Below are 47,203 nucleotides of genomic sequence, written 5' to 3'. Positions count from 1 at the left end.
GCTTCGTGCCTCGCCATGACGCGTCTTCGGTTGTAGGTTTGTACAGGAAAAACAACGACGTCATCGCGAACGTAGTGAAGCGATCTGTTGCAATTAACTGCAGCGAAAGGAGGAAACAGATTGCTTCACTCCCCCACCGCACACCTCACTAATCCGCCAGCTGGCGGAAGAACCTCCACCGCGCAGCTTGTACAAAATTTCTACGCTACGATCATGCACACCAAAAATGAACGAAATTACTTGCAGGTAAGTTAATGTTCTGTAATACAATTAGATCGAAGCGTCCCCACTCCTTGAGGCCGTGTCAGGCTCTCAACTGAAGAGGGACAGGGTGAGGTGAATTTACCAGAACGAAAGCTTGAGACAGATCACTTCGCTCTCGCTTACGCTGAAGCTCCAGCGAGCAAAGACGCTCGTGACGTTTCCAAATTAGCGTGCGCAACAAAGCCGCAACGTAAGTACTCGCTGCGCTCGTTGCGTGAAACAAAAGCAAAATTAATGTTGGAAAAACCAAAACAATTGAGTATTTTTACTCGCCATATTGAGTAAATTGTAGAATATGTACAAAAGAGCTGAATTAGAGATACTTCACAATCGAATTCATGAGTCGCGTAAGCATATTCAAGTAATTATGGGACCGCGCCAGGTGGGTAAATCAACGATGGTACGTCAATTGTGTGATGGCTTGGTTATTCCTTATTTGTTTACATCAGCCGATGCTGTTGCAGGTAGTGATGAAACCTGGTTAATGCAGACATGGGAATCTGCACGTTTAAAAATGAAGACTTCTGGGGCAATTGAGTTTTTACTCATCATAGATGAGGTTCAAAAAATTATCAACTGGAGTGAAGTTGTAAAAAAACTGTGGGACGAAGATAGCTTTAATAAACTTAATCTAAAGGTCGTATTATTGGGCTCTTCCCGGTTATTATTGCAAGAGGGCTTAACAGAATCCCTGGCCGGACGATTCGAAGTTATTTACCTGCCGCATTGGTCATTTATGGAAATGCATGAAGCTTTTGGATGGAATGCAGAACAATACGCATGGTTTGGCGGTTACCCCGGTAGTGCAGACTTAATTGATGAGGAAAGCCGGTGGAAGCGTTATGTAAGTGATTCGCTGATAGAAACGAGCATATCAAAAGATATTTTGATGCTTACCCGGATTGATAAGCCTGCTTTACTTAAGAATTTATTTGAAGTGGGTTGCCTATATTCCGGTCAAATATTATCATACAATAAAATACTTGGGCAGTTGCAGGGAGCAGGAAATACAACTACATTGGCGCATTATCTGCATTTGCTGGGAACAGCAGGATTGCTAACCGGCATAGAAAAATATTCACCTACAACCATCCGTAAACGTGCGAGCAGTCCAAAATTTCAGGTGCAAAACAATGCTTTGATAAGTGCACAATCAGCGCAATATTTTGACAACATTCAGGCAAATCCGGTTGAGTGGGGAAGAGTTGTAGAGTCAGTAGTTGGTGCGCATTTAGTTAATATGGGGATAAAAGAAGGTTTTAAGCTTTACTATTGGCGCGATAGAAATGATGAAGTAGATTTTGTGCTTGAATACAATGAAAAAATTATTGGATTAGAAATAAAAAGTAATATTTCAAAGCAGCAAAAAGGGATGGATGCTTTCCGGAGAAAATACAATCCCAACAAAGTATACATAATAGAAAACAGGGGTTTAACCTGGCAGGAATTATTAAAGTTAAACCCTTTGGAGTTGTTTTAGGATCGCTATGACGCGTCTATGATTGTGGGTTTACGGTCATTCGGAGATGTTCCCCGCCTAACCGCTCCAGGCGGCATAGCGGATGAAAACACAATTCGCTGCATCCTTGGCGTGATATTCTCGCAGCGCTCGTGGCGTGAAACTCTTCTTTCGTGACTTTCGTGCTTTTCGTTGTTCTCAATTAAGAATAGCACAAATCGAATCAGATTATCCAATTTATTGAAAGTTCGATGTAGCGCTTGCCCATTAGTCGCAGCGTGAGGGTTTCTGTCGGCAGACATAAAGAAAAAACCGTCATTCCGGTTCATTCGGGAACTCACACCGCGACTTTCCGGATGGGTTAATCAACGATGCACCCTATGCGCAGGCAGGCGACGGTTTCGCTCCAAGCGAAGCTGCCGCTGTGGGATTTAGTCAAAAAATTTTCACGCAACGTCCGCAAAGAAAACGCAGCGTGCGCAACGTAAGAACCCGCTGCGTTCGTGGCGTGTTATTCTCGTAGCGTTCGTGGCGAGAAACTCTTTTTTAGTGATTTTCGTTGTATCTGGTGGCACAAAGCGAAAAAGATTCCAACCCATTAGTCGCAGCGTGAGGGTTTCTGCCGGCAGACATAAAGAAAAAACCGTCATTCCGGTTCATTCAGGAACTCACACCGCGACTTTCCGGTGCTCCAGATGCAGCCCCCTTTTTTCACGCGGCGCTCGCAAAGAATACGCAGCGAACGCAACGTAAGAACCCGTTGCGCTCTTAGCGTTATATTCTCGTAGCGCTCGTTGCGAGAAACTTTTCTTTCGTGATTTTAGTGCTTTTCGTTGTTCTCAATTAAGAATAGCACAAATCGAATCAGATTATCCACGAAGCACTTTGTTCCGTATTTATTTCATGCAAATCTTTTGATGAATTTCGTTTAAAGCACGAAGAAAACTGCAAAAAATTCGTTATATTGACGAATAATTATGTATTTTTATCGTGTCTTTTACAAAAAAAGAGAAATTAAACATGAAGGAACTACTAAAAACTGTCATCAAGGATTTTCATAATTCAGAATTAAAACCAAGTCATAGTCGTATAATTAAATTGCCGTTAAACACTAAAACAATCATTTCGGTGATAGGTGTAAGACGTGCAGGGAAAACTTTTTTGCTATATGATACCATAAAAGCACTACTTAAAAAACAAGTACCGGTTGAACGTATTTTATTTCTTAACTTTGAAGACGAACGTTTTCATTTTGAGGCCAAAGATCTTGATTTAGTACTACAAGCATATTATGAATTATACCCTGAACAATCGTATAAGGACTGTTATTTTTTCTTCGATGAAATTCAAAATGTTACCGGATGGGAAAAGTTTATTCGTCGTGTTTTTGACACTGTTTCACAAAACATATATATTACCGGTTCAAATTCAAAACTACTTAGTTCCGAAATAGCAACATCGCTAAGAGGGCGTACCATATCGTATACACTTTATCCATTAACGTTCAGGGAATATTTGAACTTTCTTGATGTTTCTCCATCATATTATGGAACCAGACAAAAGGTCAATATTTTTAAGTGGTACAAACAGTTTTTGCATTTTGGCGGCTTTCCCGAATTATTAGAACTACCCGATGATATTAAAATTAAAAGGCTTCAAAACTATTTTGATACAATAATCTATAAAGATTTAATTGAGCGCTACGAAATATCGAACCCCGTTATTCTCAAATTTTTCCTGAAAAAAATACTGGTGCAAATCACAAAACCGCTTTCGGTAAATAAATTATACAACGATCTAAAGTCACAGGGATATAAAATCAGTAATAATGTTTTATATGAATATTTAGATTATATACAGGCAACTTTTGCTGCTTTATTGATTCCGAAGTTTGATTTTTCAGAGATAAAACAACACAAAAGCGAAAAAAAAGCCTATGCAATTGACAATGGCTTTTTAACGGCAACGAATTATTCATTTTCGAAAAATTTAGGAGCATTATTTGAGAATATGATTGCAACGGAATTATTAAAAGCAGAAAAAGAGATTTTATATTTTAAAAAAAACACCGAGTGTGATTTTATAATAAAAGATGGTGCTAACCATTATCCGGTTCAGGCAAGTTATGAAATGGATTCTGCCGACACGAGGGAACGGGAAATAAAAGGGCTGATGAATGCCTGTAAGTATGTAAATGCAGATAAAGGAATAATTATAACTAACGATTACGAAGAACTTATAAAAGCAGAAAATATAGAGATACAGATTGTGCCGGCCTATAAGTTTATGTTGAATATGGATGATTATTTATAAGTTTTGATTTTCCGTGCCCGCCAGAGCAATTCTTTTTCATGCAACGTTCGCAAAGAAGCCGCAACGCCCGCAACGTAAGAACCCGCTGCGTCCGTGGCGAGAAACTCTTCTTTCGTGATTTTCGTTGTATCTGGTGGCACAAAGCGAAAAAGATTCCAACCCACCAGTCGCAGCGTGAGGGGTTCTGTCGGTAGGTTTGTACAGGAAAAACAACGACGTCATCGCGAGGAGCGGCTTGCTCGCCGTAGTAGAACGAAGGTAGGAGCGACGAAGCGATCTGTTGCAAATATCCTGAACGAAAGCTTGAGATAGATTGCTTCTCCGCCAGCGGCGGATCGCAATGACGCGTCGGTGATTGTGGGTTTTCGGTCATTCGGAGCCGCTCCCCGCATAGCCGTTTCAGGCGGCATAGCGGATAAAAACTGCGTCCGTGGCGTCATATTCTCGTAGCGTCCGTGGCGAGAAACTCTTTTTTAGTGATTTTCGTTGTATCTGGTGGCACAAAGCGAAAAAGATTCCAACCCACCAGTCGCAGCGTGAGGGGTTCTGTCGGTAGGTTTGTACAGGAAGACAACGACGTCATCGCGAGGAGGTACGACGAAGCGATCTGTTTAAAACTACCTGACCGAAAGCTTTGAGACAGATCACTTCGCTCTCGCTTACGTTGAAACTTCAGTGAGCAAAGACGCTCGTGATGACGTGTTTCCAATTTTGGGTTTGTGGCGTGAAATTTTTTTCACGCGGCGTACGCAACGAATACGCAGCGCCCGCAACGTAAGAACCCGCTGCGGTCGTTGCATGATATTTTTTGTAGCGATCGTGGCGTGCAATTCTTTTTTCACGCGGCGCTCGCAAAGAATGCAACGAATGTGCAAAGCTCGCCTCGTCCCTTCATCTCTTCCCTTGCTAATGTCGTTTAATCATCTTAAAGTCTTATTTTTGTAAAAAATTATCGCAATGTCGCAAAAAATACTCCGCTTTATATTCTGGATTGTGCTGGCACTTTTCCTGGTTGTTTCGTCTATACCTGATGGCAGGCTCAATCGTTCGGTGCAGATGGTCGAACTGTCGTTCCGGCTCGATTATCTCTTGCATTTCATCGCATACCTAATCATTGGACTGCTTGCTGCCCTGGCTTATAAACCCAACATCCGTTTGTTCTTATTACTTGTTTTATTTGCAGCTCTCGAAGAAGGCCATCAATACTGGATTCCCCATCGCACCATGAACCCGGTAGATTTTATGTATGATGTTTTGGGTATTACCGCAGGAATGATCGGAATATATGTTTCTAAGTATTTTCGAAGAAGTTAGCAATTGGCCGATGGCTGTTACCTTTTGGCTACTTACTTCTTGATTTTTACCCTTTCTTCTAAAATCATCATGCTTTAAAAAACTTACCATGAAAAAATGCAGGACCATGAACCGCAAACACAACAATTCAATCGCCAATCGCCATTAGTTAGGCGCCAACCACAAAAAAACCGCCACACTTTCATGCAACGGTTTGGGTGTATGTCTAAATAAAAATACGGATTACGATTCGGTTATTTTTATTTCGTGGGTAACGGGTATTACTTTGCGGTAAAAGTCACTTACGCCACAATAGCGCTCCTGGCTGAGGTTAACAGCTTTTTCTATTTTTTCCTTAGGTAGATTTTTGCCCTTAAATTGGTAGATAATGTGCATCTTTATGTACTGCACCGGGTGTTCTTCGTTTTGTTCGCCCTCTACTTCTATATTGAAATCCTCTACCTCTACCCGCATTTTTTTCAGAATAGATACCACATCCATTCCGGTACAACCTACCAATGCTGCTAGCATCAGCGGCTTGGGCCTTGGACCCTGGTCTGTTCCACCAACTTTTTCGTCGGCATCTATCATAAATTTGTGGTTATTCACCTCTGTTTCAAAAGACATTGCGCCTTTCCAGTTCACACTTGCTGTATGTTTTTTTCCCATATCGTTCGTTTTTATAAAATTTTTAAAGAATTTTCTGTTTGTTTATTTATTAAACACGCATTGAACTAAATCGTTTACAAATGCTATTCCAAAGAATTAATTATTTAGATATATAGATATGCTTTTATCGTAAATATTTAAAAGTATAATTTCTACTTTCTGGGGTTTTCCGGAATAAAATGGTAGTTAATCTCAGCATCTGCTATTTCGTGCGTAGAGCGGCTAAATGGTTCGTCCGTGTCATCATCATCATCTTCGGGTTCATCGGTATAAATTGGCTTTTTACGCCATAAAACAGCGAGTAAAACACCTGCCAGCGCTCCTCCTGCATGTCCTTCCCAGGAAACATTGCCATCTTGTGGCAATACGCCCCAAATCATGCTTCCGTACATAAACACAATTATGAGGGCAAAAGCCCCGAGTGTGCGTTGCTTTTTTAAAAAACCAAGCGTAGCCAGCATAAATGCTAATCCGTAAATGATACCTGAAGCGCCGAGGTGGCAGCCAGATCGACCGAAGGTCCAAATAATAAATGCACTCACCAGCCATATTGTCAGCGGGGCGATAAAGAATCTTTTGGGCATATAGTAAAAAGTGCCGGCGGTAAGGAAAAATAAGGGTGGTAAATTGGAAAGTAAATGGGAAGTATTGCTATGAAAGAGGGGATAGAGTATAATTCCGTAAATGTGTGACCATTTGCCGGGTAGTATGCCGGGGCAAAACTCATTATCGAAAAATTGCTGGATGATAAAAAGTAAGGCCACAAAAAAGCTTATCAGCAATGCAACATACATGCTGGTACGTACATGTTTTCCTTCTCTATGTGTGGCTTGATCCATTTAAAAATTTTGCAACTTTTTGTATGAGTAAACTGGCATTTATAGGTTTAAAAACAATTACATCCACCATGGTCGACAATTCCTGCGTTATATTGCTTTGCGTTAGTGCTGTGTAGGCTATTACAGGCAATTTCGGAAATTGTTGCCGTATTTGTCCAATTTCATGTTTCAACAGCGTGTTTTCTCTGAAAACATCTAATAGCAACAAGTCAGGCTGTTGTTCATCCAGCATGGCCATTGCTTCGTCGAATCTTTTGGCCCTTTTTACTTCTAATTTATACTGGGTTAAGAGTTCGCATACGAATTCGGCTGACTCAGCGTCGTTGTCTATTACCAGTACCTTTTTGCCGGGCTCAGGTAAAGCGTAACTTGTTTTTAAGTCTTTAGCCTCCGAACGCACTATCGGTATATGCATTTCAAAACGCGTGCCTTTTCCTTTTTTGCTTTTTACATGTATGGTTCCTCCCAGCAGGTCAACGTATCCTTTTACAATGGCCAGTCCTAAGCCTTTCCCCTGTTCGTTTTTCTCGCTAACAGCCCGGGCACTGAAAAACCGATTGAAGATTTTTTGCAAGTCTGTTTCATCAATGCCTGTTCCGGTATCTTCTACATAGCCGTGCAAATGTGAGCCTTCAATTTTGCATCCAAAAGATATCTGCCCTTCATCAGTAAATTTAACAGCATTACTAAGCAGGTTGGTGAAAATTTGCAGCAATTTAGTCCGGTCTGTTTCAATCAACACATGTTGAGGCGTAAGGTCTCTGGCAATTTTTACATCCGCTGTTTTTAATGTTTTTTCACTAATTACAAGCGAATCTATCTCTTGCATAAAATCATCGATGTAAAACTCCTGGGTTTCGGCTTTAATGTTGCCGCTTTGGAGTTGAGTAAGGTCAATAAGCGCATTGATGAGCTGAAGTAAATATTGCCCGTTATCGTAAATAATGCCCAGGTATTGTTGTTTTTTCTTTTCCGGAATATTGGGTTTAATTTTTAAGATTTGGCTAAATCCGGCAATGGAGTTTAGCGGAGACCTTAAGTCGTGGCTGATGTTTGCCAGAAAATCGCTTTTAGCAGCATTGGCTCTTTCTGCTTTTTGGCGGGCTTCTTTCAGGTGGGTTTCGTATTCGTATTGGCGGGTTATATCTCTTCCAAAGGCGGCAATGAGCGTTTTTTTATGCAAATAAATCGGGAAAATTTTGGTTTCGATGTATCTTTCTCTGTTAGAATTGTTAATAAAACTGTGTCGGAGCTTTATTTGTGAGGTTGTTGAGTTGTTTTTCGTAATTTGCTCCACATAGGTTTTTATTTTCTTTTCTATTTCAGTTGCTTCATTTTTGTTTTTAAGGGGTTTTTGTATCAGGTCCCAATAAAACTGGTCAATGGCGTCTCGTCTGTAAATACCTGTATATTCTTCAATTTTAATATTCCATTGTAGAACTTTTCCTGTGGTATCGAAAATAGCAATGGCATCGGCCGATTGGTACAGTAATTTTTTGAAAAGTTCTTCCGATGCAATAAGCTGGCTTTGAATGGTTTCTTTGCTGTTTATTTCCCTTATCAGATTGTCGTTTTTGGTTTTAAGTTCAGTGGTTCTTTTATCAACAGTTTCCTGCAAATTGTTGGCATATTCGCGCAACATTTTTTCTTTTTGAATGCTTTCTATTTTATGCTTAAAAAGTATTTTGCTAAATATCCATGCCAGTAAAATACATGCCGGGATTATAAAAAACACAGTGAAACTATCATGATACACTGAATTATAGGGATAATGCATGAGTATAAAAACCGTGTAAATAGCTGCCAGCATTATGGCATGAAAAATTTCTGACAGAATAAATGAACTACTGATGATGAAAATTCCCGCCACAAGCGTCAGGTTACTTTGTTCGTAACTCATCCCGGATATCACGCCAATCCATACAGCACCATAGAGCAGGTAAATGTAAATCATCCGCTGCTGAAAATCGGTTGTTGGCATTCGCTTACGGCGAATAATTATCAACCCCGACAAACTGATCAGTAGGAGCGACAGGTCGGCTATTACAAATATCTCTATCAGGCTTTTTGCGCTCCAGGTTTCAAAATATACAATATCACTACCCAGCAGCACCAATGAGAAAAACGATAAGAAAGATAAAAGGTATTTTAAGCGGGAATAATTGGCATGGGTAATTTGGGCAACCGCCATTTTTTGATCCATTAATGGAAGGTCGGCCAAAGGATTTTTTAGCTTTTGCTTGATTTCGTATATCGTGTCTGAAAACATTTAATTCGGTTAATCAATATATGAAACGGCTAACTGCCCGGAATATTGAGTGCTGTTCATTTGTACGTTCTAAAAACAAAAGCGTAACAAAAAAATGAATTTTTAGGTTGTGGGTAAACAACTAAAATTCATTGGTTAAGTGAAAATTAATGTCCGGGAACTTTTCTTTGGCCCGGTCCAAATCAAACGCTGATTCGGCCAAATACACATCATTTCCGTGTTTGTCTTCTGCTACTTGCTTGTATTTGCGTTTTTTAAAATCTTCCATTTGTTCTTCATTGTCGCTTTCGAACCATACGGCTTTGTGAAACCCTACGGGCTCCCAGCGACACTTTGCGCCATATTCGTGTAAAAGCCGGTATTCAATTACTTCAAACTGTAAGGCTCCTACCGTACCAATAATTTTACGCCCATTCATTTTTACTGTAAAAAGCTGTGCTACACCTTCGTCCATCAACTGGTCCACGCCTTTGGCCAGCTGTTTCGATTTCATGGGGTCATCGTTTTCGATGTATTTGAACATTTCGGGCGAAAAGCTCGGCAGACCCTTGTAATGAAGTTGTTCGTTTTCTGTAAGGGTGTCGCCGATTTTAAAACTCCCGGTGTCGTGCAATCCGATAATATCGCCCGGATAAGCTTCGTCTATCACCGATTTTTTGGAGGCCATGAAAGCCGTGGGACTGCTGAATTTAATTTTTTTATTGTTGCGCACATGTAAATAGTTGGTGTTGCGACGAAACACACCACTGCATATTTTTATAAACGCCAGCCTGTCGCGGTGGTTGGGGTCCATATTTGCATGAATTTTAAACACAAATCCACTGAATTTATCTTCATACGCATCTACATGTCTTTCTTCTGCTTCTGAAGGACGTGGAGTGGGGGCTATGTCGATAAAGCACTCTAAAAGTTCTTTTACACCGAAATTGTACAATGCACTGCCAAAGAATACCGGCGAAACTTCTGCATTCTGGTAAGTTCGGTTTTCGAAGGGCGGATAAACACCATTGACTAACTCAATATCGTCGCGAAGCTGTTGCGTATAATCCTCACCTATATAATCCACAATTTCTTCGTTATCGACACTTATTTGCAAAGGCTCTTCGGCTGTTTGTTTATCCTCTCCCGTAAAGATATTGAGTTTTTCGTCGTACATATTGTAAATACCTCTGAGCCTTTTACCCATACCCACGGGCCAGCTCAGCGGGCGAACTTTTATATCAAGTTCTTTTTCTATTTCATCGAGCAATTCAAAGGGATCTTTACCTTCGCGGTCGAGTTTGTTGATAAAGACAATAACCGGTGTTTTGCGCATGCGACAAACACGCATAAGCCGCCGTGTTTGGACTTCTACTCCTTTGGCGGCATCAATCACTACAATAACGGAATCAACCGCAGTGAGGGTTCGATAGGTGTCTTCTGCAAAATCCTGGTGGCCAGGCGTATCGAGAATGTTTATTTTAATGCCTTTGTACTCAAATCCCATTACAGAAGTGGCCACAGAAATGCCCCGTTGCCGTTCAATTTCCATGAAATCTGAGGTGGCTCCCTTTTTTATTTTATTCGATTTTACTGCTCCGGCAACCCTGATGGCACCACCAAAAAGCAGTAGTTTTTCTGTTAATGTTGTTTTACCGGCATCCGGATGGCTTACTATTCCAAAAGTTCTTCTACGATCTATTTCTCCTTTTAAACTCATTTATTGTCCCTTTTTTCCTGTAAAATACTGCTGGAAATGTCCCCGGGTGTTTTAAGCGGGCACCGTTTTCATTCAGATTGCAAAAATAATCATTTATCTGTATAGATGAATTTATTTGCTCGAAAATCAGGAAGTTCCTTATACTTTTCACCTGAAAAAGCCACATCCCGGGATTTGCTATTTGCTTTATGCGTGTGCGCTCTTTGTTTTAAAATTAAAAAGTTTTATGGGAACGTGTTGGTTAGGCCTAAGGAGTTATTTATCAATCGGTAACCTTATGCATTACAGCAATAAGGAAAAGCTGTTGATTTAAGTGATACCCATTCAAAAGTACTATCTTCGCAAAAAAAATAAGATGACATCAACAGACGAGCGTATAATAAAAATGATTAAAAAGCACCATGTGCTTACACTTGCTACAAGTAAAGAGAACGTGCCATGGGTCGCCAGTTGTTTTTACGCATGGATGGATGATGAAAAGGTGTTTGTGTACACCACCGATTTAAAAACCAGGCATGGTGCTGAAGCCGCTCAAAACGAGCAGGTAGCAGCTAATATTTATCTGGAAACAAAGCTGGTAGGTAAAATACAAGGCATACAAATTGCAGGCACCACTACACAACCGGAAGGCGAATTGCTCGAAAAAGCCAGAAAGAGGTATTTAAAGCGTTTCCCTTACGCCCGGTTGATGGAGACTACACTCTGGGTACTCCAACCGAACGAAATAAAAATGACCGATAACCGCCTGGGATTTGGAAAAAAACTCATCTGGCAGGCAGGTAAAGGATCAATAATACAATAATTATGGCAGCAGAAGAAAAAAAACTTACTCCGATTGCAGATCTTGGTGAATTTGGACTGATTGAGCACATCAGCAAAAATGTGGAAATAAAAAACAAAGAAACCCAAAAAGGCATTGGCGACGATGCAGCAGTGCTTGACTACAGCGGCATGCAAACTGTCGTAACCTCTGATATTTTGGTGGAAGGGGTACATTTCGATCTTATGTACACCCCGCTTAAGCATTTAGGCTACAAAGCCGTAATTGTAAATCTTTCTGATGTGGTGGCCATGAATGCCATTCCAAAGCAAATTATTGTTTCTATTGCCATGTCGGGCAAATTTTCTGTTGAAGCAGTAGATGAATTGTATTCGGGCATTTTTAAAGCTTGCGAAGCCTACGGTGTAGATTTGGTAGGCGGCGACACTACATCTTCGGTAACGGGATTAACCATTAGTGTTACAGCTTTGGGTGCTGCACAAAAAGAAGAAATTGTGTACCGTTCAGGTGCTCGCGAAAACGATATTATTTGCGCAACCGGCGATTTGGGAGCGGCCTACATGGGGCTGCAATTGCTTGAGCGCGAGAAAGAAGTATTCAAGGCTGATCCGCATACCCAGCCCGAATTGTCAGGCAGCGATTATATTCTCAGCCGCATACTCAAACCCGAGGCGCGACTCGATGTGGTGAAAAAGCTACGCGAACTGCATGTCAAACCCACTGCCATGATGGATATCTCAGATGGATTGTCTTCGGAGTTATTGCACATTTGTAAGCAAAGTGGTTGCGGTTGCCGCATATACCAGGATAAACTGGCCATTAGTCAGGAAGCCGCATCGATGGCCAATGAGATGAATATTGAACCACTGATAGCCGCGCTCAATGGCGGCGAAGATTATGAGCTGGTATTCACCATTAACCCGACTGATTATGAAAAGATTAAGGATATTGAGCAATTGGTGGCTATTGGTCACATTACCAGTATAGCTAAGGGCCGTTATCTTGTTTCAAAATCCGGTCATGATATTGAGCTAAAGGCTCAGGGATGGAACGCTTATAAAAAATAACCAGCCTTAAAATAAAATTGCTTCGACATCTGTGTAAGGGTGCCGAAGCAATAATGTATCATCCGGAAAATATGCGGAGTTATTCTAATTACCAGTTGGCTGAAAGGTTGGCTTTTGCTACATCTTTTCGCGGGTTAACGCACATAATTGGCACTTTCGCACTGTTGGCAATAATATATTGCTCTGAAGCACCGAAAATATAGTCTCCCAAACCAATACCTTTTGTCGTCATGATGAGCACGAGCTCTGCTTCTACGTCTTGCGCATATTGAAGCATTTCATCCTCAAATTTACTTGCCTTACGGGCAGTTTCGAGTTCAAAATCCACACCGTAATGCTGCAAATGTTTTTTGGCAAAAAGCAGATTATTATTCACTTTGGTCAGATAATATTCATCATCGACCGGTGGTTTGAACAGCAAAATTTTTGAATTGAAGTATTTGGCGAGGTATATGGCCCAGATGAGTTTTTCTTTGTTTTCTGCTTTGAAGTTTACCGGAAATACAATTTTATCGTATGTTTCGACTCTTGGCATTTCCTGAACAACAATAAAGGGCACTTCAGAACTGGCAATAACTTTTAAAGCCCAGCTACCGGTAATTTTTTGCATACCTCGTATGCCATGGGTGCCCATCACAACCAGTTTTACATCCTCTTCCCTGGTATAGTCACCAATGGCGTGAAAAATACTACCTTCTTTAACTTTTGTCAGCGGTTTTACACCATATGTTTCTTCTGCCCGTGTTGCTACATCATCCAGCCTTTTTTGGGCATCTGCTGTTTCAGTCTCTCTTTTTACCACATGCAGTAATTCAAGTTGGGTCCCCAATTGGCGACCGAGTTTTATTGCGTGTGCAAGTGCAAACTCAGACTTTTCACTAAAGTCCCATGTAATCAATATTTTATGTAGATGTCTTTCCATATACAGTATTTTTATATATCCAAATGTAAATAAAAAACATATATAAAGCAATAATGATTTATCATTATTAAATCCTTTAATTAGCCGGGCAACTGGCTTGTAAACAAAAAGTTTGACTTGTTGCACCTTACAAACTGTTTAAAATATATCTTTAAAGAAAAATTTGTATGCGGTATATATTTTTGTTTTTCCTTACAATTTTGTTATTCCATGGTTGTGAACAAAACACAAATCAATTAATTGTACCCTCAGATTCGAAAATAGTTTACGAAGGTAGAATTGATAGTTCGACTCAGGATGCAGTTAGCATTTTTTGGCCGGGTAGCAGTATCAAAATCAAATTTAAAGGTACTTCTGTTATTGCAATTCTGAAAGATAATGTTGGCGAAACATATTATAATGTAATTGTTGATGGCGATAGTGCAGGAATTATCAAACCGGATACGACCAGGAAGGAAATCAAATTGGCTGACTTGCCCAATGGAGTTCATACAGTAGAGCTTTACAGGCGAACTGAGTTTACCACAGGTACAACCAGTTTTTATGGTTTTAAAATCGACCGGGATGCAACAGTTTTACCCTTGTCTGAGAAAAACCATAAAATAGTGTTTTATGGAAATTCTATTACTACGGGGTATGCCAATGAAGATTATTCCGGACAGGACCGGCCCGACAGCATTTTTACGAACAATTACATGAGCTATGGTGCTATAACAGCAAGATATTTCGATGCTGTTTACCATTGCATTGCGCGTGGTGGCATTGGTTTTATGGTGAGTTGGTATCCGCAAATTATGCCGGAACTTTATAACCGGCTCAGTCCCAACGATGCATCAAGCAGCTGGACATTTTCTAATCAAACCACCCCACTCGTGGTTGTTAATTTGGGGCAAAATGATTCATGGATCCTGTCAAATCCCAAATTGGCAGAGTACCAATACCGTTTTGGCGATTCAGTAATCAGTGTCCAACATATAGTTCGAAGTTACCGGAATTTCATGCAGCAACTCAGAATAAATTATCCCAAGTCGCCCATTGTTTGTACTTTGGGGAGCATGGATGCCGTAGCTCCTGATTCGCCATGGCCTGCCTACATCCGCAAAGCTGTTGAAGCATTAAATGATGAAAATACCCACACCCTATTTTTTGATTATCTTGCAGCGAACAGACATCCAGGAGTTGAAGAGCATAAGCAAATGGCCGCCACATTAATTCATTACATTGAGAGGCATGGGTTGTTGGAGTAAACCACGTTTTAAAAAGCCATGGTTCAGGCCATGTTTTAAATATTTTCAGCTCCTGATGCTCACAATGGTTTCCTCATCAGGTATCGGGTATAGGGCTAAGTTAATTTTAGAGGCGCACAGGTAGTAAATTTGACTATTCATATCAATATGGACAATAAGCTTTTCATGAATATTGTTGAGTGTATGCGTGCTGAAACCTCTATGACGAAAGTTGATATTTTAAAAGCGGAAAAAAGCATTACTTTTGTATAATTAAACTTATTGATGGAAAGGAGTTGAAGATGAAGGAAGAAACGCAAAGACAAAAAAAGATTAATCGTCAAATACAACGCGACCTGGGCGAAATGCTGCAACAAGACGGAGCGGCTATTCAGCCGGGTGTGATGTTTACTGTTACCCAGGTGCGTGTAACAGCAGATTTATCAATAGCCCGTGTATACCTGAGCTTATTCCCGGCCGAAGACCCTGAAGCTATTGTTGCCAAGGTAAATCATGCAGCAGGGGAGTTGCGTTACAACTTAGGTAAAAGGGTGCGGCATCAGTTACGGAAAGTTCCGGAGCTGCATTTTTATCTGGACGACTCACTCGACTATATCGAAAACATTGAGAATAAACTCGACGAAGATTAGCACATGCGTTTTCCATTGTTTATAGCAACCCGGTATCTTATTTCGCGCAAGAAACAGAATGCCATCAACATTATTTCAGGCATATCTGTAACGGGTGTTTTAGTTGGAACTTTCGCGCTTATACTCGTATTATCAATTTTCAATGGTTTCGATCAGGTGGTGCGCAGCCTTTTCAGTTCTTTTGACCCTGAACTAAAAATTTTACCTGCCTCAGGTAAGCGCTTTCAGGCCGATAGTGCTACGCTTAAGCTGATTGAAAATACCAATGGTGTGGCCGTATATGCTGAGGTGATAGAGGAAAATGTACTGCTCAAGTACAATGAGAAAACACATCCCGCACGCCTAAAGGCTGTAGACAAGCACTACATGGATGTAACCGGCCTCGATACCATGATTAACCGGATGGCTCCTGAGCAACCCAAAGACGGACAATTTTGCATTGTGGGTCAGGGGTTAAGTTATTTTTTAGGGGTGAATCTGAATTTTGCACGTTCCATTAGAATTTATGCGCCAAACCGGGATGCAAAACTCAGTGCCTCTGCACGAAATGCATTTCGACAAAAATACATTATTCCTTCAGCGATTTTTTCCATCAGGCAGGAAATCGACGAAAGATACATTATTGTTCCGCTTAGCTTTGCTGCAGAACTTTTCAATACAGGGAATGAGGTTTCGGCCATTGAGCTTAAAACAGATACCCAAACAGATGTAGACGAAGTAAAAGAAAATTTGCAGGAGCGCCTTGGAGATGAATTTGTGATTAAAAACCGCTATGAACAACATGAGTTTTTCTACAAGGTGATGAAATCAGAGAAATGGGCCATTTTCCTCATTTTGTCGTTTATTTTGGTTATTGCCTCATTTAATATCCTGGGTTCACTAACCATGCTGATTATCGACAAAAAACAAGATATGTTTATTCTTCAGAGCCTGGGAGCCGACAACAAGCTTATCCGCAAAATATTTATTACCGAAGGTTTCATGATTACTTTTGTGGGTGCCATAACGGGATTGTTGCTTGGTTTTATTGTTGCCTGGCTGCAGCAAACCTATGCTCTTATTAAAATCAGTACGCAGGGTACACTTATAATTGATGCCTATCCGGTAGACCTTCAGGCCATAGATTTTGTATGGGTGCTTGTGGTTGTAGGACTCATCGGTTTTATAGCTTCCTACGTGCCTGTAAGGTTACTTACACGCCGCATTTTGAAATAATTATTTTTTTACCACAATTTTAAAGGTTGGCCTGAGTTTTTAAGATGATCTGTTTTCGCTTTTAACATAACACTCCGACGTTCCTGCATGAAAAAGACTTTAATTAAAAGTGCTACTAATTAAGGGAAGTTTTCACAATCAACATCGACTGATTTGTATGAGGCACGAGCTACAAGCTCGCGCCAGCGGGGGGAGTTACTCTTTCATTTTGTATGGATCTTGTCTTGAATCAAAGATATCTGTCACATAAATGATTGAACCATATATACGATAAATAATTTTATAGTTTCCTTCAACTAATCTTCTGTGTTCAAGATTCAAATGCTCAAGATAAGGTTCAATTTGCCCTTTAAGAGGTTGGTCGATAAGTGTATCTGCCTTGTCCAGTATTTGATTACGTATTTCAGAGAGTTTTTTGTCGGTTACTTTAGGTGCAATAAAATCTAATGCTTCGTTTAAGCTTTCGATAGCTTGTTCGGTGTATAGTAATTTCATCAGAGCTTTTTTTATTCTAGTTCTTCACGACTAAACACTCTACCATCCTTAATATCTTGTTCCGATTTTTGTGCCCTGTTTGTTAATTTTTGTTTTAAGGCTCTGTTTTTTTGCAATGTTTCGTACAGACTATTGATAAGGCTTTCGTCAGCATTATGTAAATGTCTGTGTATAAAGTCTCTTTTTTCAACTACGTTCATAATTTCCATTGTTTTGTTCATCTACAAATTTAACGATTAATATCGACTTTTAGTTTCAGGCCAACGAATCATATTTCTTAAGTTTGCCGGATAAACCGGCCAGAGTATTCAGAAATACCACCATAAAAAAAACCCGGCACCGCCGGCCTTTTTCCTATCTCGCTTTATATCCGTTCGCCTTTTTCGTTCCGCTCACAAATGCACGAACTTTCGTGCGGTTGTTCCTTTATTCATGTGTGTAGGAGGGAGCCCAATTAGGCTCGAGCCAGGTATACTATTAACTTTTTATACAATAACACTTCAACAAACTTGCTAGTTGGAGGTTCTATTATTGTTACTTATTATATTTTTTTTGGATCGTCCTTACTATTGAAAAACCTGAAAACACCCCAAATAAATACCAAAATATATATGCAAAAAAAATAGGTATCTCATCTTGATAAATGTAATCCAAAAGAATAAAATAGGAAATCATGTACCCCCCGAAAAGTACAGATATTATTTTATATGAATAATTACTCAAAAAAAATATAATTCTAGAAATTGTCATAATTAGTACTTTTTTTATTTATTCTCCTTTTTTCAAAATATATCCAACCACTTAAAGACAATAAACATACTAATAAGAAAGCTGATAAATAAAGCGAGCCCATTATTATTTCTTTAGAAACATATTGCTCAAAGAACTCACGAGCAATCATTATAATGAATACCGCTGCAATGGATATTCCTCTAAGTTTTTTTAATAAAATTAATCTTTTCATAAAATTATTTTAAGGTTGATACCCTGGTCTATACGGAACAACAATATCTTGGTTAGAACTTGGAAGCTTATGGTTCTCAAAAGCTGGGTTTGTCGTTTTTTTCCACTTATCATATAAATCCCATGAACCTAATACAAAAGCCAATGCACTGCCCCCATAATCACTTCCTCCTGGTTCTGGTTTACCATTAACTGGCCATTTTGTAGCATTCCCTCTACTGGTTGTTGTTCCTTCCAGAAAAGGGTTTAAAATATTTTTACCTGCAGAATAAAAAATTATTGCTGATGTCGTTCCTAATATTGCATGTCCAACCCATTTAGGCCAAGCGGCGTCAGTTGGTTCTGGCGTGACTAAATCCGCTTGCAATGCTACCATGTATCCACCAGCAGCTGTTACAGCCCAACTATCTCCGCCTTGCGATTGGGCATCAGGCGTAATAATCTTCAAAGCACCGACACCATTGAAAGATATGGTGGTTTCTGTGTACCCGTCTTTTTGTTCTTCTTCCATTTCTCCGCCTGTTTGTTCTTCTTCCTCTTCGTCGTCACCTTCTTTAATCTGATTACTATCAAACTCTTCAAGGTTTTGGCGTGCCTCTTCCTGCCTAAGTGCTGCCTGAATATGTTCCCCCCGCTGCCGCGCGATTGCATCGCGTGGTCTATAAACTACAAAAGCTTTACGATACCCGTAAGCAAACCTCGTTCTCCGGCATAATCTTTTGCACTACTGTAAAGATACTCTTCCGGGCTAAAAACCAATCCTTCTTCGACCGGATTATTGTGAATGTAGTTTAACTTTTCTGCAATAACTTTATTGCTCCATAATTCTATTGGTTTATTATCATGTCGCCAGAACTGATATTGGTTTACATTGGAAGACTTTTTCCCAGCTTTTTCAAACTGTTCCAGTAACCATTCTCTGCGGCTTTCTCTTGGGCTTTCTTTTATTGCTTTAACAATTTCTTTACTGGTAAACCGTTTGAAATCGCCAAGCAGTTTTTCCGGTTTATCCTCTTGAACGCTTCTGAATATTAAATGCAGATGATTCGTCATTATGCACCAGGCAAAAATCTCCATCCCTTTCTCTTTTTGGCAGTATTGCAAACTATCAAGGACAATGTTTTTATAATCGGGTCGTGTAAATACATCCAACCACTCTACAACAGCAAAGCTTACAAAATAAACGCCCTTCGGGTTATGCATTTTATAATTTCGGCTCATGCTGGCAAAGATAGCGTTTTTAAAAATAAAGTTGCAATTCAGAGATAAGTCCGTAATTAGCTGAATGGCTGCACGCCCACGCGATACAATCGCGCGGTAGCGGGGGGGTCATTTGGGTCTAGGAGTGTAGGAGTAAAGCAACCAATCTTCCTAATTTTCTTCATTCAAAGCTAAAAAAGCTTTCGTTTTTTTGCTTTTATAAAAGAAGAATATACTAATCCATATCAACAAATTAGTTGTATTGCTAACTGCAATAAAAACTATAGTCGGTATTTCATTATCAGTATTAATAAATTCTTGGTATTCCAAAAAACCAGTCATTACAAACAATATGGGACACATAATTAAAAACGGTTTTCTGCCTTTTTCATTCCTTGTAGCAAGCCTAAAAACTAAAATTATTGTATAAAAAGATAGAACCCCAATTAATATAGCTATTAAAACATTTATTATTACGGGCGCACCACTGATTAAATCAAAATTCTTTTCAAATAATTGTTGTGCGACTAATTTTGTATTCCCCCCATAGAAAACAAAAACAAACAATGTAATAATAATATTAAGTATCTTTCTGAACAATTGCCTCTTTCCATCTTTTTTATAATTTGAGATTGCAATTGGCAATATAATAACGATATAGATTAAAAGACTTATTATCATTTTCTATCTTAATTAGTTAAAAGTATTCGTCATCATTTGTACTCCATGCTCTGAAGGATCCATCAGGATTAAACTCAATTCCAAATGAACCTGATTGGTTTTCTTCCGAACTCTCTCTCTCTTCATTGGATTCATTATCAGAATCATCAATATCTTCTGCATCTGAATTTTCAGTATCAGAGCCTCTTGTACTTGCATCTGATTTTTGTGCTTGATTATAATATTCTTTAAAGATATCTAAAGCCAAACCACTCATTTTCATATCCATAGTTGCAAATATGGATACTCCCGTTGCGCCAAGACTTGCACCTGCATATTCTTCAAGAGCTGCAGTGCCATATTCAATAACTTTGGGGTTTTTTACTGCAGTTCGACTTATCATTTTTGATGTTATTCCTATACCTTTACTTATACCGTTAATCCCTTTTAATGCTCCAGTAGTCAATATAGGTAACCATATTTTACTTGTAAGTACTAAAGCAGGTATACCTACCGTTGCCACAGCTCCAATTGAATTCTTTTGTACATCTCCCTTTGTAAGATATCCTTTATTAATGGATTCCGAATATAATTGCCCATAAACCAAAGGAGGTTCCATGGCTGCCTCCCCGTTTTTATCTATAAATCTGACTGGATTGTTAGACGCATATAAATAAGAAGACTGAAATTTGTAATCTTCGGCTTTGGGGTCAACCGTTGAGAAACGGGCTATAGCCGCATCATAAAACCTGGCCCCGTAATCATACCAATCCATAAAAAGGCTACTTTATCAATTCCATTTCCATCGTAACATTTTCTACCGGCCGGTCGAACTTATCGGTGGGTTGGGCTGCAATGGAATCAATTACGTTTAAACCTTCTACCACCTGTCCAAAAACGGTATAGGCTCCATCTAAATGGGGTGTGCCGCCAACTGTTGAATAAGCTTCCTCTTGCCGCGATGAAAATTTAAATGGCTCGTAATCGGGTGCCGCGGTGATGATTTGTTCTACTTCACGGTATTGGTCATTCAGTTCCTCGTATTTTTGTGCTTTTTGAAGAGAATCCATAATGACCTTTCTTTCTTTGTTGTCAGGATTTTGCAGGTATTCATTTATCAACCGGTTAATTTTCCGTTGGTTAAATTTATTTTCCATTTGGTTGAGCACCTGTAGCGGTAAAACTTTGCCCTGTACAATATAAAATTGCGAACCGGAGCTTTTTTTCTCCGGGTTGACGCGGTCACCCTCGCGGGCAGCAGCAAGTGCGCCTTTTTTGTGAATCAGCGTGGTGTCAAATTCAGCCGGTATCTGATAGCCCGGACCACCATTACCTAACCGTTTGCCTTGTTCGGCATTACGAGAGTCGGGGTCGCCGCCCTGAATCATGAATCCCTCTATAACGCGATGAAATAGAAGGCTGTCGTAGAAACCGTTTTTGACAAGTTTCAGGAAATTGTCGCGGTGTTTTGGTGTTTTATTGAAGAGCTCAATTATCATATCGCCATAGGGCGTACTCAATTTAACCTTAGACCGGTCAGCTTTTTCTTGTCCAAATGTTGTTGAGCTTAATAGTAACCCAAACAACAACAATAGTATGGTGTGCTTCATAATTAAAATATTTTAACTTACGATGAACTTATTTCATGGGTATGGTTTTCAAAATAGGCAACGATGCCTTTTTTTAGTAATAATTCTCTTTGGATCCCTTCCGGTAGGGTTAGGTCAGGGTTTATCACATAATAAGGAAGGAGACTGTCTGTATCTACCTTTGTGTAGTATCCAAAAGGAGCCAGCACGGTAGCGCCGCCAAGTTCTATTAAGTCGATTTTTTCTTCTTTGGTAAATTCCCGAAAACCCTCACCACTTTCTTGTATACCTATAAAAAAAAGAAAATGTATCAGGTTGTTTTCAATATTATAGTCAGCTGCAATAATATCCAGTTGTTGTTCTATTTTTGTTGCTTCGCTCATAGGTTAACATGTTATTTTTTGTTTGTAAATATAATTTCACTCAATGGCTTGTCAAGCCAGGGAGCTTTAAATCCCGCGAACAGCGGATACATAAAAAAGGTTGTTAATACACCAAGTATGCTGCCCATGACCACATCATTTACAAAATGCAGGTTTAGGTACACACGTGAAATACCGACCAAAAGTGCGGCTGCAAAAAAGATAAATTGCCACCAGTGGTTTTTCCCGGAAAGCATTAGCGAAAGCGCAAAGAAAAAGGCAAATGCCGAAGTGGTATGGCCTGAGGGGAAGCTGTGGTAGCTTTTTAGTCCCACATCGAGTACCTGGGTTAAATCTAAGTTCAGTTGATCAAACACATATCCCGGACGGTTTACATCGTCGAAAATAAACCGTTTGAGCAACTGGGCAAAAAGGCCGGATACCAGGTAGGTGGCCAATAAAAATATGGATAGTCTAACCCTGTAAAACACCAGCAATATGCTTACAATAGCAAGCAGCAGCCCATCACCAAACAAGGTAATATATTTGAAAAAATAGTCGGCTGCCAATGTATGGTGCGCATCGAATAATTGTTGCCAGTATATTTTATCTCCCAGCATAAGCAGTATTGCAGAAATCGCAATCCATAAACCAAAGGCAGTAATAAAAGTCTTTTGTTTTTCCAGAATTTTTGTCAACATATTTAAGGCTTTGTGGCAAAAATATGACAATCCTGTTAAAAGAATGCAATAAGGCTTGTTTTTCTGTTTCCAGCTAATCGTGTTAGGGGCTATTTATATCACATTCGGAAAATTTTATGTAAGTTTGCGGCAATTGCCATAAATCCATAGCAATGCCATTTTATAAGACAAATACCGGAATTCAGATCATTATTGCGGTTGTAGCCGCATTGCTTTTCGTCCCCTTTTTGGGGCAGGTGCATTTGTTCGATTGGGATGAAATTAATTTCGCCGAATCGGCCCGTGAAATGATTGCTTCGGGTAATTATCTCACAGTACAGGTAAATTTTGAGCCTTTTTGGGAAAAACCCCCGTTGTTTATCTGGATGCAGGTGCTTTCTATGAAGGCCTTTGGCATTAATGAGTTTGCAGCGCGTTTTCCCAACGCTATTTGTGGCATACTTACCCTGCTTGTACTTTATAATTTGGGGCGCGAAATTTACAACAAGCGCTTTGGTGTGTTGTGGGCTCTAATTTATGCCGGCTCACTGCTTCCTTTTTTTTACTTTAAGTCGGGTATTATAGACCCATGGTTCAACTTGTTTATTTTTGTGGGCGTTTATTTTATTCTCAGGTACTTTCACAATCCAAAAACCAAATACAGCATATTTTCTGCAATAGCCATCGGGCTGTCAATATTGACAAAAGGGCCTGTCGGGTTTTTAATTTTTGCGCTATCAGGTTTAATTTATTTGTCGATACGCAAATTTCGTGTATCCATTCACTGGAAAGATGTAGCGATTTATGCCCTGGTGGCAGCTTTTGTTGGTGGCTTTTGGTTTTTGTTGCAAATATTCAATGGTAATTACGACATTTTAGTAGATTTCATCGAATACCAAATACACCTTTTCAGCAAGGAGGGAGCGGGCCATGGCGGTTTCTTGCTTTATCACTTTGTGATTTTATTTATCGGGGTTTTTCCCGCCTCAATATTTGCCCTGCAGAGTTTCAGAAGAAATTACGACGACTCGCTGCAACAGCAAATGCGGTTAATGATGGTCGTATTGTTTTGGACTGTGCTTATTTTGTTCACCATTGTGAATACCAAGATCATACACTATTCTTCCATGTGTTATTTTCCGCTTACTTATCTCGCTGCATACGTAATAAATCGTATTCTTAATGGAGAAATGAAAGCCGCAAAGTGGATTCCTGCAGGCATAGTTGTGATGGGCGGGTTTTATGCTTTGGTAACCTTTGCCATGCCCTGGATTGGTAAAAACGCCAAAGAAATTGCCGCTTCGGGCATAATTAAAGGTCAATTTGCACAGGCCAATATGCAAGCCGATGTTCATTGGACGGGCTGGGAATCTCTCACAGGCCTGATTATGCTGGCCGGGATTGTATTTTTTATCATAAAATGGCGTAAAAACCAAAAAAAGCATGCTATAGCAGGCCTTTTTGGGGGCACAATACTTTTTCTACTGCTTTCAATGACCCTGATGACACCAAAAATTGAAGGTTACTCCCAACGTGCGGCCATTGAGTTTTATAAATCGAAAGCCCAAAAAAATGTCTACGTAGAGCCTTTGGGCTTTAAGAGTTATGCGCATTATTTCTATGGACAGCGATCAACAAGAAAAAACGGAGAAAGTATCACTGAAAGCTGGCTTTTAAAAGGCGATATTGATAAAAAAGCCTGGTTTGTAATAAAAACACACCGGGCAGAGAAATATTTGAAGAAATACCCACAATTAAAGAAGTTTGGAGAGAAAAACGGGTTCGTTTTTTGTTACCGTGAACCTCAAAAATAAATGCAGATCCATGATTAATAATAAGAAAATTACGGTGGTTTTGCCTGCTTATAATGCTGAGCAAACATTAGAACAAACATATAATGAAATTCCTTTTGATATAGTCGATGAGGTAATATTGGTCGACGACCGGAGCAATGATAAAACAATCGAGGTGGGCCAAAAGCTTGGCATAAAACACATTGTGAGGCACGACACCAATAAGGGCTACGGCGGAAATCAAAAATCGTGCTATAACAAGGCGCTTAATCTCAACTCAGATATCGTGGTTATGTTGCACCCCGACTATCAGTACACCCCAAAATTGATTCATTCCATGTGTTACATCATTGCCAATGGATTGTATGAGGTTGTTCTCGGATCGCGCATTTTGGGTAAAGGAGCTTTGAAAGGTGGTATGCCCTGGTACAAGTACGTGGCCAACAGGTTGCTAACGTTGGCTCAAAATATTTTAATGAGCCAAAAACTTAGTGAATACCATACGGGATATCGTGCTTTTTCAGCCAAAGTGCTCAAAGACATTGATTACAACGCGAACTCCGACGATTTTGTGTTTGATAATCAGATGCTGGCCCAGATATTTTTTGCCGGTTATGAAATTGCAGAGGTCACCTGCCCAACCAAGTATTTCGATGAAGCATCGTCTATTAACCTGGCGAGAAGTTCTAAATATGGTATTGGGGTATTGGGCGTTTCATTTGCCTATTTCTTTCAGAAAATTGGGTTGGGGAAGTTTAAAATATTCAGAAAACCACAAAATTAACCATTATTCAGGCTCTGCTGAAAAAGTCTGAGACGCACCTTTTTAAAGCGACAGCGTATTGATATACTTCGAGTCGCAGTCAACGTTGAATAAGGTGTGCATCAGGCAAACAAATGCAATATCAGTTTTTTTAATACCTGAGTATGTCGATTTAGTAATTATGGTATTTGCTGTTTTTCAGCAGGACCTGTTTATGTTGTAGCCTGCATTAGGGTTTTAATGAGGTCTGCTGTGTTAATTGGTTTTGCAAGAAAATAGTCACAGCCGGCTAATTTGCATTTTTTCATTTCGTCAGTTGATGCATAGGCTGTTTGGGCTATAATAATCAAATTAGGATATTGTTCTTTGATGCGCCGGGTCGCTTCATAGCCATCAATTACCGGCATTTTAATATCCATTAAAATGAGGTCTGTTCTTTGGCGGCCTACTTGATTTATGGCTTCCTGCCCATCTCTTGCCCAAATGATGGTTGCATTGTATTTTTGTAGCAGCTGATTCAGGTATTTAAAATTGTTTGGTTCGTCTTCGGCCACCAGTACGGTTTTACCCATTAGGTCAAGTTCTTTTTTATCTACCGTGCTGGCTTTTTGGTTAGGTATATCCTTTTTGTTGATTAATTTTTTGGGCAGCGAAAAGGAGAATAACGAACCTTGTCCCGGCTCTGATTTCACCTTGATTTCGCCACCGAGAAGTTTCACAATATCTTGCGATATGGCCAATCCAAGCCCTGCACCCCGGTATAGCCGTGTTTTTTCGTCATCGATTTTCCGAAAACGTTTAAAGATTTCACTTTTATAGTTGCGGTCTATTCCAATGCCGGTATCTTTTACATAAAACGTGAGCGAATCAGTGTTTTCTTTCAATCCGTATTCTATGTGGCCACTGTCGGTAAACTTTATGGCATTTCCCAGTAAATTTACAAGCACCTGCCTAAGTCGGAAGGGGTCGGTGTTGAGCAATAATTTTTTATGATTTAACGGGTTATTGATGTACAATTACAGGTGGTCTTTATTTTTTTGGCTTTTAATCTCATTGAAAGAAACATACAAGTCGCCGAACATGGCGTTAATATCACAAATTCCTTCGGCAATACTTAGTTCACCTGATTCTATTTTAGAAATATCCAATATATCGTTTACCAGGTTTAGGAGCGTTGCGCCACTTTCATTAATGACTTTTAAGTACTCTCTTTCTTGTTTTCTGGATAAGTCTTCGTCGAGCATGAGGTTAGTAAACCCAAGTATGGCATTCATCGGTGTGCGAATTTCATGCGACATATTGGTTAGGAAGCTGGTTTTTAGCTGATCTGCTCTTTCGGCTGCTTCTTTTGCCTTTTGGAGCCTTAGTTCAACGGCATTTCTTGCCTCATCGCGTTTTTCGATTTGTCTGAGCATATCGTTAAAGGCACGGTAAACCATTGCAATTTCGTCTTTTCCTTCACGCTGCAGTCTAATTGAATAATCGGCTTCCTGCGAAATTTGTTTCGATGTTTGGGCCAGGCGAGCCAATGGCCGGGTAATGATAAACTGCATTCTGTAAGCTGCAACAGAACCCAGCAGTAACAGGAACAATATCCAACCTGCATTTGAAAGCATAAAACTGGTGATTTCGGATGAAATATTTTCTTTGCTGGCCAGTAAAACTATGGTTCCGTATTTGATATTTTTGTACTTAATCGTTTTCCGGATTTCGGCGGTCTCTATTTGTTGGCGCGGTTGTGTGGCGTATGTAGAGTCGGCAATATACTTTGAAAATAAATTGTTGTTTTTATCATAAACCCGTGCAGAGATAATATGAGGCAGATTCTCAATACGTTTTAAAATATTGTGCGTCCCAATAGAGTCGTTAAAACTCATTGGGCCTACACAGTAATCGGCAAGCAATATTGCGTTTGTTTCTATATTGGATTGAAATTTACGCTCTTGTTCATTGGCAAAACGAAATATAATAACGCTGTACCCGGCTACAGTTACGGTAATGGTGACCAATAAGACCAAACCAATTAGTTTATGCTTGAGCGATATGTTATTTAACCAGTTCATTTTTGTTTCTGCACAGGATTAACAATGCGCTGTGCTGCCTTTTTTAATCGGTAACTTACATATAATTTACTATTGTACATCGACCGCTCATTAATCTCAAATTTAAGAGTCGATTCTTTTTTGTATATGTTGATCATGGCCCCGGCTCTGGCGCCTCCGTTTACTTCAGAAATAATCAATACAGGGACCTGCTTTGTTTCCTCAAGCACATCGTCTATCAGTGCCTTATTGGTAATGTATATTACATGGGGCCGAAAATTAGGATTGTATTCATTTTCATGCTCGTGTATCAATACGGTTTTATTTTTAATTTCCAGCTTTTTATAAATTTTACGGAATTTTTGACCCAGGTTTTTGTCGCCTATTACCTGTATTCTAAAAAAATCGCCCTGTCTGTTGCCCGGCCATTCTATAAAGCGTGAGAAACGTTCTACATAAATTGCTTTCATAGTTGTTTCATCTACCTGGGCACAAGCATACCCGGGTAAAACTGTAAGATAAACAAAAAGCAAGTAGTATTTTAGCACCATTCCAATATTATCAGCCTAAACAAATTTAAGGAAAAAAACATAGAAAAATGTTGCCGGTTGACTTAAGATTTGATTTCACATTTTTAATGATTTGCTTACCTTTATGCAATAAATCAATAATTTAAGTTATGGTTAGGTTCTTATTACTATTCGTGATCATTTTAGGCTTAAGTGCTTGTAATGTCCCCATTGACAAGGATTTTAACTCAAATCACCTGAAATTTATCGAATCTAATTACCCGGACGATATTTTTCCTGCAACTATTAATACGTTGGAAGAAGCGCACATTGTAACGCAAATTCATGATGGTTTGATAGGGCTTAATCCGGCCAATAACCAACAGGAAGGCAGACTGGCAAAACGTTGGGTTGTAAACAATAATCATGACAAAATTATATTTCACCTGCACGAGCATATATTGTTTCACAATGATGTGTGTTTTGAAAACAAGCAGAGCAGGTATCTTGATGCATCTGATGTAAAATACTCGCTTGAATACACTTACTGGTATAAGGCCAATAGCGATCAAGGCATTGGTTTTTTAAAAGACATTAAAGGGGGCTCGGCTTTTTACGAGAATTGCCGTAACAAAAAATTTGAACCCGGACAACTGGAAGGAATTAAGGTGAAGGATTCTCTTACTGTAGAAATTTATTTAAATAAATCCAATCCTGCTTTTATTTATAGTCTGGTTAATCCCGACATGGTTATTCTCCCTCCGGAAGGGTTGAAAAAATATGGCAGCAGTTGTAAAGTAGGTAGTGGCCCTTTTGAACTGGAACATTTTGATCCCGCTACAGATTCTCTAATAATGAAAAAAAATGATCATTATTATAAAAAAGATAAAAACGGCAAGCAGCTACCTTACATTGATAAACTTACGGCTATTTTTGAGGCCACTCCTGCAAAAAGTTTAAGGCTTATAAGAGATGGCAAAGCAGATTTTTTGCTAACCATGCAACAAAAATATGTGTCTGATTTTGTGGAAAATAATATAAGCATGTTTGAAGGGGAAGAACCCGAGCTCGTTCTGGAGCAACCCAAAGATATGGAAAACACAAAGGTATTTATGATTCGCCGCAGCAACATCAAAAATTTGCAATATGGTGGAATGAACTTTTTATATCTGGACCGGGTGAAGATATCTGAATAAATCAATTTCTTTTAAGGCCCTGGTTAGGCGGGTCGTTTTCAGGTTTCGAATGTATTAAGGTCCTACAAGAAAACATGTTACAGCCGCTTCAGCGTTTTCCTGTGTTGTGCTGAGGTTGATATTAGAAAATAACGCGGTTATCGAGTAATCCGGCCAACTGGGTTTTTACTTTACTTAGCCTGGAAAATTCCTGCAGGGTTTCAGCCCGCTCCTCTGCAGGCATTGTTTGGTTATGTTTTAGTTTTTGCATGAGTTCATGTAGCATTTCTTTTATCCGTTGCAGTTTATATTCAATTAGTATTCTTTCAATAAGTCGTGTCAGGTTCGATTCTTCGAAGTTTTTTTCTGGTGCTCTTGTTTCCCAAATCTTGCTTAATTGAATATTACGACTTGTAATATCGACAATGGTTTTTACTATTTCAGGATCTTCATGGTTAAGGAAATATTTTTCATTTACAGCAAAACCCTTTACCTGAAAGTTCATCATTTCATCTAAAATTTTATGATGAAGAGCGTGTGCAAAGGTCAAACCATCGTGGTTGAGATCTTCCAACACAAAATCGGCTACGGAAATCATTTTTGTATCTTCATTAATTTCTTCGTCCTCATCAATTGTTTCAAGATCGGTTAATGCCAGCTCTGTTTCGCCGTGTTCGAGTAAAAGCCAGATTAGCTCACGTTCTGCCTGATGCAGGGTAGGTTCACTTGCTGAAATTAACGAGCGCTCATTAGGTGCAGGTGTAGTGTTTTCTTTGTGAGCTTGCTGTTTATCTTTTTCTTTATAAAAGCGGCGTTTGCGAATTTTGTTCACTTCGTTGTAAAGCGCTTTCTCCTGCATATCGAGCATGCCTGCGGTTTCTTTCAGGTATACAGAGCGTGTAATGCCATCAGGTATTAAGGCAATAGATTTTACAACTTCGCTCACAATTCCTGCTTTTTTAACCGGGTCGTTGCCGGCTTCCCGCAGCAATATATTGGTTTTAAAACGGATAAAATCCGTAGCATTTTTTTCGATGTATTCTTTTACAGCCTGTGCGCCATTCGTTTTTGCAAAACTATCCGGATCTTCCCCTTCGGGAAGCAGGCATATTTTAACGTTCATCTCTTCCTCAAGCACAATATCGATTCCACGCATAGATGCTTTGATGCCGGCGGGGTCGCCATCGTAGAGTATTATTAGGTTGGAAGTAAAACGCTTAATTTGCTTTACCTGGTCGGGCGTGAGTGAAGTACCGGACGAGGCTACTACATTTTGTATCCCCGACTGGCTAAGCGAAATTACATCGGTATACCCTTCTACCAGAATGCATTCATTGAGCCGGGTAATGTCTTTCCTGGCCTGATAAATCCCGTAGAGCACCCGGCTTTTATGATAAATTTCTGATTCTGGCGAATTGAGGTATTTGGCCATCTTGGTATCTTTTCGCATAATGCGACCACCAAAAGCAATGACCTGCCCGCTAAGGCTGTGGATGGGGAACATGACCCGCTCCGCGAAACGGTCAAATTTTCGGTCTTCTTTTACAATGGTTAACCCTGTTTCGCTAAGATAATCTATCTTATACCCTTTGTTGAGAGCGGCATTGGTAAAAGCATCGCGTTTGGCCGGGCTGTAGCCCAGTTCATATTTCCGGATGGTGTTTTCTGTAAAACCGCGTTCTTTGAAATAGCTGAGCCCGATGCGCTTGCCTTCGTCTGTCTCGAAAAGTTGTTTGGCATACCACTCTGAAGCAAAACGGGTTAGTATCAGCATGCTTTCGCGTTGGTCCCGTTTTTTGATGTCTTCCGGAGAGGGTTCTTTTTCCTCTATTTCTATATTGTACCGTTTGGCCAGTTGTTTTAGCCCTTCTACATAACTCAGCCCTTCCTGCTCCATGAGGAAGTTTACTGCATTGCCACCTTTTCCACAACCAAAGCATTTGTAAATGCCTTTTGATGCGCTAACGGTAAACGATGGTGTTTTTTCGTTATGGAATGGACATAAGCCAAGGTAATTTGCCCCGCGTCGCTTGAGCGAAACATAATCACCAATTACATCTACAATATCGATGCTGCTATATATGCGGTCAATGGTTAACTGGTCTATCATTGCAGAAAATCAAACTTCAAAAATGCGTAAATACAAAGATAGCATCTCTGCAGAATATTTAAGTGTAAAAAAGGGGAAAGGATTGAGGTATTTAATTAATTTTTTTGCTTAAACAGCCAGTAGGATTTATTGGTTGTTCTCCTCAGAAAATCAAGTTTTTGCAAGGCTTCATACCGGTCAGTAAATTGCTGGAGCGATACACGAAATTTTCCATCGGCTTCTACAACTTTGGCATTATGGCCATCTTTCACCAATTGGTCGGCTAATACTTGAGCATTTTTGCGTTTATTATAGCTTCCTGCAATAATATGATATTGGTAAGTTGCTTCTTTTTCACTGTAATATAGCGCTTGTTCTTTTTTAGTTGCAATTTCCTCAATATCTGCAGAGTCCTTTGTCAAAGCTTCTTTTTCTGGTTGCGAAATGCCTATGGCCGCTGTTTGACTTCCTTGGTTTTGTTTAAAAAAGTCTGTGCCGAAGGTTAGCACTGCCCCAATAATGAGTATGGGACCGAGCACGGCGGCAATCTTTACCATGGTTTTTTTGCTCATAATTCCCTGGTTTTGATTTATAGGTACCGTTTTCAGTGTATTTGAAGTGCGTATGCTCAGGTCTATTGGCAAATTAACCGGCGTAAGCCCATATGCATCGGCCAAAAGGTTTTGCTCCACATCTGCTCTGAACTGAAATTGTTGGTTCTCATCGAGGTACAATGCCCCCAATCCATCAACAATTACAAGTCCGTCGGTAAGTAAAGTATGCTTGATAGCCTTTGCCTGGTCTGAAAGCCAGGTTGCTGCGGCCTCGTAAGTCAGTTCTCTTTTATGAGCAATATAATTTACCAGTAACCCATCATTGTTGCGCAAAGCATTATTAAAAGCCAGAGATTTGGAAGGAGGGTAAACCATTTCGCGCTGTTCGTCAATAACAGCAGAATGGTATTCTGCCACAAAACCACCCAGGTCTGGCACAATAACGCAATTGTGCAGAAACAATAAATCTGATATGTATTTACTCAATGTCGACATCTGCTTACAAAATTAAGAAATAAACCACGAAGATTAACATATTTTTGACTGTCGTGTATAATTTTCCGGCCAAAGAGGTCAAATATGACGCTAATGAGTCAATTTTCCAATTTGCGCAAGAGATAAAAAACATGTAATTTCGTAGCTTCTTATAAATCATATTAGTGCGCAATATGCTGGAAAAACTAGAACAGATCAAGAAAGAGGCAGAGGCCTTTGTGGTCAATTCGGAAGAAGAAATTGAAGCTTTCCGGATTCAGTATTTAGGTAAGAAAGGTAAAATGAATGAAGTTTTTGCCGAGTTTAAAAAGGTTCCAAATGAACAAAAAAGAGAGCTGGGTAAAAAGATCAACGAGATAAAAACTTTTTTACAGGAAAAAATCGACCGTTTTCATCAGGAACTGCAAAAGCAGCCTGAAGAGGCCAGCGGTGACGATTTAACTTTACCTGGCGATCCCGTGAAATGGGGTACACGACACCCGCTTTCAATTGTAAGGCGCGAAATTATCGATATCTTTAGCCGGCTGGGCTACGTGGTTGCTGATGGACCCGAAATCGAAGATGATCACCACGTTTTTGGCGCGCTGAATTTTCCTGAAGAACACCCGGCAAGAGATATGCAGGATACCTTTTTTATTGAGAAACAACCTGATGTGTTGCTGCGCACGCACACTTCTTCAATTCAGGTGCGTACCATGGAACAAAACGATCCGCCCATCAGGGTTATTTGCCCGGGCCGCGTGTTCCGCAACGAAGCTATTTCTGCCAGGGCACATTGTATTTTCCATCAGATTGAAGGGTTGTACATCGCTAAAGATGTATCGTTTGCCGACCTGAAACAAACCTTACTTTATTTTGCCCGTGAAATGTTTGGAGCCGATACCCAAATAAGACTCCGCCCATCATACTTTCCATTCACTGAACCATCGGCTGAAATGGATGTGAGCTGTACCATTTGTGGTGGCAAAGGCTGTAATGTGTGCAAATATACAGGCTGGCTCGAAATTATGGGCTGTGGTATGGTTGACCCAAACGTGCTGGAAAGTTCTGACATAGACCCTGAAGTATACTCCGGTTTTGCTTTCGGTATGGGCATTGAACGTATTGCAATGCTCAAATATCAGGTAAAAGATCTGCGGTATTATTTTGAAAACGATGTGCGCTTCCTGGCCCAGTTCGAGAATGAAGTATAAGTAAGTAATGGCGCGTTTGCAGATTTCAGGTGAGCAGTTTGTGCCTTTACCATAGTATTCCTAACAGTTTTACCAACCTTGTTCGCTGGGATGCTTTGCATGTTAAATCTACACATGAAGCGGAATTTTTTGGGTTTTGATGTCTGGTTATTGGATTTTTTTTACCTTTAAACCAAAAGGTTTTTTATGTCTAAAAAGCTTGTTATATTAACGGGTGCCGGCATGAGTGCTGAAAGTGGAATACGCACTTTTCGCGACAAAGATGGTTGGTGGCAAAATCATAATCCCATGGAGCTGGCTTCGCCCGAAGCATTTGAAAACGATCCGCAACTGGTCCTCGATTTTTATAACTATCGCCGCAAAAAAGTTATAGAAGCAAAACCCAATGATGGGCACAAAGGCCTGGTTGAGTTAGAACAATATTTTGATGTGCAAATTGTAACGCAAAATGTAGATGACCTGCACGAAAGGGCAGGGAGCTCTGATGTCTTGCACTTACATGGAGAAATTCGTAAGGCCCGCTCTACCCGGGACCCCTGGCTGGTATACGATATCGAAGGTAGCGAACTGAACCTGGGAGATAAATGCGAAAAAGACAGCCAGCTGAGGCCACACGTGGTCTGGTTTGGTGAAGCTGTTCCGGCAATTGAGGAAGCAGCCAATATTGTGGCACATGCCGATATTTTTGTGATCATTGGCACAGCTTTGGCAGTGTATCCGGCAGCCGGTTTAACGAATTATCTCAGACCAGGAGTGCCGGTTTATGTGATAAATCCGGATGCGGCACACGAAAATTTTTCTTCTCAAATTGAATTCATTGAAACAGGAGCTGTTGAAGGTGTTAAAATACTCCAAAAAAAGCTGAAGTCTTATGTGGAATAAATTACATTTAGTTTTTGTATTGCTGCTTATTGGAAGTGCAGCCAATGCACAGTTAGCCAACTTTAAAGGAGGTCTGGAAGCAGGCGTAATGGGCACCCAGGTTGATGGCGATACCCTAAGCGGCTACGACAAAGCAGGATTAAGAGTGGGTGGTTTCATTGAAAAACCTATTTCTGAAAAATTCAGCGTGCAATTTGGGATGCTTTACACCCAAAAAGGCAGCCAGGGAGAAAAAAATCTAAACGATCCATTCTCATTTTATGAAATTAACCTCCACTATGTTGATATGCCGCTTACTGCAAGGTATTACCACAAGTCGGGTGTGTTTGGTGAAGGTGGTCTGGCATTGGGCTATTTGTTCAAGCAAAAAGAAGAAGGATACAATTCGGCAAATCAAAGGATAGTTGATCCATCGCCGGGTTTTAACAAATTTGAATTGAGCTGGCACCTGGGAATAGGGTATGAACTATTTCCTTATACTTCTGTGCATGCACAATTTGCCTATTCCTTACTCAAAATAAGAGGGAAATACGATTCTGACATTCCGGGCGTTTATGCCGGGCAGTACAATAATACACTGATGGTGGCATTACAGATTTACCTCGGAGAGCGAAATTAATAAATCTCAAACCACATATAATATCCATTAATAAAGCATCGTTTTGTTAGAGAGGGAAATAAAGTTTAATCAGAATAAAAAAAAACACCAACCTGTGAAAAAATTTGCATTATTTTTAATCGGGGTAATTGTTTTTGGCCTCACAACCGAAGCACAGATAAAGTATGGTCTTCGGGGAGGTATAAGTTCTTCGCAACTTACCCTCGACGATGCAATGGAAGTTGCCACATCCGATGAGAATAATGTCAGCTTGAAGGTGCAGGCTAAAAATGCAAAAGTTGGTTTTCATTTTGGCGGAATGATGCAGGTTACATTGGCAAATATCTATATTCAACCTGAATTACTTTTTGTTTCTACGGGTGGTGAGGTTCTGGTAACAAAAATAAGTAATGATGGTCAGGTACTCGGTTCAACATTGGCCGCTCAACGATTTATGAAGTTGGATATTCCGCTTGTTGCCGGCTGGAAATTAGGACCTGCACGTTTGGGACTTGGGCCTATGGCTTCTTTTTATTTGAGTAGCAACGACGAATTGAAAGAAATTATTGAAGATGAGGTTGGTGGCGGAGCGGCAGCTGAAGAAAAATTCACGACTGCAACATGGGCGCTGCAACTCGATGCGGGTTTAAATATGTTTGGTAAAATTGCGCTTGACGTTAAATACGAAATTGGACTTAGTAAGCTGGGGTCTGGCGTTGAAATTGATGAAACAAGCTATAATTTTATTCAGCGAAATAATCAACTGATTTTCAGTGTAGGTTATATGTTTTAGCATTTGCTGCTATGTTTTTCACGGGCTGTTTTTATCAGAAGACAGCCTTTGTGTTTCTACTTTTCTGTGAGTTTATTAAATTTGTGCATTACGTTGTATCTGTCAGCATACAATTTATATTATTCTATTAGCTGATAAAAAATATAGCACCATGCAGATTAAACCGGTCAATGATTCAAATACAGAAAATTGCTTTCTGAATGTTCCCAGAAAAATTTATACTGACGATCCCAACTGGATTTGTCCATTAGATAATGAAATAAAGGACATTTTTATTCCATCGCACAATAAAAAGCTGGAGTATGGAGAAGCACAGCGTTGGCTATTAACCACCGATAGTGGAGATTTAATTGGCCGTATAGCTGCATTTTACGATAAAAGAAGAGCCTTTAAAGAAAAACCTTATGCCGGTGGTACAGGGTTTTTTGAATGTATTGACGATTTTAAGGCTGCGCACATGCTCTTCGATACGGCTAAGCAATGGTTAGCCGAAAAAGGTATGGAGGCCATGGATGGGCCCATAAATTTTGGTGAAAATTATGTACATCAGGGGCTTTTGGTTGATGGTTTTATGCCGCAGGGTTACGGTATGCCATACAATAAACCTTATTACCGGCAGCTTTTCGAAGAATACGGTTTTCGCACCTATTTTGAAATGTATTCCTATCATTTAGACCTCACTAAACCACTTCCGGAGCGACAGGTGAAATTTGCCAGGCATATTGCTTCAAAAGAAGAATACAGATTTGAGTATTTTAAATTTAAGAACCACGAAAAATATCTCAAAGATATTGTAACTATTTACAATGAAGTATGGTCGCACTTTCACGACGATTATATTCCGCTGGAGTATGATGAAATTGAAAAAATGATGATGGAAGCTAAACCAATAATACGTGAAGAATTTATCTGGTTTATATATCACCATGACAAACCCATAGGCATGTTAATTACTTTCCCGGATATCAATCAGGTTTTAAAAAAACTCAATGGGAAACTTGATTTCGTAGGTAAATTAAAGTTTTTATGGGCAAAAGCCACGACGCGTATAACCAGGGCAAGAATACTCATAGCCGGTGTAATTCCGGAATACCAAAAGAGCGGTATAATAGGAGCAGGGTATATTAAGCATGTCGATGAGCTCAGAAAACACGGAATTAAAGAAATTGAAAGCTCCTGGATAGGAGATTACAACAAAACAGTAAATAAAGTGTATAGCATAGTCGGTGCAAAAAGAGTCAAAACTCACATTACTTACCGCTATCTTTTTGACCAGGAAGCCACCTTTAAAAGGTTCATGTCTGAATAGACCACGAAAAGAATTATATACCTCGTTTTTTGTAAAACTCTTATCGCTATCAACTTGTTAAATAGACAAGGGCAGGGGTACAGGCCTTTGATTCCTTAAATTTATTGATAAAACGAGATAAAAACCACCTCATGTTAACTTATTCTGCGACATATACCGACCAATATCAAATTACCATGGCGGAGGTATATTTTCTGAAAAACCGCCATAAGAAAAAAGCTGTGTTTGATTATTTTTTCAGAAAGTCACCTTTTAACTCGGGGTATACCGTATTTGCAGGTTTAGATACGTTACTTGATATACTCGAAAATTTTAGTTTCACAGATGATGACATAGATTTTCTGCGCAAACAAAATCTCAATGAAGATTTCCTTGAATTTTTAAAAGATTACCGCTTTTCCGGAAATGTGTATAGCATGAAAGAGGGAGAAGTTGTATTCCCGACCGAGCCCGTTTTAACGGTGGAGGCCGATATGTTGGATGCTCAACTAACAGAAAGCATCTTGCTTAACGTGCTGAATTTTCAATCGTTGATTGCTACTAAAGCTGCACGTATGCGCCAGGTGGCAGGAGACCGTGGTTTGGTGGATTTTGGTTTGAGGAGAGCACAAAGCGCAGGTGCCTACCATGCTGCCAGAGCTGCTGTTGTGGGTGGATTTGATGCTACAAGCAATGTAATGGCAGGGAAAGATTTTAATATTCCTGTATCTGGCACCATGGCACACTCGCTGATACAAAGTTATGAGGATGAACTAACAGCTTTCAGGCATTTTGCCGAAATCAGGCCGCACGATTGCGTTTTGCTGGTAGACACCTATAACACACTCAAAAGCGGAATGCCCAACGCCATTAAGGTGGCCAAAGAAATGGAGGCTAAGGGTGAAAAATTAAAAGGGATACGACTCGACAGCGGTGACCTGGCATTTTTGTCGCGTAAAGCCCGCGAAATGCTCAATGAAGCAGGCCTCGATTATGTAAAAATTGCTGCTTCCAATCAGCTCGATGAATGCCTGATTAAAAGCCTGAACGATCAGGGCGCACAAATTGATCTTTTCGGAGTTGGTACAAGCCTGGTTACAGGCCAGCCAGACGGCGCCCTCGACGGCGTTTTTAAATTGGCGGCCTACGACAACGAACCTCGCATTAAAATATCGGAATCTACGGCTAAAATTACTTTACCGGGTCAAAAGCAGGTATTGCGCATGACTGATGCTGACGGGACATTTACCGGAGCTGATGTAGTTTGCCTGAACTCAGAAGAGCAACCTGAACGCATGTTTCACCCATTCGATAAACTGAAATCGATGCGTGTGAAAGACTTCCTGAAAGAAGATTTAATGCAACCCGTAATGAAAGCAGGCAGGAGGCTCGAAGCACCAAAAGAACTGGTTTCTATACAGGAATATGTGCGCCAAAGAATTGCAAAACTGCCCGGTGAATACAAAAGATTTGAGAACCCGCATATTTACAAAGTTGGATTGAGCGAGCAACTCAACGGTTTAAGGAACACGCTGATCCAGGAACATTTGGATAACCTATAAAATGATTTAGCTATGAAAACTTTAATTATAGTAGATACGCAATACGATTTCATGCCCGGTGGAGCATTGGCTGTAGCCAAGGGAGACGCCATTGTGCCGGTAATAAACAAAATGTTGCCCGAATTTGATTTGGTGGTGGCTACACAGGATTGGCATCCGGCCAATCATAAGAGCTTTGCATCAAACCATCCGGGGAAAAACACGTTCGACAAAATTGATTTGCACGGAACTGAGCAGGTGCTATGGCCCGATCACTGTGTGCAGGGAACCAAAGGCGCTGAATTGCATCATGACCTGGATAATGAGGCCATCACGGCCATTTTTCGCAAAGGCATGAATCCTGAAATTGACAGTTACAGTGCTTTTAATGACAATAGCAAGCAAAGTCCAACGGGTCTGGCCGGCTACCTCCGCGAAAAAGGAGCTGACGATTTATACTTTTGTGGTTTGGCAGCTGATATTTGTGTATACTTCACACTTACCGATGCCCTGGAAGAAGGGTTTAAAGTCACCCTTATTGATGATGCCACGCGGCCGCTGGACAAGAAAGCGTATGAAAAACAGAAGCAGGATTTAGCATCGAAGAGAGTTGCAATAATATCGAGCCAGGAGCTCTAGTGTCATGTCATGCTTGAAATGACGGGTAAGTTGAAGAAGTTTTCATTTTTAGCAAGGCAAAAAATGTGCGCATAGCAGCGTTCTGTAAGCATTTTTTAACGCAGATAAAAATGAAAAGAACAATACTTGGCCCGTCAGATTAAGCTTGACTTGACACTAGTTTAAAACACAACCGGAAATATGTACAGCCTGCAAACCTGCTGCGTTTCTTGCTTTTTTTCGGGTTTCTCCAAAAAATCATAAAAAAAAGTGAGAGCCTCACTTAAAGCGGGACTCTCACCAAATAAATGTTCTTATTTTACTTTATCAGGCTCTTGTTAAAGCTTTGTGTACTTTTCGGCGTTCTTTGCGTATTTTGGCTACATACCACATAAAATACATGGCTGGTACAACTACAAGCGTCAGGAAGGTTGCAAACGCCAGCCCGAAAATGATGGTCCAGGCCAGTGGGCCCCAAAACACAGAACTCATACCGCCGAAGAAAATATTTGGATCCAGACTTTCGAACAACGACGCAAAATCGATATTCATGCCGATAGCAAGCGGCAGCAATCCAAAAATTGTAGAGGCTGCTGTGAGCAATACCGGTGTCAAACGCACCCGGCCAGCCTCAATAATTTTTTCACGCACTTTTGCTTCTTTGGGTTTACTGTTGATAGCTACATCAGCATAATCGATTAAGATAATGGCATTTTTAACCACAATACCTGCCACAGCGATAATTCCCATTCCCGTTAGAATTACGGAAATATCAATATTGAATATGATAAATCCCAGCAGCACACCGATGATACTGAAAAGCACCTGCACCAAAATAATCAGTGGTTTTGTGATGGAATTAAACTGTGTAACCAGAATAATAAAAATTAAACCTACTGCAAGGAACAGAGCTAAACTCAGGAATGATGCACTTTCCTGCTGGTCTTCCTGTTCGCCGGTAAATTCCCAGCTATACCCTTCCGGCATATCGTAATTGGCCAGTGATTTTCTTAGTTGTTGAACTATTTCATTGGCATTGTATCCGTCCAAAATGTTGGATGACAGCGTAATTACCCGCTCATAATCTTTGCGGATGATGCCACCATATGATGATTCATATTTTACATCGACCACGGAAGAAATAGGTACATTGTTGACCTTCCTGCCATTGGCCGCCGGCACAATGAGTGTTTGGTCCATAAGCGCCTGAATGTTGTCGCGATATGTTTTGTCGAGCCGCACCATAATGGGGTATTCATCTTCGCCTTCACGGAACTTCGACACTTCACTACCATAGATTGCTGTACGCAGGGTAGACCCGATATAGGCTGTGCTTAATCCCAGCTCACGCGCTTTACGGCGGTTAATGTTAACCAGAATTTCCGGCTTGCTTACCTCCATGTCGGATTTTAGCTCCTCAATACCTTCAATTTTCAGGGTATCGACGATGTAGCTCTGGATATTTTCTGAAAGTTCTACCAGTTTATCAATATCTTCACCTGCAATTTCAAGGTTAATGGGTTTTCCGGTGGGAGGCCCCATGTCTTCTACATCGACAATAATTTCTGTGCCGGGGATTCCTTCCAGTGCTTCACGGAATTGATTGACATAAATTTCTGTGTGTGGACCTGTACGGTCTTCATAATCGACAAAACCTACGGTAACTTTGGCCAGTTTAGCCTGGGTTGTGCGTTCAAATACATCCTGTCCGGCATTTGTGGCCACGTTAGAGATGACGTAATCTACATCGGGATTGTCTTTACCTAATGTCTCCATTACCCGGTTTTCAATGATATAGGTCACACTGTCGGTCTGCTCAATATCGGTGCCTGAAGGCATGGAAAGGTATACCATAACTTTGTCCGGGTCTTTGTTTTCCGGGAACAAAACTACTTTAGGTCCGAATTTTCCGGTAAGGAAAATGGTAATGAACAGTAAGGCTACTGTTGATGCCACAATGATGTAGGCTCCACGGCCTTTTAGCAAGAAACGCAACGTGGATTGATAACTGCGCATCATCCTTGGAATAATCCGTTTTTGGAATTTGTCGATAAGGCCCTCAAGTACATAGCGTACCAATAAGAATAAAAGGACGGCAGCAATAATCAGGTTAGCGGTCATGGGCCAGCCTATTAAGTGCAATAAGATTCCTGCTCCAGCACCTGAAGCTGTAAAAATAATGTTCTTTTTGTGGTTAACTTTTCGTTTCTGGTCGCCACGGTAACGCATAAATGTTACTGCGAATACCGGGTTCATGGTATAGGCCACAAGCATTGATGCTGCCAGCGTGATGATAATGGTTACCGGAATGTACATCATAAATTGCCCCATAATTCCTGTCCAGAAAATGAGTGGGAAGAATGGGGCCATGGTGGTTAGGGTACCTGAAAAAACAGGAATGGCTACTTCTCCCACACCGCGTTTTACGGCAGGTGCAATGGGCAGGTTGGGTGTGTTCATATAGTGCCGGTAAATATTCTCGACCACCACAATGGAGTTGTCTACCACAATACCCAAAACAAGTATGAGTGCCATCAGCACAACCATGTTAAGCGTAAAGTCAGCTACGGGCAGGAATATAAATGCCACGAGCATCGATAGCGGGATGGCGACTGCTACAAATAAGGCATTGTCTACACCCATGAAAAACATCAGTACGACCACCACAACCAAAAATCCAAGAATAATGGTATTGAAAAGGTTGCTCACATTATTGCGTGTCATATCACTTTGGTCGCCTGTGGGAGTAATTTCGAGGTTTTGAGGAGCCCTCTCTTCAAAATCGGCCAACATTACTTTGATTTTATCAATGGCCCGAATGAGGTTTTTCCCCGATTTTTTAATTACGTTCAATGTAATAACGTCATCCTGGTTAAGGCGGGCATAGTCTTCTCTGTCCTCATAACCATCTACTACAGATGCTACATCTTTTAGGAACAAACCATCGCGTAGTACGATATTTTCGATTTCTTTTACATCCTGAAATTCACCTACGACGCGCATTGTACGTTCCATACCACCAACATCTACCTGACCACCAGAAATGGTCATGTTTTCCTGTGCAACGGCTTCTCCAATGGTTTGGAATGTAACCCCGGCTGCCTGCATTTTGTAGAGGTCTACATTAATTTGAATTTCACGGTTCAAAGCTCCTACAATATCAACGCGTGTTATTTCTTCCATTCCTTCAATATCGTCTTGCAGCTCTTCGGCCAGGTCTTTAATGCGCACTAAACTCAGGTCTCCTGATAGGTTTATGTTCAGTATGGGGAATTCCGATAAATCAATTTCGGTAACTTCAGGGTCATCAAGCAGGTTGTCGGGCAAATCTGGTTTGGCTTTGTCAACAGCATCTTTCACATCCTGACTTGCTTTTTGCTGGTCCACATTGGTTTCAAATTCAATTACGACGAGAGAAACGTCCTGCAGTGATTTACTGGTCAGGTTTTTTATTCCATTGATACTTTTGAGTTGTTTTTCAAGTGGTCTTGTAACCAGGTTTTCCATATCGGAGGGTGAGGTGCCCGGGTATATCGTATTTACCATGAAATAGGGGAATACCACCTCGGGAAACTGCTCTTTGGGTGTGCTTTGATAGGCCCATATTCCCGAGATAATCATCAGTACCGTGAAAAAATAGACGGTAATACGGTTATCGACGGCAAAATTAGTGAGTTTAAAACTTCTATTACTCATAATTAATGGTTTAAGGGTTTATTGTTCAAGGGTAATTACCTGTCCATTGGCTACATCCTGGTAGCCGGAAGTAATGATTTTGTCTCCGGCATTTACACCGCTTAATATTTCGGCTTTCCCTTTATAGTTTTTGTTCACTTTTACGGAGCGACGTTCTGCAATCCATTTATCACCCTGTTTTTTGGCTACGAACAGAAATTCACCCTCATTGTCGGTCTGTACCACATTTACCGGTACTGTTATGGCATTGCGGTTTGTATAGTCATTAACTGTAACTACAGCCAGCATGTTGGGCATAATATCCAGGTTATGCGGCGGACGAATGTCGATACCAAAAGTACGGTTGCCGGCGTCAATGGCGCGGGCAACAGCAAAAATCGGACTTTCGAAATCGGTATTCAGAGATGGAATGCTTACCATAGCGGTATCGCCCTGGGTTACCTGTTCAAAATAGGACTCGGAAAGGTTGGCCTTAATTTTTAATTTTCCGGTTCCTACAACGCGAATTCCGGATTTGCCGGCAGCTGCCATCTCACCTTCTTTAATCAAAATTTCGTCGACCATTCCATTTATTGGAGACTCTATGCGGGTCATTTCCAATTGCTTTTGCAATACATGTAGTTGCTTTTCGGCCGATTCTTTATTGGTTTTGGCCTGCAGATATTCAATTTCGGAACCGATTTCTTTTTCCCACAAACGTTTCTGCCTTTTATACACGGTAGTGGCCAGTTCAAGGTTGGTTTCGAGCTGTGCAATTTGTCGCTGAATGATTTCATCATCAATTTTGGCCATTAATTGTCCTTTTTTGACCATTTGCCCTTCTTTTACCAACACATCTGTTAAAATGCCAGGTTGTTCTGCAGGAACAAAAATATTATTGTCGCTTTCAACGCTGCCTTTTACTTCAACATAATGGCGGAATATGACCGGATTTACCTCCCTGATATTCACATAGGTTTTATTTACGTGCTTTTTTAATTCACCACTTTGAGACAATTCTTTCTCAAGGTTTGTGATTTTGGCATTTAGCTGATCACGCTCAGCTTTCAGGTCTCTGAGTTGAGCATTTTTATCTTTTGTACATGCTGTTGTGGCCAGCACAATTGTAGTCAGAATGATTAATAGTTTATTCATCGCTGTAAATTTTTATGGTGGTTTTAAGGTTAATTGTTTATAGGTTGATACTGATGCGAGAGCTTATCCAGGCTTGTTTTAGCTTCAATTAATTTCATAATAGATTGAAAATAGTTGCTTTGTGCCTGCAAATATTGACTTTGAGCCTGAGATAGGTCGAAACTGGTCGAAACGCCCTCTTTATATTTCATCTGTGTTTTTTCATAAATACGTTTGGCTAAATCCATGTTCGATTTATTATTGTCGTAGGTGTTTAGCGCTGTTAAATATTGATTCAGGGTGTTCCTGTATTGTATCTTTAATCCGTTGGCGGCATTGGCTTTATCGTGCCGGGTTTGCTCCAGTTCAATTTCCCGTTGCTTAAGTTTCGACATGCGTCCCCAGCTGGTAAAAATAGGTATTTCGACATTGACTCCCACTACATCGGGGGGTTGCAGGTTAAATGCTTTGTCGTTAAAATTTTCCTGGTGGTTGTAAAATGCAGCGACTGTGGGCAGAAACTCGGCTTTTACATTTTTTACGTCCAGCTCTTTTAACTTTTCCTGGGTTTCGAGTAATTGATAGTTGATGTTTTGGGTTACATCGAAGTCGAAATCTTTGGCAGTGGTTACATTTTTTTTGGTCATCACCGCATCGAGGTCGTCGGCAAGTTGCAGCTGGTGTTCCAGGTCCATGCCAAGCGAGAGTTTAAGCATCTCTTTGGCTATTTTTGTCTGTAACTCAAGATTTTTTTTGTTGGTTTCAATGCTTGCCGCTGTAAGGCGTAATTGGTCCACGTCTGTATTTTCTACAAAACCTTCTTCATACATTGCCTCCATTTCTTTTATGCTTTCCTGTGTGGCCTTGAGTATTTCATCCAGTACCTGCATGCTCTCTTTGGCAATGAGCACACCGGTATATGCATTGGTCACGGTCTCTTTTAAATCGACAATGGATTGTTGCTCCATGTATTTGGATAGTTGTTTGTAGGTTTTGGAAGCCTGCAAACCCACAATATAAGAACCGTTAAAAATGAGCTGCGAGACCGAAACGTCGAGTGTTGCTGTGGTTCGCAGGTCGTCTGTTGAAGCAGATTCTCCTCCTCCGTCTGAAGGACCTTGCGGAACAGCATTCGGGTCCAGCAGACCGGCATTGACCAATGCTGTTGAATTCGTACCTATGGCCTGGTAAATTGGTTCAAACATGTCACCCAGGCTGGAAAATTGCTCCAACGCGTCAGGTACGGTGAGCATGTAAGAGTATGCTGCTGAGGCCGATACTTGCGGTAGCCCAATAGCGGTGGTTTCCCATACTTTCTTTTTGGCTTTCAGTACTTCCAGTTCCGCTTTTTGCACATCGTGGTTGTGCTCCAGCGCATAATCGATCGCCTGCTGGAGCGACATTACACTGTCGGTGGCCTGAGATGCTTCATTTTGAGCCCATCCCAAAACAGAAAACAGCATAATGACTGGTAAAACAATTAATTTTCTCATGGTTTTAGGTTATTTAAAATGGTAATCTTTTTTGCGTTTTTCGAAATATTCAATCCCTTTTTGATTGGCTATGCCCCGCACATGGTTTTCGAACATAGTTTCAAAAATTATTTCAAAGGTGATGTTGTTTTTACTGAAGAAATCCGGATCGTGCATATCTTCAACTTTATTGATGTAGAGCGTTGCCACAACTTCCGGGTTTATTTCTTTGCGGTAAAGTCCTTGCTTCATGCCCTGTTTAAGATTTTGGTAAACCGCATTGTAGGCAAATTTTTGTGATTGCTTCATATGCTTACGAAAAATTTCCGGGTAGTATTTTTGTAGATCAAATGATACCGCCGGAGTAAAGAGTTCCATCTCTTCGTTTATTAACTGGCTCATTTCAAGCAGGGCATCAATGGCATTTGTGCCTTTTTTCGTTACTTTTTCAAGTAAAGCTACCTGGCGCTGAGAGGAATAATCTAAAATTTTTTCTACCAGCTCGTTTTTGTTGCTTACGTATTGATAAAGTGTTTTTTTCGACACTCCCAGCCCACGAGCAATGTCTTCCATCGAGACACTCCTTACGCCATATTGCCTGAAGAGGCGTGCTGATTCGACTATTATTTCTTCTAATTTGTCATGCATAGACTAACACTTAAGAAACGTTTTACCCATTGAAAGTTTCCGCTGGGTTCTGGGTATTCAATTTTCGGGCCAAAAATTACCGGGTGACAGGAATTTATTGTTAAGCAAAAGTTATGAAGTTGATTTGATGAGGTACGGGCTGGAAAAAACCCGCAGCGGCAGGCTCGCATCAAGCGAGACCGCCGCCTGCCTACGCGCCATGCTGCATCTCCGGTTTTACGATAAATTATAGTCAAAGACGCCACCACGATTCGATGGCTGGGCAGGTAATTTCGTTTAATTTGCCGTATATGACCGTTTCGTATAAAACCCGCACCGGTCGAGTGTTGGCGGTTCACATCGCGAACGGATTGCAAATCCGCTCGATCGGATTGCACCGTCCAGGCGTAGGAGGTTCTTCCGCCAGTTGTGAGATTAGTGAAGAGCGCCGGCGATGAAAAAAACAAAATAGGAGACCAACCCGGAGACGGGCTCCCATTAGTCGTCACAATTCAAAATTCAAGTATTTTATATATTGGTTTTTTGGGGATTCTGATAATTGTTCCAAAAACGAAGAAGCTCAACAGAATGCTCCTCATAAACTTTATAGAACAATGTGATTTGAGGGGTAAGTACCACACGCCTAATATTTGGCCGATTTGTTTTTTGAAACCCAAATTGATCCGTTTCCAGTATTTCAATTGTATTGCGAACAGCATCAATGAAGTTTTGTGCTACTGTCTCATTCCAGCTTTTTAATAAGTAATCTATGTTTTTATAGTAGTCTAAACGTGCATACTTATTCCATATGATCTTTCTCTCATTTGATATTGAAGTTGGGATATTTTGCTTTTGCTTCTGCTACAATATCGTCATGTGTATATTTGTGACCTGTTGCTTCTTCGGCTTCTTGTATTGCTTTTTCTTCTCCATGCGATAATGTATAATCTTTTGTAGTATCCAAAAAATCTTTGATGTGAACGTAAAAAGCAAAAAGTTCCTTTTCAGATAAACTGTCAATTCTTCGAAATAATTCCAATTTTAATTCAGCGATCTGCATTTTTATTGTCTTTAAGTTTATTCAAATATAACGTATTTCGTTGCTTATTGGTTAACCGATAATTCGTTTTTTTTTAATCTTAAATTGAAAACGTTTCAATGCGATCAGCAGGTTAGTGGTAAAACCGTTCGACCCTCCCAGGGTAGTGGGAATCGAAACAGTAGTTCGTTGAGTTGCTCTTAGCGTTTGGATTGTGTGAATCGAAACGAACGGCCATTTCGATGCCCACAGTCCGACGCATTGGCAACTCAATGGCCTGCGGTACAATAAGGTTTTCCATATTGATC

General features: G+C 40.4%; 44 protein-coding genes. 18 read left to right on the top strand and 26 right to left on the bottom strand.

Going from position 1 to position 47,203, the window contains the following annotated elements; all coding sequences use genetic code 11:
- The first annotated feature begins 559 nt into the window (after positions 1 to 559).
- From ACTB0Y_RS06760 to ACTB0Y_RS06750, 3 genes are all read left to right on the top strand, one after another.
- Complete coding sequence (locus ACTB0Y_RS06760; protein ID WP_463206052.1) at positions 560 to 1,744, top strand: ATP-binding protein; 1,185 nt, start codon at positions 560 to 562, stop codon at positions 1,742 to 1,744.
- Between the two features lie 999 nt (positions 1,745 to 2,743).
- Positions 2,744 to 4,036 carry an ATP-binding protein gene (locus ACTB0Y_RS06755; protein WP_463206051.1) on the top strand — a complete coding sequence of 431 codons (1,293 nt, stop codon included), beginning with the start codon at positions 2,744 to 2,746 and terminating at the stop codon, positions 4,034 to 4,036.
- 957 nt (positions 4,037 to 4,993) lie between these two features.
- Positions 4,994 to 5,350 carry a VanZ family protein gene (locus ACTB0Y_RS06750; protein WP_463206050.1) on the top strand — a complete coding sequence of 119 codons (357 nt, stop codon included), beginning with the start codon at positions 4,994 to 4,996 and terminating at the stop codon, positions 5,348 to 5,350.
- A 222-nt stretch (positions 5,351 to 5,572) separates the two neighbouring features.
- Here the strand turns inward: ACTB0Y_RS06750 and ACTB0Y_RS06745 are convergent, their stop codons facing one another.
- The 4 genes from ACTB0Y_RS06745 to ACTB0Y_RS06730 form a co-directional block, all read right to left on the bottom strand.
- Positions 5,573 to 5,998, bottom strand: a complete 426-nt coding sequence (locus tag ACTB0Y_RS06745; RefSeq protein WP_463206049.1) for an OsmC family protein — start codon at positions 5,996 to 5,998, stop codon at positions 5,573 to 5,575.
- Between the two features lie 152 nt (positions 5,999 to 6,150).
- On the bottom strand, positions 6,151 to 6,837 hold the full coding sequence (locus ACTB0Y_RS06740; RefSeq protein ID WP_463206048.1) for a rhomboid family intramembrane serine protease: 687 nt from the start codon (positions 6,835 to 6,837) through the stop codon (positions 6,151 to 6,153).
- Positions 6,818 to 9,106 (bottom strand): hybrid sensor histidine kinase/response regulator, encoded by a 2,289-nt coding sequence (locus tag ACTB0Y_RS06735; protein ID WP_463206047.1) that lies wholly within the window; start codon positions 9,104 to 9,106, stop codon positions 6,818 to 6,820. The genes ACTB0Y_RS06740 and ACTB0Y_RS06735 overlap by 20 nt, the downstream gene beginning before the upstream one ends.
- A 121-nt stretch (positions 9,107 to 9,227) precedes the next feature.
- A complete protein-coding gene (locus ACTB0Y_RS06730) occupies positions 9,228 to 10,805 on the bottom strand; it encodes a peptide chain release factor 3 (protein WP_463206046.1) in 1,578 nt (525 codons plus the stop codon).
- Between the two features lie 355 nt (positions 10,806 to 11,160).
- Here ACTB0Y_RS06730 and ACTB0Y_RS06725 point away from each other — a divergent pair, with 355 nt between their 5' ends.
- Together ACTB0Y_RS06725 and thiL are read left to right on the top strand one after the other, a co-directional pair.
- On the top strand, positions 11,161 to 11,607 hold the full coding sequence (locus ACTB0Y_RS06725) for a pyridoxamine 5'-phosphate oxidase family protein (protein ID WP_463206045.1): 447 nt from the start codon (positions 11,161 to 11,163) through the stop codon (positions 11,605 to 11,607).
- A gap of 2 nt (positions 11,608 to 11,609) precedes the next feature.
- A complete protein-coding gene (gene thiL / locus ACTB0Y_RS06720) occupies positions 11,610 to 12,653 on the top strand; it encodes a thiamine-phosphate kinase (RefSeq protein ID WP_463206044.1) in 1,044 nt (347 codons plus the stop codon).
- A gap of 88 nt (positions 12,654 to 12,741) precedes the next feature.
- On the opposite strand, the gene ACTB0Y_RS06715 is transcribed toward thiL, so the two are convergent.
- The gene (locus tag ACTB0Y_RS06715) at positions 12,742 to 13,575 is read right to left on the bottom strand and encodes a universal stress protein (RefSeq protein ID WP_463206043.1); all 834 of its coding nucleotides are present in this window, start codon (positions 13,573 to 13,575) and stop codon (positions 12,742 to 12,744) included.
- Between the two features lie 167 nt (positions 13,576 to 13,742).
- Here ACTB0Y_RS06715 and ACTB0Y_RS06710 point away from each other — a divergent pair, with 167 nt between their 5' ends.
- From ACTB0Y_RS06710 to ACTB0Y_RS06700, 3 genes are all read left to right on the top strand, one after another.
- Positions 13,743 to 14,822 carry an SGNH/GDSL hydrolase family protein gene (locus ACTB0Y_RS06710; protein WP_463206042.1) on the top strand — a complete coding sequence of 360 codons (1,080 nt, stop codon included), beginning with the start codon at positions 13,743 to 13,745 and terminating at the stop codon, positions 14,820 to 14,822.
- A gap of 281 nt (positions 14,823 to 15,103) precedes the next feature.
- On the top strand, positions 15,104 to 15,451 hold the full coding sequence (rbfA, locus tag ACTB0Y_RS06705) for a 30S ribosome-binding factor RbfA (protein ID WP_463206041.1): 348 nt from the start codon (positions 15,104 to 15,106) through the stop codon (positions 15,449 to 15,451).
- Between the two features lie 3 nt (positions 15,452 to 15,454).
- Positions 15,455 to 16,666 carry an FtsX-like permease family protein gene (locus ACTB0Y_RS06700; RefSeq protein WP_463206040.1) on the top strand — a complete coding sequence of 404 codons (1,212 nt, stop codon included), beginning with the start codon at positions 15,455 to 15,457 and terminating at the stop codon, positions 16,664 to 16,666.
- 195 nt (positions 16,667 to 16,861) lie between these two features.
- Here ACTB0Y_RS06700 and ACTB0Y_RS06695 read toward each other — a convergent pair whose 3' ends face one another.
- The 10 genes from ACTB0Y_RS06695 to ACTB0Y_RS06650 all read right to left on the bottom strand — a co-directional run bounded on the left by ACTB0Y_RS06695 (position 16,862) and on the right by ACTB0Y_RS06650 (position 22,636).
- Positions 16,862 to 17,161, bottom strand: a complete 300-nt coding sequence (locus ACTB0Y_RS06695; RefSeq protein ID WP_463206039.1) for a type II toxin-antitoxin system RelE/ParE family toxin — start codon at positions 17,159 to 17,161, stop codon at positions 16,862 to 16,864.
- Positions 17,162 to 17,172: 11 nt separating this feature from the next.
- Positions 17,173 to 17,361: a hypothetical protein gene (locus ACTB0Y_RS06690; RefSeq protein WP_463206038.1), complete on the bottom strand. Its 189-nt coding sequence runs from the start codon at positions 17,359 to 17,361 to the stop codon at positions 17,173 to 17,175.
- A gap of 536 nt (positions 17,362 to 17,897) precedes the next feature.
- On the bottom strand, positions 17,898 to 18,125 hold the full coding sequence (locus ACTB0Y_RS06685; protein ID WP_463206037.1) for a hypothetical protein: 228 nt from the start codon (positions 18,123 to 18,125) through the stop codon (positions 17,898 to 17,900).
- Positions 18,126 to 18,134: 9 nt separating this feature from the next.
- Positions 18,135 to 18,635: a hypothetical protein gene (locus tag ACTB0Y_RS06680; RefSeq protein ID WP_463206036.1), complete on the bottom strand. Its 501-nt coding sequence runs from the start codon at positions 18,633 to 18,635 to the stop codon at positions 18,135 to 18,137.
- Positions 18,636 to 18,790: 155 nt separating this feature from the next.
- Positions 18,791 to 19,327, bottom strand: coding sequence for an REP-associated tyrosine transposase (locus ACTB0Y_RS06675; protein ID WP_463206035.1), 537 nt, complete (start codon positions 19,325 to 19,327; stop codon positions 18,791 to 18,793).
- 168 nt (positions 19,328 to 19,495) lie between these two features.
- A complete protein-coding gene (locus ACTB0Y_RS06670) occupies positions 19,496 to 20,005 on the bottom strand; it encodes a hypothetical protein (protein ID WP_463206034.1) in 510 nt (169 codons plus the stop codon).
- Between the two features lie 16 nt (positions 20,006 to 20,021).
- Positions 20,022 to 20,759: an RHS repeat-associated core domain-containing protein gene (locus tag ACTB0Y_RS06665; RefSeq protein ID WP_463206033.1), complete on the bottom strand. Its 738-nt coding sequence runs from the start codon at positions 20,757 to 20,759 to the stop codon at positions 20,022 to 20,024.
- 7 nt (positions 20,760 to 20,766) lie between these two features.
- Positions 20,767 to 21,594, bottom strand: a complete 828-nt coding sequence (locus tag ACTB0Y_RS06660; protein WP_463206032.1) for a peptidylprolyl isomerase — start codon at positions 21,592 to 21,594, stop codon at positions 20,767 to 20,769.
- A gap of 17 nt (positions 21,595 to 21,611) precedes the next feature.
- The gene (locus tag ACTB0Y_RS06655; protein ID WP_463206031.1) at positions 21,612 to 21,956 is read right to left on the bottom strand and encodes a hypothetical protein; all 345 of its coding nucleotides are present in this window, start codon (positions 21,954 to 21,956) and stop codon (positions 21,612 to 21,614) included.
- 11 nt (positions 21,957 to 21,967) lie between these two features.
- Entirely contained in the window at positions 21,968 to 22,636 is a 669-nt protein-coding gene (locus ACTB0Y_RS06650) for a phosphatase PAP2 family protein (protein WP_463206030.1), read from the bottom strand.
- Positions 22,637 to 22,788: 152 nt separating this feature from the next.
- On the opposite strand from ACTB0Y_RS06650, the gene ACTB0Y_RS06645 reads away from it, so the two are divergent.
- On the top strand, positions 22,789 to 24,429 hold the full coding sequence (locus ACTB0Y_RS06645) for an ArnT family glycosyltransferase (protein WP_463206029.1): 1,641 nt from the start codon (positions 22,789 to 22,791) through the stop codon (positions 24,427 to 24,429).
- A 10-nt stretch (positions 24,430 to 24,439) separates the two neighbouring features.
- Entirely contained in the window at positions 24,440 to 25,192 is a 753-nt protein-coding gene (locus ACTB0Y_RS06640; RefSeq protein ID WP_463206028.1) for a glycosyltransferase family 2 protein, read from the top strand.
- Positions 25,193 to 25,383: 191 nt separating this feature from the next.
- Here the strand turns inward: ACTB0Y_RS06640 and ACTB0Y_RS06635 are convergent, their stop codons facing one another.
- From ACTB0Y_RS06635 to ACTB0Y_RS06625, 3 genes are read right to left on the bottom strand one after another with little or no spacing between them, the layout of a single operon-like run.
- A complete protein-coding gene (locus ACTB0Y_RS06635; RefSeq protein WP_463206027.1) occupies positions 25,384 to 26,187 on the bottom strand; it encodes a response regulator in 804 nt (267 codons plus the stop codon).
- Positions 26,188 to 27,234, bottom strand: coding sequence for a histidine kinase dimerization/phospho-acceptor domain-containing protein (locus tag ACTB0Y_RS06630; protein ID WP_463206026.1), 1,047 nt, complete (start codon positions 27,232 to 27,234; stop codon positions 26,188 to 26,190).
- On the bottom strand, positions 27,231 to 27,761 hold the full coding sequence (locus ACTB0Y_RS06625; RefSeq protein WP_463206025.1) for a YfiR family protein: 531 nt from the start codon (positions 27,759 to 27,761) through the stop codon (positions 27,231 to 27,233). Before ACTB0Y_RS06625 ends, ACTB0Y_RS06630 begins: the two co-directional genes overlap by 4 nt.
- A 131-nt stretch (positions 27,762 to 27,892) precedes the next feature.
- Between ACTB0Y_RS06625 and ACTB0Y_RS06620 the strand changes: the two genes are divergently transcribed.
- Positions 27,893 to 28,918, top strand: a complete 1,026-nt coding sequence (locus ACTB0Y_RS06620) for an ABC transporter substrate-binding protein (protein ID WP_463206024.1) — start codon at positions 27,893 to 27,895, stop codon at positions 28,916 to 28,918.
- Between the two features lie 121 nt (positions 28,919 to 29,039).
- Here the strand turns inward: ACTB0Y_RS06620 and dnaG are convergent, their stop codons facing one another.
- Both dnaG and ACTB0Y_RS06610 read right to left on the bottom strand, forming a co-directional pair.
- Complete coding sequence (dnaG, locus tag ACTB0Y_RS06615; RefSeq protein ID WP_463206023.1) at positions 29,040 to 31,007, bottom strand: DNA primase; 1,968 nt, start codon at positions 31,005 to 31,007, stop codon at positions 29,040 to 29,042.
- Positions 31,008 to 31,102: 95 nt separating this feature from the next.
- Positions 31,103 to 32,035 carry an HU domain-containing protein gene (locus ACTB0Y_RS06610; RefSeq protein WP_463206022.1) on the bottom strand — a complete coding sequence of 311 codons (933 nt, stop codon included), beginning with the start codon at positions 32,033 to 32,035 and terminating at the stop codon, positions 31,103 to 31,105.
- Positions 32,036 to 32,208: 173 nt separating this feature from the next.
- On the opposite strand from ACTB0Y_RS06610, the gene pheS reads away from it, so the two are divergent.
- From pheS to pncA, 7 genes are all read left to right on the top strand, one after another.
- The gene (gene pheS / locus ACTB0Y_RS06605) at positions 32,209 to 33,228 is read left to right on the top strand and encodes a phenylalanine--tRNA ligase subunit alpha (protein ID WP_463206021.1); all 1,020 of its coding nucleotides are present in this window, start codon (positions 32,209 to 32,211) and stop codon (positions 33,226 to 33,228) included.
- 186 nt (positions 33,229 to 33,414) lie between these two features.
- Complete coding sequence (locus ACTB0Y_RS06600) at positions 33,415 to 34,110, top strand: SIR2 family NAD-dependent protein deacylase (RefSeq protein WP_463206020.1); 696 nt, start codon at positions 33,415 to 33,417, stop codon at positions 34,108 to 34,110.
- Entirely contained in the window at positions 34,100 to 34,729 is a 630-nt protein-coding gene (locus ACTB0Y_RS06595) for a porin family protein (RefSeq protein ID WP_463206019.1), read from the top strand. Before ACTB0Y_RS06600 ends, ACTB0Y_RS06595 begins: the two co-directional genes overlap by 11 nt.
- Before the next feature lie 94 nt (positions 34,730 to 34,823).
- Positions 34,824 to 35,501: a porin family protein gene (locus ACTB0Y_RS06590; RefSeq protein ID WP_463206018.1), complete on the top strand. Its 678-nt coding sequence runs from the start codon at positions 34,824 to 34,826 to the stop codon at positions 35,499 to 35,501.
- A 151-nt stretch (positions 35,502 to 35,652) separates the two neighbouring features.
- Positions 35,653 to 36,810: a hypothetical protein gene (locus ACTB0Y_RS06585; RefSeq protein ID WP_463206017.1), complete on the top strand. Its 1,158-nt coding sequence runs from the start codon at positions 35,653 to 35,655 to the stop codon at positions 36,808 to 36,810.
- Positions 36,811 to 36,941: 131 nt separating this feature from the next.
- Positions 36,942 to 38,351, top strand: coding sequence for a nicotinate phosphoribosyltransferase (locus ACTB0Y_RS06580; protein ID WP_463206016.1), 1,410 nt, complete (start codon positions 36,942 to 36,944; stop codon positions 38,349 to 38,351).
- 12 nt (positions 38,352 to 38,363) lie between these two features.
- Positions 38,364 to 38,969: a bifunctional nicotinamidase/pyrazinamidase gene (gene pncA, locus ACTB0Y_RS06575; RefSeq protein ID WP_463206015.1), complete on the top strand. Its 606-nt coding sequence runs from the start codon at positions 38,364 to 38,366 to the stop codon at positions 38,967 to 38,969.
- Between the two features lie 306 nt (positions 38,970 to 39,275).
- Here the strand turns inward: pncA and ACTB0Y_RS06570 are convergent, their stop codons facing one another.
- The 6 genes from ACTB0Y_RS06570 to ACTB0Y_RS06545 all read right to left on the bottom strand — a co-directional run bounded on the left by ACTB0Y_RS06570 (position 39,276) and on the right by ACTB0Y_RS06545 (position 46,916).
- Positions 39,276 to 42,644: an efflux RND transporter permease subunit gene (locus tag ACTB0Y_RS06570; RefSeq protein WP_463206014.1), complete on the bottom strand. Its 3,369-nt coding sequence runs from the start codon at positions 42,642 to 42,644 to the stop codon at positions 39,276 to 39,278.
- Between the two features lie 18 nt (positions 42,645 to 42,662).
- A complete protein-coding gene (locus ACTB0Y_RS06565) occupies positions 42,663 to 43,778 on the bottom strand; it encodes an efflux RND transporter periplasmic adaptor subunit (protein ID WP_463206013.1) in 1,116 nt (371 codons plus the stop codon).
- A gap of 29 nt (positions 43,779 to 43,807) precedes the next feature.
- On the bottom strand, positions 43,808 to 45,250 hold the full coding sequence (locus ACTB0Y_RS06560; protein WP_463206012.1) for a TolC family protein: 1,443 nt from the start codon (positions 45,248 to 45,250) through the stop codon (positions 43,808 to 43,810).
- Positions 45,251 to 45,259: 9 nt separating this feature from the next.
- Complete coding sequence (locus tag ACTB0Y_RS06555) at positions 45,260 to 45,877, bottom strand: TetR/AcrR family transcriptional regulator (RefSeq protein ID WP_463206011.1); 618 nt, start codon at positions 45,875 to 45,877, stop codon at positions 45,260 to 45,262.
- 507 nt (positions 45,878 to 46,384) lie between these two features.
- Positions 46,385 to 46,666, bottom strand: a complete 282-nt coding sequence (locus ACTB0Y_RS06550) for a type II toxin-antitoxin system RelE/ParE family toxin (RefSeq protein ID WP_463206053.1) — start codon at positions 46,664 to 46,666, stop codon at positions 46,385 to 46,387.
- A gap of 10 nt (positions 46,667 to 46,676) precedes the next feature.
- Positions 46,677 to 46,916 carry a hypothetical protein gene (locus ACTB0Y_RS06545; protein WP_463206010.1) on the bottom strand — a complete coding sequence of 80 codons (240 nt, stop codon included), beginning with the start codon at positions 46,914 to 46,916 and terminating at the stop codon, positions 46,677 to 46,679.
- Positions 46,917 to 47,203 lie beyond the last annotated feature (287 nt).

It is taken from the genome of Salinivirga sp., assembly GCF_055145285.1.
This window is presented reverse-complemented; position numbering and strand designations above follow the sequence as displayed.

Excerpts from the sequence above, each read along its gene's own strand:
- ACTB0Y_RS06560 (WP_463206012.1), bottom strand. The coding sequence starts at position 45,250 with ATGAGAAAATTAATTGTTTTACCAGTCATTATGCTGTTTTCTGTTTTG.
- ACTB0Y_RS06670 (WP_463206034.1), bottom strand. The coding sequence starts at position 20,005 with ATGATAATAAGTCTTTTAATCTATATCGTTATTATATTGCCAATTGCA.
- ACTB0Y_RS06645 (WP_463206029.1), top strand. The coding sequence starts at position 22,789 with ATGCCATTTTATAAGACAAATACCGGAATTCAGATCATTATTGCGGTT.
- ACTB0Y_RS06610 (WP_463206022.1), bottom strand. The coding sequence starts at position 32,035 with ATGTCGACATTGAGTAAATACATATCAGATTTATTGTTTCTGCACAAT.
- ACTB0Y_RS06735 (WP_463206047.1), bottom strand. The coding sequence starts at position 9,106 with ATGTTTTCAGACACGATATACGAAATCAAGCAAAAGCTAAAAAATCCT.
- ACTB0Y_RS06710 (WP_463206042.1), top strand. The coding sequence starts at position 13,743 with ATGCGGTATATATTTTTGTTTTTCCTTACAATTTTGTTATTCCATGGT.
- ACTB0Y_RS06565 (WP_463206013.1), bottom strand. The coding sequence starts at position 43,778 with ATGAATAAACTATTAATCATTCTGACTACAATTGTGCTGGCCACAACA.
- ACTB0Y_RS06640 (WP_463206028.1), top strand. The coding sequence starts at position 24,440 with ATGATTAATAATAAGAAAATTACGGTGGTTTTGCCTGCTTATAATGCT.
- pncA (WP_463206015.1), top strand. The coding sequence starts at position 38,364 with ATGAAAACTTTAATTATAGTAGATACGCAATACGATTTCATGCCCGGT.
- ACTB0Y_RS06760 (WP_463206052.1), top strand. The coding sequence starts at position 560 with ATGTACAAAAGAGCTGAATTAGAGATACTTCACAATCGAATTCATGAG.
- ACTB0Y_RS06555 (WP_463206011.1), bottom strand. The coding sequence starts at position 45,877 with ATGCATGACAAATTAGAAGAAATAATAGTCGAATCAGCACGCCTCTTC.
- pheS (WP_463206021.1), top strand. The coding sequence starts at position 32,209 with ATGCTGGAAAAACTAGAACAGATCAAGAAAGAGGCAGAGGCCTTTGTG.
- dnaG (WP_463206023.1), bottom strand. The coding sequence starts at position 31,007 with ATGATAGACCAGTTAACCATTGACCGCATATATAGCAGCATCGATATT.
- ACTB0Y_RS06700 (WP_463206040.1), top strand. The coding sequence starts at position 15,455 with ATGCGTTTTCCATTGTTTATAGCAACCCGGTATCTTATTTCGCGCAAG.
- ACTB0Y_RS06655 (WP_463206031.1), bottom strand. The coding sequence starts at position 21,956 with ATGAGCGAAGCAACAAAAATAGAACAACAACTGGATATTATTGCAGCT.
- ACTB0Y_RS06680 (WP_463206036.1), bottom strand. The coding sequence starts at position 18,635 with ATGGAAGAAGAACAAAAAGACGGGTACACAGAAACCACCATATCTTTC.
- ACTB0Y_RS06685 (WP_463206037.1), bottom strand. The coding sequence starts at position 18,125 with ATGAAAAGATTAATTTTATTAAAAAAACTTAGAGGAATATCCATTGCA.
- ACTB0Y_RS06585 (WP_463206017.1), top strand. The coding sequence starts at position 35,653 with ATGCAGATTAAACCGGTCAATGATTCAAATACAGAAAATTGCTTTCTG.
- thiL (WP_463206044.1), top strand. The coding sequence starts at position 11,610 with ATGGCAGCAGAAGAAAAAAAACTTACTCCGATTGCAGATCTTGGTGAA.
- ACTB0Y_RS06545 (WP_463206010.1), bottom strand. The coding sequence starts at position 46,916 with ATGCAGATCGCTGAATTAAAATTGGAATTATTTCGAAGAATTGACAGT.
- ACTB0Y_RS06725 (WP_463206045.1), top strand. The coding sequence starts at position 11,161 with ATGACATCAACAGACGAGCGTATAATAAAAATGATTAAAAAGCACCAT.
- ACTB0Y_RS06630 (WP_463206026.1), bottom strand. The coding sequence starts at position 27,234 with ATGAACTGGTTAAATAACATATCGCTCAAGCATAAACTAATTGGTTTG.
- ACTB0Y_RS06750 (WP_463206050.1), top strand. The coding sequence starts at position 4,994 with ATGTCGCAAAAAATACTCCGCTTTATATTCTGGATTGTGCTGGCACTT.
- ACTB0Y_RS06660 (WP_463206032.1), bottom strand. The coding sequence starts at position 21,594 with ATGAAGCACACCATACTATTGTTGTTGTTTGGGTTACTATTAAGCTCA.
- ACTB0Y_RS06600 (WP_463206020.1), top strand. The coding sequence starts at position 33,415 with ATGTCTAAAAAGCTTGTTATATTAACGGGTGCCGGCATGAGTGCTGAA.
- ACTB0Y_RS06620 (WP_463206024.1), top strand. The coding sequence starts at position 27,893 with ATGGTTAGGTTCTTATTACTATTCGTGATCATTTTAGGCTTAAGTGCT.
- ACTB0Y_RS06755 (WP_463206051.1), top strand. The coding sequence starts at position 2,744 with ATGAAGGAACTACTAAAAACTGTCATCAAGGATTTTCATAATTCAGAA.
- ACTB0Y_RS06675 (WP_463206035.1), bottom strand. The coding sequence starts at position 19,327 with ATGCATAACCCGAAGGGCGTTTATTTTGTAAGCTTTGCTGTTGTAGAG.
- ACTB0Y_RS06740 (WP_463206048.1), bottom strand. The coding sequence starts at position 6,837 with ATGGATCAAGCCACACATAGAGAAGGAAAACATGTACGTACCAGCATG.
- rbfA (WP_463206041.1), top strand. The coding sequence starts at position 15,104 with ATGAAGGAAGAAACGCAAAGACAAAAAAAGATTAATCGTCAAATACAA.
- ACTB0Y_RS06745 (WP_463206049.1), bottom strand. The coding sequence starts at position 5,998 with ATGGGAAAAAAACATACAGCAAGTGTGAACTGGAAAGGCGCAATGTCT.
- ACTB0Y_RS06690 (WP_463206038.1), bottom strand. The coding sequence starts at position 17,361 with ATGAACGTAGTTGAAAAAAGAGACTTTATACACAGACATTTACATAAT.
- ACTB0Y_RS06650 (WP_463206030.1), bottom strand. The coding sequence starts at position 22,636 with ATGTTGACAAAAATTCTGGAAAAACAAAAGACTTTTATTACTGCCTTT.
- ACTB0Y_RS06570 (WP_463206014.1), bottom strand. The coding sequence starts at position 42,644 with ATGAGTAATAGAAGTTTTAAACTCACTAATTTTGCCGTCGATAACCGT.
- ACTB0Y_RS06730 (WP_463206046.1), bottom strand. The coding sequence starts at position 10,805 with ATGAGTTTAAAAGGAGAAATAGATCGTAGAAGAACTTTTGGAATAGTA.
- ACTB0Y_RS06580 (WP_463206016.1), top strand. The coding sequence starts at position 36,942 with ATGTTAACTTATTCTGCGACATATACCGACCAATATCAAATTACCATG.
- ACTB0Y_RS06665 (WP_463206033.1), bottom strand. The coding sequence starts at position 20,759 with ATGGATTGGTATGATTACGGGGCCAGGTTTTATGATGCGGCTATAGCC.
- ACTB0Y_RS06595 (WP_463206019.1), top strand. The coding sequence starts at position 34,100 with ATGTGGAATAAATTACATTTAGTTTTTGTATTGCTGCTTATTGGAAGT.
- ACTB0Y_RS06695 (WP_463206039.1), bottom strand. The coding sequence starts at position 17,161 with ATGAAATTACTATACACCGAACAAGCTATCGAAAGCTTAAACGAAGCA.
- ACTB0Y_RS06715 (WP_463206043.1), bottom strand. The coding sequence starts at position 13,575 with ATGGAAAGACATCTACATAAAATATTGATTACATGGGACTTTAGTGAA.